This window comes from Gracilibacillus ureilyticus, assembly GCF_900111195.1.
Classification (GTDB): Bacteria; Bacillota; Bacilli; order Bacillales; family Amphibacillaceae; genus Gracilibacillus; species Gracilibacillus ureilyticus.
In genome coordinates this window covers 57672-115342 of sequence record NZ_FOGL01000009.1, presented here as the reverse complement: position 1 = coordinate 115342, position 57671 = coordinate 57672, and the positions used below count along the sequence as shown (strand labels likewise).

Genomic DNA, 57671 nt, shown 5'->3' with positions numbered 1-57671 from the left:
ATTCACCTCACATCATATGGTTCCCTCATTATAACATTATTTTTCAAAAAGTGTGAACTGTTAATATGGAACTACTTGTATTAACTTTTTTGTGATATAATTCCATTCGGTAAGTGAAAAATAGATAAAAAATACTAGTGAATCAGGATTACAGGGGGAGAAAGTTTTGAAAAAATCGATGAAATCTAAGTTGTTTTTCTTATTTTTATTGTTAGCAATGGTACCGGCAGTACTTATCTGCTGGTTAGTTGTTACGAAGACGAATGAAAGTTTTACAACCGTAATGTCCAAAAGCCAACTGGAGACAAAAGAGATGATTGAGCAGCAGCTACAGTCAGAAATGGATGAATTACTGGATATAACCAAATTATATGCAGAAGATGAAGAATTAACAGAACAATTCTCCAATATGGATCGGGGAAAATTAGGGGAGACTGTTACACCTATTTTCAGTCGGGTACAAATAGAACATGATTGGAATGTATTCGAATATGGAAATGTGGATGGTACGGTTTTTTACAGGGGGCATAACCCTGCAGAGTTTGGAGATGACAAAAGCGATAAAGAAGCAATTCAGGCGGCGTTAAATAAGGATGAAATAGTGGGTTTGGAATCAGGAAATAGCGGACTTACAATAAGAGCATTTGTTCCGGTGATTGCGGATGGTGAAGTGATTGGTACGTTGCAAACGGGTCTAAAACCGGAAGTGGTGAATAATATAGCCAATTTTCATGATGGGGTTGGAATAAATATTATTAATAAAGACAGAGAAGTTATCATTTCCTCTGCCCAAAGTGATGGAAAACTTGATACTGAAGCTCAGGAGAACGTTGAGGGTGCGTTTGAAGGGAGAGAAATCACTTCCAATAATAAAGACAAATGGAAATATTATATGCCTTTATATGATCCTGCCCAAACGACAGTTGTCGGGGTAATTGAAATAATAGAGGATGTAAGTTTTCTAACAAGCATTAATGAAGAGATATTCCGAAGTATATTAGTTATTGCAATCATTATTGCTATTATTATTGGTCTTATTGCATGGCTGGTCAGTGACCGGTTTACAAAACCTATTAAAAAAATCACAGGTATAATGTCAGAAATCGAAAATGGTAACCTGAAAAACGAATGGGCTGGAAAAACAAGTACAGATGAACTGGGAGTTCTGGTGAACGCTGTGATAAACACCCAGGATACCTTACGTAATATGATCGAAAAAGTACAGCAGTTATCCCAGTTTGTCAGAAGAGAGACAGTTGAGATGAAACAAGCTTTTGAGGATATCAATTTAAGCAGTGACCAGATTGCCTCAAAGATGGATGAAATTGCAGATGGAACAGAGGTACAGGCTGACACCACTGCAAATATTGCTGAAAAAATGAATCAGTTTACATATAAAGTGAAGCATGCAAATGAAAATGGTAATATGCTTTTTCACTCAGCGGAACAATTAGAAGGAATAACTGATAATGGCAGTAAATTAATGAAACAATCTATTGATCAAATTAATTTTACAAATGGAGAAATTAAAGAAACGGTTAGAAAAGTAACAGAACTGGAAAATCAGACAAAAGAGATCACAACTATCATTCAAGTCATTCAAAATATATCGGAACAGACAAATCTGCTTGCATTGAATGCAGCAATTGAGGCTGCGAGAGCAGGAGAAGAAGGTAAAGGGTTCGCAGTAGTTGCTGATGAAGTACGGAAATTATCTGAACAAGTTTCCCATTCCATTGGTGACGTTACAGCAATTCTGGAAAAGTTACAAGCAGATACGTCAGAAGTAGCCAAAGCCTTAACAGATGGTTCGGAAAAGCTTGTTCAAGGGACTGAGCAAATCGGTGAGACAGGAAACAGTTTTAACAGTATTCAGCAATCTGTAATATCCATGATGAAAAGCACGGAAAAAATATCAGAAAGCTTTCATCAAATATTAGAAAACAGTTCAGACATATCCGAATCCGTTGAAAGTATTGCAGCGATCTCAGAACAATCAGCTGCAGGAATAGAAGAAACAGCAGCCTCCGCTGCAGAAACTAGTCAGTCAATTAATAATATAACTGGAACTATAAAAGGACTGGAGAAGATGTCGATAGAATTAGAAAGCCTTGTTGACAAGTTTCAAGTGTAATAACTATGATTTTCAGCCAAATTGAATCAAACACCTCATATGGATAAGTTGTAATGAAGAGTTATTAATATTGAGTGCTATGCTATTCCGTCAGGGTTTTACCCAAGTACTCTATTTATTTATAGGTCATTATTTTATTGTTTTCTTTGTCATGAGCGCAAAATACTTTAAAATGGAATTTATCAAGAACCATCAAATAATATAAGGTTCTTGAGGATTTTTTTGTGCTTTAAATTAAGTTACTTCACATAAATATCTTAGTGCATGAATCAAACATAGGCGCCATCTTTGCATACTTGTAGTTCAAGGTTACTCGGTTAATGTTATGGCCCATAATCGATGTTATAAATGACGACTAGTTTTTCAGGTTTTAAAAATCCTGATTACTTTTTATGAAACAGGGTATATAAATATAGCTTTTCCAGCAATTTCAAACAACTGTACGAATCCACTTGAGTCTTTGCGCTATTAAATCTATAATAGTAATAATATAAAAGAAAAGGTAGGTGAAACAATGCAGGAAGAAAAGGAGAAGGTAATTATTTTCCCGAAATGGAAGAATGACTTAGAACAAGAAGCAAAAACAGCGATGGAAGGCAGTGACTTCCAGACAGCTTTTCATTATTTTCAAAAGTTAACAGATAATGGTGTAGAATCTCCGGAAGTATTAACAGGAAAATTGATTTGCATGATGGAGTTAAACATGGAGGAAGAAGCGGAAGAATTATGTGAACAGCTTATTTCAAAAAAAGACAACCATTATTATTCATACATACATATATACGCAACACTGCTTTTTCAGGCAAGTAAATATAATCAGGTGATGTATTTAATTGAGGATGTACTGGAAGAACCGGTTCCTTCCCCTGTTAGCGAACAACTAAACCAGATGTATCAGCTGAGCAAGGAATTACAGCAGCAAGTCGATATACAGACCAATCAGGAAGTCCTTCAGAAATTAACTGAAGCTGTTCAGGAGAAGAATGACCGTCAGCAATGGTACATGGTGAAGCGCTTACTATATCTGGGATTCCGGGATGATCTCCCGATTTTAAGAGAAATGCTGGTAAACGAAGAGATACACCCTGTCGTTAAGACGGCGATTTTAGAATATTACAGCGATAATATCTTAACAGGCAAGTTACATATTGAAAAATTCCAATTAGAAGAATTAATCGATATACATAATGATGAGGTAATCCCATCCGCGTTTTATCAGGGCATATATGAACAATTAGAAGATGTGCAAACGGAAGATCCCACAACCTTCCAGATGATTCAGTTTATTTTACAAAGATTTGCCTATGTGTACACGCCATTTTTGCCGAAAGAGGAGAATTATCCTTTGTTTGCAGAAACACTGGAATATTATGTTCATCAGAGTTTCCAGTTTGAAGTGAACGAAAACGCACAGCTTTCAAAGATAAAAGAAAAATACATAAAAATGATTGATGTATCAGAGGCCTTGTATGGCTCTATTCTGGAAATTTAATGAGAGGGGCGTACTGCTTGCCTGTTTTCAGGGCAGGCAGTACGATCTAAATAACTAAACCTTTTTTCTTTGCATCCCCGTCCATGATTGACCCGATGCTTATACCAATCGCAATACCGACAGGGATACCAAGGGCGATGTTGTCAAACAGTGTTAAACCAAAGACAACACCTAAACTTGTACCTAATGTCATATATGTGCTAAGGTAGTATCCGCTTGTTACGCATTTGTGTTGTTTAATCAAATGTGCTTTCGCTTGAGAGATGGTCTGGTTAAAGTCTCTCCATTCTTCATCTGTTGCATCTATTTGCATTATCTTTAATTGATTTTCAATATCGCTTAATATTCTTTTACAATCCTCACATTCCGTATGGAATTCCACTAATTTGGCAGCAATCTTTTTTGTTTTATCCTTGTCAATTTTATTCGTGTTTTCAGTTACCGATGAAAATAATTCCATGAAGTCACTCATTTTTTCCAACTCCTGTTTTATCCATTTATTATATATACGAAAATAAATACGTTTGGTTTCACATACCCTTCATTATCCAGCCAAAAATGGAAGTTTTCTTTCTGCTCAAATCTGTTTCAAATGGTATGTCAGTAAAGTATAATATGGATACAGGGGGGAGAAGAATGACGACAGTTTGTTTCGTGAGGCATGGAGAGACGGATTGGAATGCTTCTGGGAGAATACAGGGTGCCACTGATATTCCGTTGAATGAGAATGGCAAGCGTCAGGCAAGAGAATGCCGTGACCATTTGCGAAAAGATCATTGGGGTGTGTTGATTTCGAGTCCGCTCCAAAGAGCTAAAAAGACTGCAGAGATTATTAATGAAGCACTGCAACTACCGTTAGTTACGATGGATGATTTTGTGGAACGTTCTTTTGGGAAGGCGGAAGGCTTAACTGTTGAACAAAGAAAGCAGCAATATCCTGACGGTAATTATCCGGAACAGGAGACAAGAGAGGAACTTAGTAAAAGAGTAATATTAGGAATGGAAAAGCTGCAACAGAAGTACCCTGGAAAGAAAATATTGCTTGTGGCTCATGGTGCAGTTATAAATGCCATCTTATCGATTTTTTCTGATGGTGAGATAGGTGCAGGCAGAACGTTATTAATGAACGCCTGTCTGAATAATCTCGTATTTGCTGAGGAAAAGTGGAAAATACATAATTATAATGTCATTGACCATTTATCACAGCGCTAGCCCATCCGTTTCGAATTCAATAATTAGACTCCTAATTACTCGGTGGGGGGTTTAAAACCCCCGCTGAGTAATAGTATCAGGTTTTTTTATTTTTCTGCTGACAGGACGGTGTGCTCAAGCAGTGTAGCTATTGTTACAGGACCAACACCACCCGGTACAGGAGTAATTGCACTGGCAACTGCCAGACATGATTCTTCATCCACATCACCAATATTTCCTTTGTTGTAACCTGCGTCAAGCACTACTGCCCCTTCTTTGAGCCATTCTCCTTTAATAAACCTCGGTTTCCCTACAGCGCCAACCACAATATCGGCAGTTTTCAAGATCTCTTGTAAGTTTTCCGTTTGGGAGTGACATGTAGTCACTGTTGCATCCTCATTCAGTAAGAGCGCAGATACCGGTTTACCTAAAATGGGGCTTCTACCCACAATTACGGCATGCTTTCCTTTAATTGAAAGATTGTAATAGTTTAAAATTTTTAATATAGCTGATGGAGTGCAGGATGGGAAATTACCAAATCCGAAAGCTGTTTGTCCGTATCCTCTGCTTGTAACACCATCTACATCTTTTTCAATCGAAATTGCTTCAAATGCTTGACGTTCATCAATGTGGTCAGGGACAGGATGCTGAAGTAGAATACCGTGAACAGAAGGGTCGCTGTTGAGCTCATCAATCTTTCTGATCAGTTGTTCAGTGTTTGTTTCAGCAGGTAAGTGAATGCTTATAGAGTTAATTCCCAATTTCTCACATGCATTTCCTTTCATTTTCACATAGGTTTTCGATGACGGGTTATCTCCGACTAAAATAGTAGCAAGGCATGGGGTGATATTTCTCTCGGATAGCACTGCGATGCGGTCTTTCAGATTTTCTTTAATTTCTTTTGCAACAATCGTTCCATCTAGCATAACTGGTTTCATATAATCCCTCCTGTAATATAAAAAGAGATAAGAACAATTTGTTCTTATCTCTGCCCAGACGACCCGACTTATACGAAGTACAGCTCCCTTGTGGTTATTTCCACAAATGTCGTCAGTTGCTGCACCTTTATATTTATCCAAATAATAACATATACATCTCTTTTGTCAAGATGAAAATCGAATGAGGATTATATAGGAAATAACGTGAATTGCGTGCTACCTGATGGGAAGTACTTGCTTTTTCCATCCTTATATAGTAAATTCCATGTAGGAATGAAATCACACAATAAATCCAGATGCACGTCATATTATAATTATTGAAAGCATGCACATTTATGTTATAATAAGATGGTTGCAATTTGCGTTCGGTCTAATGAAATGTATTTTATGAATGAACGTCAAATATACAGATTTATTTATGTTGGAGGGAAATTAGTATGACAGCAAAATGGGAGAAACAAGAAGGTAATGTCGGCGTACTTACAGTAGAAGTGGACGCAGATAAGTTTGATAAAGCACTTGACCAAGCTTTTAAGAAAGTGGTTAAACAAGTTCAGGTTCCCGGGTTCCGTAAAGGGAAAATGCCTCGCGGCTTGTTTGAAAAACGCTTCGGTGTTGAGTCACTTTATCAAGATGCAGTAGATATTATTCTGCCTTCAGAATATACAAATGCGATTGATGAAACTGGTATCGAGCCGGTTGATCAGCCGGAAGTTGATATCGAGCAAATTGAAAAAGGGAAAAATCTTATCTTCACTGCAAAAGTTACTGTGAAGCCTGAAGTAAAACTAGGTGAGTACAAAGGCCTGGAAGTGGAAGAAGAAAGCACGGAAGTAACAGATGAAGATGTAGAAAACGAATTAAAACAACTGCAGGAACGCCAGGCAGAACTAGTTGTTAAAGAAGAAGGCGAAGTAGAAAATGGGGATACTGCGGTAATCGACTTTGAAGGCTTTGTTGACGGAGTAGCATTCGAAGGCGGTAAAGGTGAAAACCATTCATTAGAAATAGGTTCTGGTTCTTTCATCCCGGGATTTGAAGAACAACTTATTGGTAAAAAAGCAGGAGAAGATAGTGACGTTAATGTTACTTTCCCTGAAGAATACCATGCAGAAGACCTAGCTGGTAAGGATGCAACATTCAAAGTGAAAATTCACGAAATTAAAGCGAAAGAATTACCGGAATTAGATGATGAATTCGCAAAAGACGTGGATGATGAAGTAGAAACTTTAGATGAATTAAAAGAAAAAACAAAGACACGTCTTCAGGAGCAAAAGGAAACAGAGGCAGATAACAACAAGCGTGAAGTCTTAATCCAGCAAGCTTCTGATAATGCAGAAGTGGATATCCCGGAAGCAATGGTACAGTCAGAACTTGATCGTATGCTTCAGGAATTTGAACAAAGATTGCAAATGCAAGGGATGACACTTGACATGTACTTCCAATTCTCAGGTCAGGATGAGGACGCGTTGAAAGAACAAATGAAAGAAGATGCTGGTAAACGTGTAAAAACTAACTTAACATTAGAAGCAATTGCTGTAGCGGAAAATGTAGAAGTAACGGAAGAAGATGTTGAAAAAGAACTAGAATCAATGGCTTCTATGTACAAAATGGAATTAGATCAAATTAAACAGGCTCTTGGTGGAAACACTGCCGGTCTGATGGATGATCTTAAATTCAGAAAAGCAATTGATGTCCTTGTAGATAACAGCAAAACTAAATAATTACTTATAGAAAACAAGGTGCGAAAACGTGCCTTGTTTTCTCTCCATTAAGACATATAGCCAGATGTGAAATTTTTGCGTTTTGAAATAGAATCACATTATAATACATATACTACATATTATATTTACATGGTTGTAAATCGAACCATTTGTGTTTTACATAAAAGGCTGATAAGCTAAAACAACATAACAAACAGCATGAAAAGGTATTTTACTTTTTTATTTTGTTACAATTTGATATGATTGGCTAAAGATAAGGAAATGCCACCATATCGAGAAACATGATATTTTTGAACAAGGGGTGAATGGCATGTATAAGTTTAATGAGGAAAAAGGTCAGTTAAAATGTTCATTCTGTGGAAAAAGTCAAGACCAGGTCCGTAAATTAGTTGCAGGGCCAGGCGTTTATATATGTGATGAATGTATAGAATTGTGCACGGAAATTGTGGAAGAGGAATTAGGAACAGATGAAGAAGTAGAGTACAAAGATGTTCCAAAGCCACAGGAAATTTGTGACATACTTGATGATTATGTAATCGGACAGGACAAAGCGAAGAAAAATCTTGCTGTTGCCGTTTATAACCACTACAAACGAATTAATACACCGAAGTCAAAAGACGAAGTAGAACTTTCCAAAAGTAATATTGCGATGATCGGACCGACTGGTAGCGGGAAAACGTTACTTGCCCAAACACTAGCGCGAATTTTAAATGTTCCGTTTGCGATTGCCGATGCAACGTCACTTACGGAAGCTGGCTATGTTGGGGAAGATGTGGAAAACATCCTGCTGAAATTAATACAAGCTGCTGATTACGATGTGGAAAAGGCGGAAAAAGGGATTATCTATATTGATGAGATCGATAAAGTTGCCCGTAAATCAGAAAATCCGTCTATTACTAGGGATGTATCTGGTGAAGGAGTACAGCAAGCGCTGCTAAAGATACTGGAAGGTACAGTAGCAAGTGTACCGCCACAAGGTGGAAGAAAGCATCCTCATCAGGAATTCATTCAGATAGATACAACCAACATTTTATTTATTTGCGGTGGAGCATTTGATGGTATTGAACAAATCATTAAACGCCGTCTTGGTAAAAAAGTGATTGGTTTCGGTGCAGAAGCGGATAATCAGGAATTGGATAAAGCGACACTATTATCAAAAGTCCTTCCAGAAGATTTATTGCGTTTTGGTTTAATTCCGGAATTTATCGGTCGTTTACCGGTTATCGGAAGTCTGGAACCGCTTGATGAACCGGCACTTGTTGAAATTTTAACAAAACCGAAAAATGCTTTGGTGAAACAATACAACAAACTGTTTGACATGGATGGCGTAGAGCTGGAATTCGAAGAAGACGCACTGAAAGAAATTGCGAAAAAAGCTATCGAACGCCAAACAGGGGCACGTGGTTTACGTTCCATTCTGGAAGGGATTATGTTAGATGTAATGTTTGAGCTTCCTTCACGTGATGACATTCAGAAATGTGTTGTGACAAAAGAAACCGTTATTAATGAGAACGGGCGTCCGAAGCTGATTCACGAGGATGGATCAGTCATTGAAGATGGTAAACAGTCTCCAAAAGAAAGTGCATAATAATGAAGAACAAAGAATCCCTTGTATCCTGCAAGGGATTCTTTTACACTGTAAGTAAAAAGTGTGTGTTTATTATCGGAAATTGGTAAAAATATTAGTGGTGAAGTAAACAGACATATTACAAATACATAACAATTTACAAAGAACCGTATTTTCTTTAAACTAGTTAGAATAGAGAAGCAACTTTTAAGTCACAATGAACCATGTATGAATCATTGTAAAAAATAGGCACAACTTATTATGATATAATAAATTAACCGTGCGCCTTTACTGTAAAATAGAATGAATCAAATGTTACAGTATTATTTTCACATCTTAAAAGAACTGCTAGTAATTTTGTTGGAGGTGCCAAATGACAGAAACAAATTTTATACATATACCTTTATTGCCGTTAAGAGGATTAATTGTTTTCCCGGGAATGGTCATTCACTTGGATGTAGGTCGGGAAAAATCTATCCAGTCATTAGAAAAGGCCATGCTCAATGACCAGAAAATCTTCCTTGCAGCTCAAAAAGAAAGTGCCATTGATGAACCTGCAGTGGAAGATATCCAGGATATTGGTACGATTGCAAAAGTAAACCAGATGTTAAAACTGCCGAATGGAACGATGCGCGTATTAGTAGAAGGACTGCAGCGAGCGCGTATTGAGAAATTTATTAATAAAAAGAAGCAGTTTTTTGTAGAAGTGGAAGTTCTCGAAGATGAGCATGAAAATCCTCGGGAAGAAGAAGCACTAATGAGGACATTGCTTGAGCAATTTGAAAATTATTCAAAGATATCAAAAAAAGTTACAAAAGAGACATTAGCCAGTGTTGTGGACATTGAAGATCCCTCCCGCTTCTCTGATGTAATTGCTTCACATATAACATTAAAGATGTCTGATAAACAAGGTGTGCTGGAAACGGTCAGTGTCAAAGCAAGACTGAGAAGGCTGCTCGATATTATTTCTAATGAAAAAGAAGTACTGGAATTAGAACGCAAAATCGGACAACGTGTAAAAAAATCAATGGAAGAAACTCAAAAAGAATATTACCTGCGGGAACAGATGAAGGCAATTCAGAAAGAGCTCGGAGACAAAGATGGCAGAAGTGGCGAAATTGCAGAACTGAAGAGACAGTTAGAAGAAAAGGATTTGCCGAAGCGAGTAGAAGAAGTCGCACTGAAGGAATTAGACCGGTATGAACGGGTACCTCAAAGTTCTGCCGAAAGCTCGGTTATCCGTAATTATATTGACTGGATTCTTTCCCTGCCATGGTATGAAGAAACAGAAGATAACCTGGATGTCCAGCATGCAGAAAAGGTGTTAGATGAGGATCACTACGGGCTTGAAAAAGTAAAAGAACGGGTGTTGGAATATTTAGCTGTTCAGCAGTTAACTAACACAATAAAAGGGCCTATTCTCTGTTTAGCGGGACCGCCGGGTGTTGGGAAAACTTCACTGGCAAGATCTATTGCCCGTTCAATTGACCGGAACTTTGTCCGTATTTCTCTTGGAGGGGTAAGAGATGAAGCAGAGATTCGCGGACACAGACGGACATATGTTGGTGCAATGCCTGGACGTATTATCCAGGGGATGAAGAAGGCGGGAACGGTTAATCCTGTTTTCCTTCTTGATGAAATTGATAAAATGTCCAACGATTTTCGTGGAGATCCTTCGGCAGCCATGCTGGAAGTACTCGACCCTGAGCAAAACAATACGTTTAGTGATCATTATTTAGAAGAGACCTATGATTTATCGAATGTTATGTTTATCGCAACAGCAAACAACTTAGCAACAGTACCGCGTCCTTTGCTTGACCGGATGGAAATCATCTCCATCCCTGGCTACACAGAACATGAGAAGCTGCACATTGCCAAAGAGCATTTGCTGCCAAAGCAAACCAAAGAAAATGGACTGCAGAAAGGTCAGCTTCAATTACGTGATGAAGCATTACTCAAATTAATCCGTCGATATACAAGAGAAGCGGGTGTTCGGGGACTAGAACGTCAGTTAGCTTCTGTATGCAGGAAAGCAGCCAAAGTAATTGTTTCCAAAGAAAAGCAGCGTGTTGTTGTTACGGAAAAGCAATTAGAAACAATTTTAGGAAAACCAAGATTCCGTTATGGTTTAATGGAAGAAGAGAATCAAATCGGTGCAGCTACTGGTTTAGCCTATACGTCAGCTGGTGGCGATATTTTATCAATAGAAGTAAGTTTAGCCAAAGGGAAAGGAAAGCTCACCTTAACAGGAAAACTTGGTGATGTAATGAAAGAATCAGCCCAAGCAGCGTTCAGCTATATTCGTTCCCGTGCTGATGAATTGAAAATTGATCCAAACTTCCATGAAAACTTTGATATTCATATCCACGTTCCAGAAGGGGCAACACCGAAAGATGGCCCTTCTGCAGGGATCACCATGGCTACAGCATTAGTTTCTGCACTGACAGGACGACCTGTACGTAAAGAAGTTGGTATGACAGGGGAAATTACGTTAAGAGGTCGCGTGCTGCCGATAGGCGGTTTAAAAGAAAAATCATTAAGTGCCCATAGAGCAGGTATTACAACGATCATCATTCCAGCCGACAATGAAAAAGATCTGGAAGATATACCGGAGAGTGTTCGTGAACAATTAACATTTATTCCAGTCGATCATTTGGACAAAGTGCTGCAATATGCCTTACTGGAGGAGAACAATGAAAGTAAATAAAGCAGAAATCGTTATAAGCGCTGTATCACAGCAGCAATATCCTAACGACCAGTTACCTGAAATTGCGTTAGCTGGTCGTTCCAATGTTGGTAAATCTTCTTTTATCAATAAGTTAATCAATCGCAAAAATCTGGCAAGAACTTCATCCAAGCCTGGTAAGACACAAACACTTAACTTTTACTTAATTAATGATCTCTTTTATTTTGTCGATGTACCAGGTTACGGTTATGCAAAAGTTTCAAAGAAAGAACGGGAAAAATGGGGTAAGATGATGGAAGAATACTTCTCTACCCGAGAAAATTTAAAGGTTACTGCACTTATTGTTGATATTAGACATAAACCAAGCGAAGATGATGTGATGATGTATAATTTTCTAAAACATTATGAATTGCCTGTACTTGTCATTGCAACAAAGCTTGATAAAATTCCGAAAAACAAAAAAGGCACCCATTTAAAAAGAGTGATCGATACACTTGAGATGGACCCTGATGACACCATAATCCCATTCTCTTCTGAAACTGCAGAAGGTAAAGATGATGTATGGCATTTTATTGATCAAATTATAAAATAATCAAAAAACCTGCCCGCAGTGAAATTTGTTGCGGCAGGTTTTTTTCATTTTTCTAATTACTTCCATTTCCATAATAAATATATCCCTAATCCAATCAGTACAACTGGCCAGAATCTTTCCACCCATGCCATGAATTCGTGGATCCACCTGAACCATCCCGGCTGGTTATCAACAAATATTGCAAAAATAGAAAGGACAAGTAATATAAGACCTGGAATAATGCCTTGTTTGGTTTTCACGAACCGAAGCAAAAAAGCAATGGAAACAATCAGTGTATACATTCCCCAGTGATCAATCCAGAATGTATAATGAGTCAGACCGTGAAAATGGATTCCGAGTCCGAATAAAATAACGCCAGGAAAAATACTTTTCTCTTCATTACCTGAAAATGCATGGATTAAGAATGCTGCACCGAGCAAAATTAATAATGTAGGCCAGGAGTAAAAGTCGGTTAAAATCGGGATTTGCAATTCACGCAATAAAAAATAAAGCCCGATTCCAATAAGCAAATAGGCAAGTAGATTATTTTTCTTCATTTTGTATCTCCCTCTAGATTAAAATAATTATTAATTAGTATTAATTCCTTGATTATGCTTGTTGAATATGATAAAGTAACTATGACATTATAAGGGATGTTCAGTTTTAATTGGAACATTTCTAAAAAAGATAGAATTAATAGGATCATTCTAACACAATTTTATGACTACTGTTCATAAAATGATCACGATTTAACAAAGAAAACATGTTATAATATAGACATAAGCGTGTTAGGCGTTTGTTTTTTGGGGGTAGATATTGTGCATATCATAACAGCAGGGATAAATTATAGAACAGCACCTGTTGAAGTGAGGGAAATGCTGGCTTTCCGTGAGGATATGCTCGTTGAAGCAATGACAGAATTAAAAGGTCGTAAAAGTGTACTGGAAAATGTCATTATTTCTACTTGTAACCGCACAGAAATCTATGCAGTTGTCGATCAGCTTCATACAGGTCGTTATTTTTTGAAACAATTTTTAGCAGACTGGTTTGGAATTGAAAAAGACTTATTCGTACCGCATTTAATCATTTATGAAAATGAAGCGGCTGTAGAGCATCTGTTTCGTGTAAGCTGCGGACTGGAATCCATGATTATGGGTGAAACCCAAATATTAGGTCAGGTAAAAGAAGCCTTTTTCCAAGGTCAGACAAATGGCACAACAGGCACGATTTTGAATGAATTGTTTAAACAGGCCATTACGATTGGTAAGAGAAGCCAAAGAGAGACTAATATCAACGAAAATGCTGTGTCTGTAAGTTATGCTGCGGTGGAGTTGGCGAAGAAAATTTTTACAGACCTGCATGATAAACATGTTGTCATCATTGGTGCAGGAAAAATGGGTGAATTAGCTGCAAAGAACTTGTTTGGTTCAGGCGTTAACAAAGTAACGGTTGTGAACAGGACAATAGAAAAAGCGGTACAGTTGGCTGCCCAGTTTGATGGTACGGCCAAATCGACAGAAGAGTTGAGTGATACATTAGTTCATGCAGATATTGTGATAAGCTCAACAGGTTCTGATGACTTTATTATTACGAAAGATAGCTATAAACAAATTGAAAAGAAACGAAAAGGCAGACCGCTCTTTTTAGTGGATATTGCTGTACCACGGGACCTTGACCCGGAACTGTCTCATTTAGATAATGTGTTTTTATATGATATAGATGATCTTCAAACAGTGGTGGATGCCAATCTGGAAGCGAGAAAAGAAGCGGCTGAAGAGATCGAAATCTGGATCGAAGCAGAAATTGTCTCTTTTAATACATGGTTACAAACATTAGGGGTTGTACCAATTATTACTGCTTTAAGAGAGCAGGCGCTGTCCATTCAGCAGGAAACCATGCAGAGTATTGAACGCAAAATGCCTAACCTGACTGACAGAGAACGGAAAGTACTGAACAAACATACAAAAAGTATTGTCAATCAAATGCTGAAACAGCCAATCTTACAAGCAAAAGAACTGGCTGGTCAAAAGGATGCCGAAGAATCATTGGCCTTATTTAAGAAAATTTTTGATTTAGAAGATAAAGTGGAGGAAGATGCGGAAAAAGTGATCTCATTTGAGAAATCAAATGAAAAAGCATACCGCAAATTAAAAAATGTTTCTACACATTAAAAGGATGGTATTCCTTTATGGTTCTTGAAAGATTGCTTCATGAAAGTATGCTGATTTTGTATGCTGTAAGTGTCATTTTTTATTTTATAGATTTTTTATTCCACAACCGGAAAGCGAACAGGATCGCTTTCTGGTTCCTTGCGATGGTTTGGGTTCTTCAAACCATTTTTTTATTAACAGAAATTATTCAAACTGAATCTTTACCAATTCAGACATTTAATGACGGGTTATATACCTATGCCTGGATAGTCGTTACTTTTTCTCTGATGATTCACCGGTTTTTTAAGCTGGAGTTCTTCATGTTTTTTATGAGTGTTTTTGGATTTCTTGTTATGTTAATCCATACATTGCGTTCCGTCCAAATGAATGATTCGAGTCAAATCCCGGGGATGTTAAATGAACTGCTTTACGCTCATATCGTTCTTGCGTTAATCTCTTACGGGTTATTTACGATATCGTTTATTCTGGCATGTTTATATTTAACGCAATACAAGTTTTTAAAAGCTAAAAAGGGTTACAAATGGCTGCGGAGATTTCAGGACCTTGAAGGGTTGGAGAAAAGGGCGTTTCATTTAATCGTCCTAGCGGAACCGCTGTTATTGTTATCCATTATCCTTGGGGTTGTCTGGGCTTATATGACAGAGGCAACTTTCTATTGGGGAGATAGCAAAACAGTTGGCTCTATTCTTGTGTTTATTATATATGCAATGTATTTATACAGCAGAACTCGTGGAAGCTATAGAGGAAAACCAATTCTGTTATTTAATGTCATTGCTTTTTGTTTATTGTTAATTAATTTTTTCTTATTTAATACATTATCGAATTTTCATGTTTAGCATAGAAAGGGGCTTTTACCTTGCGTAAAATTGTAGTAGGTTCAAGACGTAGTAATTTAGCATTAACTCAATCTGAATGGGTGATTGAACAGTTAAAGAAGCATGCAGGAGAAAAGTATTCATTTGAGATTAAAAAAATAGTCACAAAAGGTGACCAGATCCTTAATGTAACATTGTCTAAAGTAGGCGGTAAGGGGCTTTTCGTAAAAGAGATAGAACAGGCGATGTATGACAAAGAAATTGATTTTGCTGTACACAGTATGAAAGATATGCCTGCAGTGATGCCTGATGGTTTGATCATCGGTTCTATTCCCGTTCGTGAGGACCACCGTGATGCGTTTATTTCCAAGGATCATAAAACATTAGAGGAGCTTCCTGCTGGTGCCATTGTAGGGACAAGCAGTCTGCGTCGCGGGTCGCAAATTCTTGCAGAGCGTCCAGATCTGAAAATACAATGGATTCGCGGTAATATTGAGACAAGACTAAGAAAGCTGAAAGAAGAGAACTTTGATGCGATTATCCTGGCTTCTGCCGGTATGAAGAGAATGGGCTGGAGGGAGGATATAGTTACACAGTATCTGGAACCGGAAATTTGTGTACCTGCTGTTGGACAAGGTGCTTTGGCGATTGAGTGCAGGGAAGATGATGATGAATTACTGGATCTGCTGAAAAAGATCAATGATGAATATACGGAGAGAACCGTTACAGCAGAGCGTACATTCTTACACTTGTTAAATGGGGGCTGTCAAGTGCCAATTGGCGGATATGCCTATTTAGATGGTGAGGAAGTCGTGTTGACAGCACTTGTGGCGAGCGGTGATGGTAAGACGGTACTGAAGGAAACGGTAAGAGGGACTGATCCTGTACAAGTTGGCCGTGAGGCTGCGGATCTGTTAAAAAAACAGGGAGCGCAGCAGTTAGTGGATGAAGCTCGAGAAGAGAATGAACAAGGATGACCAAGCCTCTAAAGGGTCAACGGATTTTAATTACAAGACAGGAGCAGCAGGCAGAACCGTTAGCGGAACTTGTGGAGAGTTTCGGCGGGATTGCTTGTATTGCTCCGTTACTTCGCTTTGAACCTATTGTAACAAAGGATCTTGATCTGAAGTTTTTACAACTTGAACAAAACACTGACTGGCTCTTTTTCACGAGCAGTAACACAGTTCGTTTTTTTGAAGTCTATAAAAGGAAGATAGGTATTGCCATTCAGCAGAAGATTGCTTCTGTTGGTGAGAAAACGTCGGCTGCTCTTCACAGTGTTGGCTATAAGGTGGATTTTGAGCCATCAGAATACCGCGGATACACGATGGTAAACGAATTTATCAGCAAATATGGGAAGAATCAGAAAGTAACCATTATATGCGGGGAAAATGCACGGGAAGAGATACCTGAATTATTAAGGGAGAATGGTGTTTCTTTTGATAAATTAGTCATTTATCGTACAATAGAAAATGAACAAGCGGAACAGGTACTTCAGCAATATCTTGCAAACGGTTTGGATGCCTGTACATTTACCAGTCCATCTACTGTAAAAGCTTTTTTGAGATTTGCTGCACCTGAACAAATTGATAAAGTGAAAAAAGAAACAGTGTGTGCCGCTATCGGGAAAACAACAGCAGATGAATTGAGCTCACATGAGTTTAAACATGTAGTTTACCCAGAAAAATATACGATTGAGGCAATGATCTCGTCATTGATAGAACATAAAAAAGGATGGTGAAACAGATGGCAGATTTCAAGCGTCATCGAAGATTACGGAATTCTCCTGTTATGCGGTCATTTGTAAAAGAAACAATATTGAAAACGGATGATCTGGTTTATCCGCTTTTTGTCGTGGAAGGGGATAATGACAGGAATGAAGTTAGCTCAATGCCTGGTGTTTTCCAAATTTCACTGGACCATTTAGATAAGGAGATTGATGAACTGCTTTCATTAGGTATTCCTTCTGTCCTATTATTTGGTGTACCGCTGGATAAAGATGAGACAGGATCCGGAGCATATGATCAGGAAGGTATAGTGCAAAAAGCAATACGCCAAATAAAACAGAAAACCTCTGATTTACTAATCATTGCTGATACATGTTTATGTGAATATACTTCTCATGGTCATTGCGGTGTGATACATAATGGTGATGTCGATAATGATGCTTCTTTACCATTGCATGTGAAAACAGCTATTTCCCAAGCTGAGGCAGGAGCAGATATTATTGCACCATCAAACATGATGGATGGATTTGTTGCAGAAATTCGAAAAGGACTTGATGAGGCAGGTTTTGAAAATGTTCCTGTCATGTCCTATGCCGTAAAATATGCATCTGCATTTTATGGCCCATTCCGTGATGCTGCGGACAGTACACCACAGTTTGGTGACCGAAAAACATACCAGATGGATCCGGCTAACCGGTTAGAAGCTATGCGTGAAGCACAATCAGATATCGAAGAAGGTGCCGACTTCCTTATTGTAAAACCGGCTCTTTCCTATATGGATATCATCCGCGATGTAAGGAATTCCCATCAGGTTCCTGTAGTTGCCTATAATGTGAGCGGTGAATATTCTATGGTAAAAGCAGCAAGCATCAATGGCTGGATTGATGAAAAGGCCATAGTCTTAGAAAAATTAACAAGCATGAAGCGGGCAGGGGCGGATATTATTATTACCTATTTTGCAAAAGATGTAGCAAAATGGCTGAGAGAAGAATAACAGGAGGTACAAAGAATGGTATCATATCAGAAATCAATTGATGCATATAAAGAAGCGGTAGATTTACTGCCAGGCGGGGTCAACTCACCAGTCCGTGCATTCAAATCTGTCGGCATGAATCCCATTTTTATGGACCATGGCAAAGGATCTAAAATCTATGATATTGATGGAAATGAATACATTGATTATGTCCTTAGCTGGGGGCCGTTAATTCTAGGTCATGCAGATGACCGTGTTGTTACAAAACTGAAGGAAGTTGCGGAAAAAGGGACAAGCTTTGGTGCACCTACTTTACTTGAAAATGAATTAGCACAACTTGTTATTGATCGTGTGCCATCTATTGAAATGGTCCGTATGGTTAATTCGGGTACAGAAGCTACGATGAGTGCTTTAAGGCTTGCCAGAGGATATACGGGGCGAAATAAAATATTAAAATTTGAAGGGAATTACCACGGACATGGGGACTCTTTGCTGATCAAAGCAGGCTCAGGTGTAGCAACATTAGGACTGCCTGACAGCCCTGGTGTTCCGGAAAGTGTTGCACAGCATACGATTACCGTGCCATATAATGATATTGAAAGTGTTCGTTACGCCTTCCAGCAATTTGGTGGGGACATTGCCGCAATTATTGTCGAGCCTGTGTCAGGGAACATGGGTGTTGTTCCACCGAAGGACGCTTTCCTGCAGCAGTTGCGTGAAATTACGGAACAAAACGGTTCGCTCTTAATTTTTGATGAAGTAATGACTGGTTTCCGTGTCGGTTATCATTGTGCACAGGGACACTTTGATGTGACACCAGACCTTACATGTCTTGGAAAAGTTATTGGCGGCGGTCTACCAGTTGGAGCTTATGGCGGGAAACGTGAAATCATGGAACGTATCGCACCGGTTGGTGACATCTATCAGGCTGGAACATTATCAGGTAACCCGCTGGCAATGACAGCAGGTCTGGAAACATTAAAAGCTATGACAGAAGAAGAATATGTTGCGATTAATCGAAAAGTAGACCGTTTAGTGCAAGGGTACAGGGAAGCGGCAGATAAGCATGGCATATCTTTGCAAATCAATCGTGCAGGATCGATGGTTGGTGTATTCTTTGCGGACACAGACGTAGTGAATTATGAAACTGCCTCAGGGTCTGATGTCGAGCGTTTTGCAACATACTACAGAGTAATGGCTGAGGAAGGAATTTTCCTGCCTCCTTCACAGTTTGAGGGACTGTTCCTTTCAACTGCACATTCAGATGAAGATATAGAAAAAACGATTCAGGCGGCTGAAAAAGCTTTTGCAAAAATAATGAATAAGTAATGACAGGCTTGTTGATCGAGGAAATCGGTCAACAAGCTTTTTTATTCATAATCCCCTGACCGGAATCATATATTTTAAAGAATGCTAGTTCGTTTGAACATAATGGAAGGGGGAACTATGTTGCAAGATTCTTATACTTTCACATTAAATGAAAACCTCGCTTTTCATCCTGATTACCCGATCAAAGAAATACTAGGAATTGGACTGGAGCCGGTTCTTTCGATTCAGGAGATGGGAGAAACACTTTCTATTAGAGGTGCAATGGAATTAAAAGGGGAATATATTCCGTCTGAAGAAAGAGTGGAGGAAGAGAAAGTCAATGGCCAGGATGTGGAAAGAATTGAAGTGATGTCAGACGATATTTGCGAATTTTTTCATAAATTTGTCATGGATATCACTATTCCAATGGACCGTGTGCATGAGTTAGATTCTGTCACAGTTGATGTAGATCATTTCGATTATGCAATTCATTCGGCAAGATCCTTAAATATTGAAGCAGTTTTAGCGATTAAAGGATTGAGTCAGGAAGCAGATGAAGTTATTACTTCTGAGGAACCAGAACTGCTTACACGTTTTGAATCAGAGGAAGAGACCCGGGAGAAAGCATCAGAGGAAGAGGACAGCTTCCAGTTTACCGTAAATGAGGAGCTGGAGCCGGAAAACTCGAATAGCGAGCCAGATAATGTCGTTCCATTGATTAATGAAGAAACTTCCACAGATGATGACCAGTTAACAGAACAGCGCGAAGATGAGGAACAGGAAGAAATAATGGAAGAGCCCGCGGAAGAACGAGATGAAGACTCATTTATTGATGAAACGGAATCAGACGATCCAGTTGATGTGGAAGAAACTGTGGAAGAAGGAACAGAAGACCGCTTACGGGTACAAGCAAGAGCAGAAACTGATGATACATCCTACTTGCTCAACATTTTCACTGAGGAAGAAGAGATGGCATATACAAGATTAAAATTATATATCGTACAGCCAACCGACCAGCTCACTTCCATCGCAGAGAAATACAATGTAACCCCTAGACAAATAATGAGGACAAATCAATTGGAAGATGAAGATCTATCTTCAGGCCAATTAATTTATATTCCGGTAACAGCTGATGAATAGATAATAAGAATCCCTAAATCAGGGATTTTTTTCTTTACTCTGATAGAGGAGGATACTTATGGAATGGCAGCAAATATTTGATGAATATCAAATCAGGCCAAACTATGTCGAACAAATTTCAGACAAGGTGTATAAACTAATAACAAACACGCAAAATTATTGTTTGAAATTCAGTGCACTAACAAAAGATCAGTTAGGACACTGGTATGCCGTATATCGGTACATTTCAGAAAGTCATGTACTTGGCTTTGTACCTCTCATTTTAACGAAAGAGAATTCTCCATATTATTTAATAGATGATCAGGTAATCATGGTATCACCATGGATAGAAAGTTATCGAGGCGACCGTCCGTCAGATGAATGGATTGCCTCATTCCATGGTCTGGGAAAGTTACATGGTTCCACACTGCAGAACATTGAAGTGAATTATTCGCAGGATCAGTTAACAGAAATAAGCCAATACTTTGAAAATGACCGGAAAAGAAAGAAAGAAGAGTTACTTCAATACATTCGTTATTTTGAATCAAAGAGGTTTATGGCGCCATTTGAATTACAGGCATGTATGCACTACCGGGATTTGGAATGGACTATGCAAATGATGGATAAGTGGCAATATATTTATATGGATCTGTTAAAAGACAATCAAAGCAGGAAAGTTGTATTATGTCATGGGAATATGAAACCATCACACTATACGCTGCTAAATGACAATGCTTACTTTCTAAACTGGGAATATGCACGAATGGACTTCCCTTCCCGTGATCTTTCGGCATATTTAAACAGTCTATTCACATATCATGATTGTGATATGAAGAAGATAAATGAAGGTTTATCGATCTATTTTCAGTACATCCGTTTTCACGATATAGACAAATGTGAATTAATATTTGAATTATTAGATCCAGATCCATATTTGTCTTTACTGACAGAGTATGTGAACAGTACAGAGTCAGATGAAATACGAAGATCCATTCAGCTTGAGAAAAAGTACCGTCAGCTGTTATTTTCGAATCAACTGGAACAATTATTATACCCCCAATTAGAAGTGAACAAGGAAGAAGTTTAGAACCATTCTAGCTGGAATGCAATAAGGATACCTATTAATATACCAAGTAACAATACATCAAAGGTTGTTGGGATAAAAATAGTTCTTACGGATTGGAAAATCACGATCGGCAAGATAGATTTCTCACAAATGATAATACATTCCCGTGCCCATGGCGGTAGTCGGTAACGGTAATACCTGCCCATATAATCACCTCACAGCAAATATGATTGGTAATCCATCATTGGTTTATTTTATGCGAAAATGCTTAAATTTGTGCAATTTATTCATTTATCAGGATAAAAGTTGAAGTAAAAAAAGGGTATTCGAGACTAATGTAGAATATATAAATATAAGTTGACAAATTATAGTAGATAATTTCCGAGCAATTTCACAATTTAGCGGGGGTGTGCCAATATAACTAGTGATAAAGGAAATTAGCTGTTGTTTGTTTGAGGGAATATGCAGAAAATGACTAACTCAAGGATGCTTTGCACTGCTAATAAAGAGAAAAAATTTCAGACAATGGCAAACCTATTGTAAAATAGGGACGCAAAGTTACAGGTCCGGTATGCTGATATTTTGCCGGATGGCTGAACTGCCTGGAATACATATAGGTATTTTGGGAGGAAGAGAATGATGAATAAAATTGTACAACTGGATCATGAATGGGTCTATTTACTCCTACAGGCCAAAGAGGCTGGCATAACTTTGACAGAAGTTAAAAATTTTATTAAGAAAGAACAGGAGAAATTAAAAGTTACGGAAATCGGTTAGTGTTATCATTTGTTTTTTATAAATATATTGTAACTTTTGGCTGGATCCTTGATGTTCCATTCACGGCAATCATTTTAGATGGTTACCATGAATGGAGCTTTTTTGTTTGAAATGTCATTAATGGAAGTCCTGCCATGTATTTGCTATACTGAATAGAAATCATACATATTGATAGTATGAATAAGAGAAACTAGCCTATGATAGCAATGAAATCTTCTAAAAAGGAAGGATGACAGAAATTGACAACTACTATTCCGCGTATTGTCGTACTTGGTGCAGGATACGCAGGCATCATGACAACCAAACGATTATTACAACAATTTGCCCCAGAGGAAGTAGAAATAACGCTTGTCAACAAACATAATTATCATTATCAGACAACATGGCTTCATGAAGTAGCCGCTGGAACTATTGATGTCAACCGTTCTCGTATTATGATCTCTGATGTGATTAATACAAGAAGAGTAAATTTTGTCCAAGATATTGTGAAAAAGATTAATACAGACAATAAACAAGTCGAATTAGAAAACAGCACTTTAGATTACGACTATTTAGTGATTGGTTTAGGGTTTGAAAAAGCCACATTCGGTATACCGGGAATGGAACATGCCTTTACGATTCAGACAGTTGATAAAAGCAGAATGATTCGAGACCATATTGAATATCAGTTTTCCCGTTATAAAACAGAAGAAAACCCGTCTGATGACATGTTAACAATAATTGTAGGTGGTGCAGGTTTTACCGGAATTGAGTTTGCTGGAGAGCTTGCTGAGCGCGTACCGCTATTATGTAAAAAATATGATATTCCCAGACATCGTGTGAAGATCATTAATATTGAGGCTGCCCCTACTATTTTGCCAGGTTTCGATCTCGATTTAATTGAGTATGCGAAAGAATCATTAACAAGAAGAGGTGTAGATATCCGTACATCAACAATGATTAAAGAAGTGAAAAAAGATGCGATAATTGTTGGGGATGACAAAGAAGAAATTAAGGCAGGTACATTTGTCTGGACTGGTGGTGTACAAGCGAATCGGATTGTCGGCGAAGCTGGGTTCGAGCTAACGAAAGGTAGAGTGAACGTTGATCCGATGCTACGTGCACCAGGTTATGATGATGTATTTATACTTGGTGACTGTGCATGGGTTACGAATAAAGAAACAGGAAAACCATACCCTGCAACAGCCCAGATTGCGATACAGGAAGCAGATGTATGTGCACATAATATCCGCACACTAATTTTCGGTGGAACCTTGCAGGAATTTGTCTACGATAACAAGGGTACTGTTGCATCATTGGGTGGCAGTGAAGCAATGGGATCCATTTTCGAGGGTCACAAGATATATGGAATGCAGGCAAAAATCATGAAACATGTTATAGATGATCGTTACTTATTTATGGTTGGCGGCCCGGCATTTGTCCTGAAAAAAGGTAAATTCCGACCATTTTAATAGAGGAGGTATTTAGGTGAAGAATACGTTATTTTATACATTATTAACTGTTGCTGCAACGATTGCCTATGTTTTTGTATCAAGAAAATTGGAAGACAAGCGTGATTTCCGCTAATCTATTGAAGCTAAATTCAATGACTGAATGATGATCATAAAAGGCGAATAATCCGGACTATTTTCAGTTAATAGTTCGGATTATTGTGCTGTTAACGTATTTATATTTAGTTGCTACATTGTATTGAAAAGGTTGGTACATACTATTGCTAAACAGGGGAGGTGCAGAGGGATGTTTCAACTCCGTCATGTCCAATTTAAGGATATTTTACATATAGAAAACTTTAGCATCCCCGGTCAAAGAGTGTGCTGCTTATTTGGTGAGAGTGGTAGTGGCAAATCCACATTATTAAAGATGCTAAACGGTATGTTAACACAAGATAGCGGGGAAGTTTTATATAAAAACCAAGAAATAAGCAGCTATGACCCTGTAGATTTACGTAAAGAAGTCGTCATGCTGGGACAGGATGCTGTCATGTTCGAAGGTACTGTTCGTGATAATCTTTTAATCGGCAGGAAATTTTCAGGGAAAGAAGAAACCAGTGACCAGAAGTTGGGCGAACTGTTAAACGCATTACGACTTGGGAAACAATTGGAGGATGAGGCGGATAAATTATCAGGCGGTGAGAAACAGCGGGTTGCCTTTGGGCGTGTTCTTTTAATGGATGCAGAGGTATATTTGTTAGATGAACCAACTTCTGCACTTGACGTAGAGACAGAAACGCTTGTAATGGATCTGTTTACCAATCAATTAAGGGAACGCGATAAAACAGCAGTCTTTGTTACACACTCCAAAGAAGTGGCAGAAAAATACGCTGATGAGATTTTTTATATGAATGACATACTTGTAAGTGAGGGGACGTAATTATGAATGAAATGCTCGATATTACCTTATGGCAGCTGGTTTCTGCCTATATATTCATTCTCATCCTCCTTGCAATTGTCCGATGGCGTAAAATCCCGCGTGAAAAGGAAATTGTTATAGCCACACTAAGGATGACGATTCAGTTAGTCCTAGTAGGATATGTTCTCATGTTCATTTTTGAGAATGAAAACTGGATTTACTCAGTCATTGTTATTTTACTGATGGAAACTTTTGCAGTGTATAATATTTTTAAACGAACAAAAAAAGAAATGAACACTTCACTAAAAAAGATCATTGCCGTTTCCATGGTTTCAGGTACATTGTTCGCCTTTATCTATTTTGATTTTATTGTCGTTCAGTTTTCGCCATGGTATGACCCGCGTTATTTTATTCCAATTGCGGGGATGTTGATTGGTAATTCAATGACAGGTATTACTCTTGGTGTTGGTGCATTAATAGAAGGCTTTTCTTCCCGAAAAAAAGAAGTCGAAGCTGCATTAATGCTTGGCGCTGATCCGAATCAGGCATCAAAAGGAATTGTTAATAATGCATTCGACTCAGCGATTCTGCCAACTATAAACAGTATGGTTGGAATGGGAATAGTTTTTTTACCTGGTATGATGACAGGTGTTATCCTGTCAGGAGCAAGTCCGCTCGATGCGATTAAGTATCAGATTGCGATAATGCTGGGTATCACAGGAAGTGTATCTTTATCTGTCATCATCTTTCTTCATTTTGGTTATCAAACATTTTTCAACAAAAGAGCACAATTAAAATAACAAATTTTCTTGACGTTTCTGCGTTTTTATGGATAAAATAACATATAATCAAATTGCTTGATGCAATGACGAGGAAGAGTACTGCATACTTATCGGCAGAGAGAAAAACCCGCAGGCTGGAAGGTTTTTTCGAAAAAATGGTGCAGGAAGGTAGCCTCTGAAGCAGCTTTACTGAACGGATAGTAGGTAAAGCCGGTTGACCCGTTATCTCGTTAATGAGTGTATATGCAGAATATTCTGCTTATAAAATAAGGTGGTACCACGGAAAATAAATCCTTTTCGTCCTTTTTAATAGGGATGAGAAGGATTTTTTGTATCCTGGAAAAATTAAATATTTCCTAAAAGGAGGAATTATAATATGTCAGAACAAGAGCAAAATGAAGTGAATTTACCACCCAAATATGACCCGACCGCTGTGGAAAAGGGCCGCTATGATTACTGGGTGAATGGGAAGTTTTTTGAAGCGGAAAGAAATCTGGATAAAGAACCATTTACGATTGTTATCCCGCCGCCAAACGTAACAGGGAAACTTCACATTGGGCATGCATGGGATACGACATTGCAGGACATTATTACAAGAATTAAACGTATGCAAGGATATGATGTGCTGTACCTGCCGGGAATGGACCATGCAGGGATTGCTACACAGGCAAAAGTCGAAGAAAAATTACGTGAGCAAGGCACCAGCAGATATGACCTTGGACGTGAAAAATTTTTAGAAAAAGCATGGGACTGGAAGGAAGAATACGCAGGATTTATCCGCAAGCAATGGGCTAAACTGGGACTTGGCTTAGACTATTCTCGGGAACGCTTTACCTTGGATGAAGGTCTTTCAGAAGCGGTAAAAGAAGTATTTGTAAAATTGTATGAAAAAGGTCTTATTTACCGTGGTGAATATATCATTAACTGGGATCCTGCTACGAAGACAGCACTTTCTGATATTGAAGTAATCTACAAAGATGTTCAGGGAAATTTTTATCATATGAAGTATCCTCTTGCTGACGGAAGCGGATATATAGAAATTGCTACAACCCGTCCTGAGACTATGCTTGGAGATACAGCAGTAGCAGTACACCCGGAAGATGAGCGTTACAAACATTTAATCGGTAAAAAAGTAAAGTTACCAATTGTCGGCCGTGAAATCGAGATTGTTGCAGACGACTATGTTGATATGGAGTTTGGTTCAGGTGCGGTAAAAATCACACCAGCACACGATCCAAATGATTTTGAGATCGGTAACCGTCACAGCTTGGAACGAGTGCTTGTTATGAATGAAGATGGCACTATGAATGATAATGCTGGTAAATATCAAGGTCTTGACCGTTTTGAATGCCGTAAACAAATCGTTAAAGATCTGCAAGACGAAGGCGTATTATTTAAAATTGAAGAACACATGCACTCTGTTGGTCACTCAGAACGAAGCGGGGCAGTAGTTGAACCATATTTATCCACACAATGGTTTGTAAGAATGCAGCCACTTGCTGATAATGCAGTTGCGATGCAGCAAGGCTCTGATGAAGAAAAAGTACATTTTGTTCCTGACCGTTTTGAGAAAACATATTTACGCTGGATGGAAAATATCCGCGATTGGTGTATTTCCCGTCAATTATGGTGGGGCCACCGAATTCCTGCATGGTATCACAAGGAAACAGGAGAAGTGTATGTAGGCAAAGAAGCACCGGAAGATCTGGAAAACTGGGAACAGGATACAGATGTATTAGACACATGGTTCTCGTCTGCATTATGGCCATTTTCGACATTAAACTGGCCAAATACGGAAGATGAAGATTTCAAACATTTCTTCCCGACAAATGCGCTTGTTACAGGTTATGATATTATCTTTTTCTGGGTAGCGAGAATGATTTTCCAATCCAAAGAATTTAATGGGAAACGCCCATTTAAAGATGTATTAATCCACGGCCTTGTTCGTGATGCCGAAGGCCGAAAAATGAGTAAGTCTCTAGGTAATGGAGTAGACCCGATGGAAGTAATTGAGAAATACGGAGCGGATTCACTGCGCTACTTCCTTTCAACAGGCTCAAGCCCTGGACAGGATCTACGCTTCCAATGGGAAAAGGTTGAATCAACATGGAATTTCGTTAATAAAATATGGAATGCCTCCCGTTTTGCTTTAATGAATATGAATGGTCTGAAATTTGAGCAAATAGATCTTACTGGCAAGAAATCAGTAGCAGATCACTGGATCTTAACACGTCTTAATGAAACAATTGAGCAGGTTACGAGAAACGTTGATAAATATGAATTTGGTGAAGCGGGACGTTACTTGTATAACTTTATCTGGGATGATTTCTGTGACTGGTATATTGAGATGGCTAAACTGCCACTGTACGGAGAAGATGAAGAAGCGAAATTAACGACACGCTCTGTACTGGCATATGTCCTTGATCATACGATGCGTATGCTGCATCCGTTTATGCCGTTCGTTACGGAAGAGATTTGGCAACAGCTTCCACATGAAGGAGAATCCATCGTTCTTGCGAGCTGGCCGAAGGTAAATGGAGAACTGTCAAACGATGAAGCATCTGATATTATGAAGCAGCTTGTTGCAATCATTCGTTCTGTACGAAATATCCGAGCAGAAGTTGATACACCATTGTCCAAGGAAATTCCTATTCTGATCCAGGCAAGTGATGAGGATGGTCGAGCTAAATTGGAAGAGAATCGGGTTTATATTGATCGTTTCTGTAATCCGAGTGAGCTTACAATTGATACGAACATTCAGGCACCAGAAAAAGCAATGTCTGCAGTTGTGACAGGTGCGGAGATCTTCTTACCACTGGAAGGATTAATTGATGTGGACAAAGAAGTTGCAAGACTGGAAGCGGAATTAGATAAATGGAATAAAGAAGTCGAACGAGTGGAAAAGAAACTATCAAATGAAGGTTTTGTGAAAAAGGCACCAGAACAAGTGGTAGAAGCTGAGAAAGCGAAACAAAAAGATTATATCGATAAACGAGAAAGAGTGAAGGCACGTATTTCCGAATTACAAGGGTAATGCAGCCATAATAAAAAAGCGGGACGATCAGTAAGATGATTTGTCCCGCTTTTTCTATTGTGTAATTTCTGAAATAATATGTTCAAGAATCGGCTCAGCAACATTCACTCCGGTATGCTTCAAAATATTAGCGACATGGGCGTTCGTATTTACTTCACAAACAACTGGTTCCCCGTCTCTTCCGAACAATAAGTCCACACCGCAATAGGATGCACCGACCGCCTTGGCTGCTTTTAATGCCAATTCTGCTTCCTGTAAAGTGGCCTCATATTTCTCTACATTGCTGCCAAGGTGGACATTTGCACGGAAGTCTGTGGCAGAGCTCCGTTGTAACGCTGCTGCAACCATATCCCCTGCGACGAAGATCCGAATGTCTTTTCCATAACTCGATTCTATAAATTCTTGTAAAACAAAAGGTCTGTCATAAATCTGTTTTACTTTCTCCATGTATTCTTTTTCGTTATGGACAAGGTAAACTTGTTCCCCAAATGACCCGAACCCTTCTTTTATGACAAACGGATAGCTGAAACTCTCAGCGAGTTGAATGAATGGTTCAAGATCCAGTGCTGATGTATTGGCAAAAATTTTAGGTGCTATTACTGTTTGAGGAATATTTAACTGGTTTTTAGCTAATTGCTGGTACATTAGTACTTTATTATCACATAATTCAACACTTTGAGCACTGTTGTAAACGGGAATACCAAGTAACTCTAATTGACGTGCAAGTGCAATATCTTTATCATGAAAGATAACAAATGAAGGTAATTCCCATCCTTTTATATGCTCAAGAAGTATCCCGTCATTAGTCAGTTTATTACGTAGATGATTGTTGGCAACAAGCTCGATTTTTATATTTTTCTGTTTCCCTGTTTTTTTTACCTGTTCTGGAAATTGCAGAAACGCATCTCCTGCAAGATGGCCATTATAAATAACCCACCCGTTCATCATGATCTCCCCTTTTTTGTTCCTCATTGTATCATACCGTTAATGGACAGAAAATCAAACGAAGAAAGTGTGAAGAAGATGAAAACATTTCAGGAAGCTGAATTATTTTTTGACTCAAGAAGGAAACTGGGAATTAAGCCGGGACTGGAACGTCTTGATTATTTACTGAAAAAAACAGGTCATCCGGAAAGACGCATAAAAACGATTCATGTGGCTGGTACAAATGGAAAAGGGTCCACCATAACCTACATGGAAGAAGTATTAATCGCAAATGGTTATACTGTAGGTACGTTTGTTTCACCAGGTTTGCCGACAATTAGAGACCATATGAGAATAAATCGCCAGACAATTACCGAACAATCATTTATCGATATTTTACATCAATTATTACCTGTTATAAGGGAGATGGATGGGTTAGATTTAGCGCCATCCGAATATGAGATTCTGATGGTGATGACACTCCTTTATTTCCTGGAAAAAACAGATATTGCTTTAATAGAAACATGCATGGGTGGAAGAGAGGATGTAACGAACCGGGTTGAACCAATCGTAACAGTCATTACTACAATTGATTATGATCATATGGGTTTCCTTGGTAACAGTTTAGCTGAAATAGCTGCACACAAAGCGGGAATTATTAAACACGGTACTCCTGTAGTAGTGGGCGATCTCCCCAAAGAAGCGAGTGAGGTAGTGCTTAAAAAAGCTTCAAAAGAAGAAGCATCCATTTATTTTTTCAATACACATTTTCAAATAAAAGATTGGAAGGTAAACAGCAGTTCCCAACAGTTCGTTTTCAGCTATCAAACCGAAATTCCCGCAGAAATAACGATGATAGGCAAGCATCAGGCAGAGAATGCAGCTCTAGCACTCATGGTTTTACATTTGCTTATGGAAAAGGGCTGGTCAATAAGGCAGGATGCAATGTTAAAAGGGCTGAAGCAGGCAAAAATAACGAATCGATTGCAAATATTAAATAATTCTCCGGGAATTTTGATTGATGGGGCACATAATGTGGCCAGTATAAAGAAGTTAATAGAGACAAGTAAACTGTATTGGAACAACCGGAAGATTTATACTTTATTCAGTGCCTTTAAAGATAAAGAAGTCGACCAGATGACACACTTGCTTAAACAATATAGTAATAAGTTTGTTGTAACAACATTTGATCATCCAAGGGCTTTGTCCGAGCAGGATGTAGCAGAAGACATTGAATTTCTACCAGATTATAAAGAGGCTTTAACGGAATTAATGCAACAGCTGAATCCGGAAGATGTTTTACTTATTACTGGTTCATTGCACTTTGTGGAAGAAATCAAAGGTTATATTTCAAGAATTTAAAAGAATGGCGGTGAGGGCAGCTGTAGAACGTTATTCTATCAGTTTACCTGCCGCCTTTTTGATTCTATTAAAAAGTTCCTCCCGAGACTTTGATTAAAACCCTCTTTCTTTGACAAAAAATAATGTCCCTTTTCTGTTAATTACCGCGTGTGAATGAATTTGCTGCCACTGTTTATCAGTTTGTGGAGAAAGTTTTTCCTAGCTGTATGACAAAACTCGTCTTACATCTTATATATTATATGATAGGGTGGTAGAAAAGAGCTGAAATGAGGGATCTGTATGAAAAACAATAATAGAATTTCCGTTCAGATAAACCACCAGAAGAGAGATTCGAAAAAAGATCCGATTGAACATCTATTGGAACAGGAAAAGAAGCCGGTAAATTATGACACTAGTCCGCCAGTGTTTCAGTCTGTTAACAGGCCTGCCAAACCTGGCTTTTGGACAACCTACCGTTCTTTTATTTACGCAGCTTTAACGGCAATTATTATTGGTACGTTTCTGGGATTCATTATGTTAAAGATTTTCGTTGATATGGACCCTGAAGAAGTTAGCTTCCAAAACAGCGAACATGTTACAAGTACAGTTACTGCCTCAGAAGGTACGAAGGAAGTGGAACAACCGGACAGTAATCTCCCTGTTTTTAAAAGCAATACACACCAGGCTTATGTCGTTCAGGCTGGTGTGTTCACTTCGGAATCTGCTGCTATTCAACTGCAAAATGAATTAAAAGCATCCAACATACCTGCAATGATCTGGAACAGGGATAATCAGTACCATCTGTTTACTTCTGTTCATTCGACAAGTGAAGCATCAAAAAAATATTTGGAAGCTGTCAAATCAGATGTGGAGATGTATGGTGGTAAGGCATGGACAACTGTCCCTGTTGAAGTTAGTGTAACAGAAAGCGAGAAAAAGTGGCTCCAGTCATTTGATACTCTTTTACCTGCATTACTTGAAAGTAAAGATGTTAGTGGTTTGGAAGAATGGATGGCAAAAAAACCTGCTGAGATTTCTTCAACTATCGAAAGTTTTGTGAAGAAAACGGAAGAACTCAGTGGTAAAGAGAAGCTAGACTCTCTTTCTGTATTAGAAATCTGGTATCAGTATTCCAAAATAACTGGGCAATAGTATAATTTCCTTCTATCTTCATTTTTTTATTGGAAAACTCTCTTGTTTCAGCCATACAAAAGAATAAATTAAAGCAATGATAAGAGAAATTAATGAATAGTCTGTTTGTTGCTTCCACCTATATTTCGTAAAATGTAATGGTAGGAAATATAGAAGCAGGAGGAATCAAATGAATACTGAGATCGTAAAAATGAAAGAGGTACCAAAACGTGACAGGCCGCGTGAAAGACTGGTAGAGTTTGGCCCGGGGCACCTGTCCAATCAGGAGTTAATGGCCATATTACTTGGGACTGGGACAAGGAAGGAAAATGTCTATCAATTAGCTGAGCGGGTATTAAGACATTTTGAAGGGTTAGGTCAGCTGAAAGAGGTAACAATTGAGGAGTTGACAGGAATTAACGGGATTGGATTGGCAAAGGGGGTAAACTTGTTAGCAGCAATAGAATTTGGCAAGCGAATCCATCAATTCCAGGAAAGAGACCGTTACATTATCCGCAGTCCGGAGGATGGAGCCAACTTCTTGATGGAAGAAATGCGTCAGTTAAAGCAGGAGCATTTTGTTGTTGTTTTTCTAAATACAAAGAACCAGGTCATTCACCGCCAAACCATTTTCATCGGCAGTCTGAATGCCTCTATTGTACACCCCCGCGAAATCTTCAGGGAAGCTGTCAAAAGATCCTCTGCTTCCATCATTTGTGCACATAATCATCCCTCAGGAGACCCGTCTCCATCACAGGAAGATATCCAGGTAACGAAAAGACTAGTAGAAAGTGGGAAAGTGGTAGGAATAGAGTTACTTGACCATCTTATAATCGGTGACCATCGATTTACTTCATTAAAAGAAAAAGGGTACTTGTGACACTATCTATTTTGTAAAAATTTAAGTATAATTAAATTACAAGCTCAAAACGAACGCCTTGTACAAGAAATTGCTTGTATAAAGGCGTTTATTATTGTACGTTATTACAGTAAAAGTATATAGTAGAATTAGAATGAAATAAATGGTATTATGCAACATTTACTATGCAATTTAATAAAGGATATTGCCTATACTATAATTATGAACAGAGCAAATTTACAGGCAAATTCTTGATTGAATGATAATTTGAGCATAAAATAAGCATGATTAACATTAATAAATTAGCTTTGAGAGGAAGAAAAAGATTGGCATTATTAAACTTTTCACAAGATTTGGGGATAGATCTGGGAACTGCGAATACCCTTGTATTCATAAAAGGTAAAGGTGTTGTAGTAAGAGAACCTTCTGTTGTTGCGATTAATAAAGCAACTGGCGATATTGAGGCAGTGGGCAGTGATGCAAAGAAAATGATTGGACGGACTCCCGGTAATATTGCGGTCATCCGCCCGATGAAGGATGGGGTTATTGCCGATTATGATACAACAGCTGCAATGATGAAATATTATATCAAGTTAGCTCAAAAAAACCGATCATCTTTTGCTAAAAAACCGAACGTTATGGTTTGTGTGCCATCAGGGATTACTATGGTGGAAGAGCGGGCTGTTATTGATGCTACAAAGCAGGCAGGTGCAAAAGATGCTTTTCCAATTGCAGAGCCTTTTGCAGCAGCAATTGGAGCAGGTCTTCCTGTATGGGAACCAACAGGAAGCATGATTGTTGATATTGGTGGTGGAACAACAGAAGTTGCGGTTATCTCATTAGGCGGAATCGTTACAAGTAAATCGATCCGTACAGCTGGTGATGATATGGATGATGCCATTATTCAATATGTCAAACGGAAATATAACTTGATGATTGGGGAAAGATCAGCTGAATCCATTAAAATGGATATAGGTTCAGCAAAAGTTCCTACAGAAGTAGACGAAATGGATATTAGAGGGAGAGACTTGTTAACAGGTTTGCCTAAAACCATTACCATTACATCGGAAGAAATAGCTTATGCTCTAAAGGATACAGTTGATGCAATTGTCGAATCTGTCAAGAATACACTGGAATTAACTCCTCCTGAACTTTCTGCAGACGTTATGGACAGAGGAATTGTATTGTCTGGCGGCGGGGCTCTATTAAAAGGTCTCGATGAAGTCATAAGTGATGAAACAAAAATGCCTACTTTTGTTGCAGAGGAACCACTGGACAGTGTGGCAATCGGAACAGGAAAGTCACTGGAATATATTGAACAGTTCCGCTCACAATCAAAAAACTCTACTCACCGTTTTACAGATTAAGCAGGTGTTTGTATGTTTCTATTTAAGAAAAAGCATCTATTTATTTTGCTTATCGTTCTTATGATTTTAGTAGGGTTAATTGGATTTTCGTTAAGCAAAAGAAGTAATTTAACATTAATTGAAGATTTTGTGCATGATAGTGTCGGCTGGCTGCAGCAAGTAGTAAATGAGCCTGTAAACTTTACTACCACATTCTTTTCTAACATAAACGAAATAAAAAATGTTTATTCAGAAAATCAGGAACTGAAGGCACAATTGGAAGAAATTCGCCAGCTCGAATATGAAAACCAGGAAAAAACGAAGGAAATAGAAGAATTACAGGCGATTCTTGGTAAGACAGAGTCAGACTTTCTGCAGAATTTTAATGCCATTCAGGCTTCCGTTGTTGCAAGAAGCAAGGACTACTGGTTTAAACAAATTACAATTAATAAAGGAACACAGGATGGAGTAGGACCGAATATGGCTGTGATCACAGGGGAAGGGATGATTGGTAAGGTACAGACAAGCTCCCCGTTCACTTCCACTGTCCTGTTATTAAATGGTTTTGACAGATCCAACCGAATCTCTGTTAATGTGGACCAGGACGAAAATGCGGCAGATATGTCAGGATTTATTGTTGGTTATGATGAGGAAACAGATTATTTATTATTGGAGTTAAATGAGAACAATGATAATTTAAAAGCAGGACAAGTAGTATTTTCATCAGGTCTTGGCGGTGTCTTTCCAAAAGGTTTAGAGATCGGGGAAGTTACCGAGGTAACAGAGGGCCGTTATTCTTTAACAAAAGTAGCTTATGTGAAACCTTCAGCAGATTTTGAATCTGTTCATCACGTTATTGTGATAGACCGTGGAATGATAACAACAGAAGAAGCGGAAGCAGCTGAAGAGGAAAGTACAGATGAGGTGGATGAATCATGAGTCGAGTCATCCCCTTCTTACTTGCATGTATTTGCTTGTTTTTAATCATGTTAGAAGGTGCATTAGCGAATGTTTTAACAAGGTTAACATATATACCTGAAAACTGGCAGATGGTATCCCATTTTATGTTAATATTCACAATCTATATCACGGTCTTTTTTGATCGGAGAAATACTTATTACAGCTTTTTGTTTGCAGCACTTTTCGGTCTGTTAGTAGATATATTATACACACCCATTATCGGGATATACTTATTCGTTTACGCTGCTTCTATTTATATTATACGGAATTTAATGAAATGGTTGCATGCAAATCTTTATGTTACAGTTTTAGTAATGATAATAGGGGTTTTTATTGCAGACATTCTTGCATATTTTCTTTATAATATAATACAAATCCACCAAATGGAATGGAATGTTTACCTGTTTCAAAGATTATTGCCAACAATCTCTTGGAACATTATTGTTGGGGTTGTTTTTTACCCGCTGATTAAAAAACTATTAAAAAAGTGGCAATATATTAAGTTTCAGCACAAGGATTGAATTACACACCAGGAAGCAGATTAAGGGGTTGAAGGATTGTGGTAACTAATCGTTGTATCACTATAAAAGGAACACGGGACGGTCTGACACTTTTTATGGATGATACGTGTGCATTCAATGATCTATTAAAAGAATTAGAAAGTGTTCTATCAATGAATTATATAGCAGAGAATGAACAGCCAATCCGGATAAGGGTGGAGCTTGGTAACCGGTACATAACCGGAGAGCAGGAAGAAAAGTTAAAAGAAATGTTTGCTAATCAGCAAAACTTTACAGTTGATCAAATCGTATCGAATGTTATTTTAAAACAGACAGCACTTGAGTGGAAAGATGATACAGCGATCAAACTACATAATAAAATTATCCGTTCTGGCCAGGAATTAAACATAGTTGGAGACCTGTTATTAATTGGGGACGTGAATCCTGGCGGAAAGGTAGTAGCAACAGGTAATATATATATTCTTGGACATTTGAGAGGAATCGCACACGCTGGCAGTGACGGCAACAAATCTTCCATTATTGCTGCATCTTATATGAGTCCAACACAGCTGAGAATTGCAAATGTGATGAGCCGTTCACCGGATGAAGGGGATGGCGGCATGATGGAATGTGGTTTTGTTGACAGAGACAGTGAACAAATAATCATGGATCGTATCAGCACATTAGCCAGAACACGATCTGATTTAAGTGTTTTTGAGAGGAGGATTATGAATGGGTGAAGCGATTGTTATTACATCAGGAAAAGGTGGCGTTGGTAAAACCACTACGACAGCTAATTTAGGTACTTCTTTAGCATTACTAGAGAAAAAAGTGTGTTTAATAGATACAGATATTGGCCTGCGGAACTTAGATGTTGTGATGGGGCTGGAGAATCGTATCATTTATGACATTATCGATGTGGTAGAGAAGCGTTGCAAAGTTTCACAGGCATTAGTTAAAGATAAACGTTTTGACTGTTTATACTTACTGCCTGCTGCACAAACTAGTGATAAGAATGCATTAACACCAGAGGGTATGATTGAAATTATTACAGAGTTAAAAGCAGAATATGATTATATATTAATAGATTGCCCGGCAGGTATTGAGCAAGGCTTTAAGAACGCTGTTGCAGGTGCTGACAAAGCATTAGTTGTTACTACACCGGAGAAATCGAGTGTGAGGGATGCCGACCGCATTATTGGTTTATTAGAACAGGAAGATATTGATCCGCCGAACCTGATCATCAACCGTATACGAAACCACATGATGAAGAGTGGAGATATGCTGGATATTGATGAAATTATGCAGATACTTTCCATTGACCTTATTGGAATTGTAGCAGATGATGATGAAGTTATTAAAGCAACCAATCATGGAGAGCCGATTGCTTTTCAGCCAAACACAAAAGCATCGATCTCTTATCGCAATATTTCGAGAAGAATTTTAGGAGAATCGGTGCCGCTCCAATCACTTGATCAAAAGGTAACCTTTATCGATAAATTGAAGAAAGTCTTTGGAAGAAATTAGATGTGTGATTTTCATATGTAAGAAGGTACACATTTTCATATTACTATAAAATTCTCATGGACATTCACTGGATGGATTGTTCATGAGAATTTTTATTTTCTGGGACGGATCGGCACTATAGTACAAACATAGCTTAATGACTCTTACCTCACATCAACCAAATTAAGGGTATTGTTCTGCACTACCTGGTTCTTTTGAATGAAACTTTAAAAAGATGTACCAACCTCTCTTTCTTTTCTGATCTGCAAAGAAATTGACTCATATTCATACAGTGCTTGTCATACAATGATTACAAACTGGATAAAGGGTTGTGAGGATATGAAAAAGAATAATTTATCATCCATTCGAAACAATATTAACCGCCGGAAACAGGAAAAGAAAAAAATCAATTATCAAAAAAGCAGCACCGACTTTTCAAAAAGAATGACTATAGAAGATGAAGAAAGACACGGTTTTTACCCTTCCATACCTAGTTACAGTGGCCAATCAAATAATAATCACCCGTTAATTTTTCGGGCCTTTTTGCTGAGAAGTATCATCGCTGTATTCCTTTTCGTGATATGTGCTGTTTCTATTAATTCGGAATCAAGCTTGTTGGAGAAACCAAAAGAATGGACAAGCTATGTGCTAAAAGAAGAATTTCCTTTCGCAACAGTCAATGCATGGTATCAGGCAAAATTCGGAGCACCATTTGCATGGGAAACAAGTGTTACGGAAGGAGAAGAAATTGCTGTATTGCCTGCATTTGGACAGGTTAACCAATCTTTCCAGGAAAATGGTCAAGGTATTCTAATAACAGCTGAGGAAGAAACAGAAGTGGCTGCAGTAGAGGCAGGTACGGTACTTTTTGCAGGAAATGACCCGAAAACAGGGAAGACAGTAATTATTCAGCACGCTGATCGCAGTAAAACGATTTATGGTTATTTAACAGATATTGAAGTTCATTCCTATCAGTCTGTCAGGTCCAATCAGGTAATTGGCTCATATGAACCGTCAGAAGCGAACAAGGCTATTTACTTTGCTGTCGAGAAAAACCAACAGTACATTGACCCGATTCAGGTAATCCATGTTAATGAACAACAGTAAGTTTCTGCCCCCGGTTCATATTCATCCAATTGTTTTTTTCTTTATTGCTGTAGCAATTATTACAGGTATGTTTATCGATCTCCTTATCATTGCTTTTATTGTGATTATTCATGAATTGGGTCATTTTTATTTTGCTAAAAAATACAATTGGAAAGTTAAGCGGATTTATTTATGGATATTTGGGGGAGTAATGGAAACAGAAGAGAGCGGGCTGCGGCCAATGAAAGAGGAGTGGATCGTTACACTCGCCGGTCCTGCACAGCATTTGTTTTTATTCTTCTTTTTTTATTTTTTAGGTTCTATCGAATGGTTCCCGGAGTCGGCCGTTAACACTGCAATGCAGTATAATATTTTTATTTTTTTGGGAAATTTACTGCCGATTTACCCGTTAGATGGAGGTCGGATTTTACACCTTATCTGTGATAACTTATTTCCTTTCCAGACAGCACATTCTTTAACGATCATCCTGTCAATGATATCCATAGTTACTTTTCTTACCTGTGCTTTACTTATTGGTAATACTTCACTAAGTTTATGTTTGCTTTTTGGTTTTTTATTTTGGGAAAATCGGATAGAATGGACACGTAGGCATTATAAATGGTGGAAATTTATTCTGTATCGGAATAGTGCTGCTGCACATCATTATAAGAAAAAATCCATTTTAAAGGTGAGCAAAGAAAAGCGACTAATTGATATATTGCAAAAATTTTACCGCAACCGGTATCATTTCATCCAGGTAATAGAAGATAAAGGTACGGTGCATACGGATTTAACAGAAACGGAATGTATGGATATTTTTTTTGCTAAAAAAAATCACCGGTTAACGGTTGGTGAGATTGTAAATAGAGAAGAAGAGGTAACCTATGTGTAAGTTATTATTTCAAACAAAATTAACAGAAAAAGTCGGGCTGTATACGGAAGAAAATATGGTCAAAGATATTCAGCTGGAGCGTGTAACAAACCAGGCTAGAACTGGCTCCATTTATTTAGGAAAAGTCAGAAATGTTGATCAGTCAATAGAGGCGGCATTTATTGAAATCGAGAAAAATGTGGTTGGGTTTCTGGCAAAAAAGGAATTTCCTTTTGATGGTGAATTAAGCTCAAGTTTAACGGAAGGGTCATCCGTTATTGTCCAGGTGATTAAAGAAGCCTATCAGGACAAAGGGCCGAGATTAACGGCGAATATTACCTTTCCGGGGAACAGTATGGTGTATTTACCCTACAGTGGCTATATTGCCTGTTCGAAAAAGCTTTCGGAACATGAGCGGGTGAGAATGGAGTCCATCTTTCAACCGCTTTTAACAGAGCAGGAAGGCTTAATTATCCGTACAAAGAGTGTGGAAATAACAGAAATGGACTTACGCGAACAACTGGACAAGCTTCGCCAGACATATGAAGAGATAAAAAGTATGGCGAGTCACAAAAAGGCACCTTGTCCGTTGCTCCTTCTTCATCAGATACCTGATCAGATGTTAAACCAGTACCAAAGTATGCCACTGACGGAAATCATTTTTGACCAGTTTGAAGAAATGAAGAAAATGGAACGGAATTTCCCTCAATTAGCTGATAGGATGATTTATAAGCAGACAGTCCATTCGCCTGACAATAAGACGATTGATCAATTACTGGAAGAATCGATTCAACCGGCAGTCCGGACGAAAGAAGGTATTATGCTGACGATTGAACAGACAGAAGGATTAACTGTAATTGATATTGACAGCAGTCAGTACAAGAGCAGGCAAAATAAAGGAACGACGCTTTTTCATATAAACCGGAAGGCAATTCGACCCATAGCAGCAGAGATCCGCAAACGAAACTTGTCCGGTATCATATTAATTGATTTTTTAAAAATGAAAAACAGGGAAGAGCAGCAGCAAATTAGAAAATGGTTGTGTAAGGAATTGGAAAAGGACGTTATCAGAACAGAGGTATACGGCTTTACCAGATTGGGATTATTAGAAATGGCGAGGAAGAGAGAACATGTCAGTTTGCTTCAATTATTAACAGACAGGTCTTCCACCGTTCATGATGTGAAAAACCTTGAATCTTATGCTTACCAGCTGGAAAGGCAGTTATATGCATGGAATGGTACGAAAACCGAAGCAATAATTATAGCTGGGTCAGCAGAATTTCTTCGTTTTTTCCGTGAAAATATTCGCCCGAACATACAGGGTATAATTACATTCGATGTATATCATTTTACGGATGATCAGACGCTGCATTACCGTATTGTCAGGACGGGCAGTGTGGAGATAATTGAAGAATATATTAGTCAGCATAAGGATTTGGTCATTGACAAACTACTGTAAATCATGGTATGATCGATTCGTTGTTTATGTAGCACCCGTTGCTGCTGCAACCGCACAGAACAGGTTGTGAAAGCTTTTGATAAAGCTGCCTGTATGGCGAGTCTGAGTATTAGAGGAGGTGCATATTGTGTACGCGATTATTGAAACTGGTGGAAAACAAGTGAAAGTAGAAGAAGGCCAAGTGATCTACGTTGAGAAACTAGCTGCAGAAGCTGGTGAATCAGTAACATTTGACAAAGTGCTTGCAGTAGGTGGAGACGAAGCAAAATTTGGTACTCCTTACGTTGATGGAGCTAGTGTAACTGCGAAAGTGGAAAAGCAAGGCCGTCAAAAGAAAATTACTGTAATCAAGTTCAAAGCTAAGAAAAACTATTCACGCAAACAAGGTCACCGTCAGCCATACACTAAGTTGACGATTGAAAAAATCAATGCATAAGGGTTTTCTCTTATGATTGAAGTGACAATTGAGCGTAAACCAAGTGCAATAAAATCCTTTACCATTACAGGACATGCAGGAAGTGGTCCATACGGGCATGATTTAGTTTGTGCTGCAGTGTCTGCTGTTTCCTTCGGTGCTGTTAATTCGGTATTACAATTATGTGAGATTGATATATCTATCGACCAGGCCGGTGATGAAGGTGGTTTTTTGCAAATTTCCCTGCCTGATGATAACAATGATGAGAAAGCGTCTCTCTTGTTAGAAGGAATGGTTATTTCCTTACAAACTATTGAGCGGGATTATGGTCAGTTTATATCGATCAATGATGCTAATAAATAAGGAGGTGCAACGATTATGTTACGTCTAGATTTACAATTCTTCGCGTCTAAAAAAGGTGTAGGTAGTACAAAAAACGGTCGTGACTCTGAGTCTAAACGTTTAGGTGCTAAACGTGCGGATGGTCAATTCGTTTCTGGTGGATCTATCCTTTACCGTCAACGCGGAACGAAAATTTACCCAGGTGAAAACGTAGGTCGTGGTGGAGATGACACACTATATGCTAAAACTGATGGTGTGGTTAAATTCGAACGCTACGGACGCGATCGCAAAAAAGTAAGTGTATATCCTGCATAAGGATTTGATAAGACTCTAACCATTGGCGGTTAGAGTCTTTTTCATTTGGAGAAAACCATATGTTAATGCATGGTCCCAGGCAAAGAAGCGATTTAATCATTAAACTGGCAGCTGATTATAAAGCTGTTGAAGTAATTGGCGTTTCCACATCAACAGATTCTTTCCAAGGAAGATGTTGAAGAATAAAAGCAGTTTCATTATCTGAATAGCTCTCCTGCACAGGGAGAGTGAAGAATAAATGGTATTTTTCCGAAAAAAAACCTCTAGAAAATTCCTCAGCCATATACAAGGTAACTCAGCAGCAAAAACATCCGTGTTCGACTTATCGCATTTCAATCCCAACTATGCTATAATTTTCTTATTATGCTTTAGAGGTGAACGTGGGGATGGACGAAAAAGAAGTAATTGAACTATTGCGTCATTATCGACATGATCATTTGAATGATTTACAGCTTGTCATGGGATACTTACAATTAGGGAAACAAGATAAAGCAGAAGCTAAAATAAATGATATTATTGAAAAAGCAAATAATGAAAGACAGTTAGACCGGTTGCAGATTCCGAAAACAATGCTGTGGATTTATACGAAGAACTGGTTCTCGGAAAATATGTCATTGGAGTATCGTATGGATATAGATGATCAGTCAGCCATGTTGTCAGATGAACTTCTTAAGCAGCAGCTGGAACGGATTTTTGCTGAGTTGTCTGCATATCAAAAAGAATTTCAGCACTATCAGACAATGTTAGTATTTCATACGGATCAACAGATGGAGTTAACCGTTGAAGGAGAATGGACGGATCTTGAAGCATTAATAAATCAGCTGAAGAGTCATAATTTTTTAGATGCCGTTCAAGTCAAAGAAGACAAGCAATTACAAATAATATGGACAGAATATATGGAGTAGGTGATTCGAATGTTTGTCGATCAAGTCAAAGTTTATGTGAAAGCAGGAGATGGCGGTAACGGAATTGTTGCCTTTCGTCGTGAAATATATGTTCCAATGGGTGGCCCGGCAGGTGGAGATGGCGGTAACGGTGGAGATATTATCTTCGAAGTTGATGAAGGTTTAAACACATTAATGGATTTTCGTTATCAGAGACATTTTAAAGCAAAACGTGGAGAAAATGGTATGGGAAAAGGGATGCATGGTAAGAATGCAGAGCCTTTAGTCCTGACTGTTCCTCCAGGCACAACAGTCAAAGATGTGAACACAGGAGAAGTATTGGCAGATTTAATTGAAAATAAACAACGTGCGGTGATTGCAAAAGGCGGGCGAGGCGGACGTGGAAACATCCGCTTTGCCACTGCAAGAAATCCTGCACCGGAAATTGCGGAAAATGGGGAACCTGGTGTCGAAAGAGATATCCAAATTGAATTAAAATTAATTGCAGATGTTGGGTTAGTAGGTTTTCCAAGTGTCGGTAAATCCACCTTATTGTCTGTAGTAAGTGCGGCTAGGCCAAAAATTGCGGATTATCACTTTACCACATTATCACCAAATCTTGGAGTTGTGGATACACAGGATCACCGAAGTTTTGTACTAGCAGACTTGCCTGGATTAATCGAAGGAGCACATGAAGGTATCGGTTTAGGTCATCAGTTCTTACGCCATGTGGAGAGAACGCGTGTTGTTCTGCACGTACTGGATATGGCTGGGACAGAAGGCAGAGATCCGTATGATGACTTCATTACAATTAATAAAGAACTGGAGCAGTATGATCCGACCATTCTAGAACGCCCTCAAATCATTGTAGCTAATAAAATGGATTTACCTGAAGCGGAGGAGCAGCTGGCATTCTTTAAGGAACAGCTGGAAGAGGATTATCCGATTTTTCCAATTTCGACTGTTACGCGTGAAGGAATTCGTGATCTGTTGTTTGCTGTTGCAAATAAATTGGATGAAATACCGAAAAACTACAAACCGATTGAAGAGAAAGAGGACCGTGTAGTTTACCGCTTTGAAAAACAGGAGAAAGCATTTAGAATTACAAGAGATCCGGACGGTGCCTTTGTGCTTTCAGGTGACCAGATAGAAAAGTTATTTAAAATGACTGACTTAACACGGGATGAATCAATCCAGCGTTTTTCAAGGCAATTACGCGGAATGGGTGTTGATGAAGCATTACGTGAAAGAGGAGCAGAAGACGGCGACATAGTAAGATTACTTGATTACGAATTTGAGTTTATGGAATAAAAAAGAATAGGCTCGTTTCAAATAAAGGGGAATGAATGAATGCCTGGAAAGAATGAAAAATTCTACTTGGTACGTGAGGACTTTTTACCGGATGGAATGAAAAAAACAATTGAAGCGAAAAAATTACTCGAGGGCAAGAAAGCTGATTCGATTCATGAAGCAACGAAAAAAATTGGCTTATCCCGCAGTGTTTTTTATAAATATCGTGATGCTGTCTTTCCGTTTCAGCATATGGTGAAAGAGCAAATGCTCACATTATTCTTCCATCTGGAAGACCAGACAGGTGCATTATCCCATTTGCTGTCAATGGTGGCAAATGCCGGCTGTAATATTTTAACGATCCACCAGACGATCCCGATTCAAGGGAAAGCAAATGTTACCTTATCTTTGAATACCACAGGAATGACCATAGAGATTGATGAATTATTACATCAGTTAAAACAAGTATCATATGTTAATCAAGTAGAAATATTAAGCTCAGGCGTGTCTTAATAGGGGGAACAAATCTCATGTCAGAAACAATAGGATACCTTGGACCAAAAGGTACTTTTACAAAAATAGCAGTAGATGCGATGTTTAATGGTGAAGTGAAAAAAGGATATAAGAACATTCCGGAAAGTATTGATGCTGTACAAAACGGGGAAATCGACTATGCAGTTGTTCCACTCGAAAATACAATCGAAGGAACGGTGAACGTCACACTCGATTATTTAATTCAGGCAGATAGAGTGAAAATTGTCAGTGAGGTAATTGTTCCGATACGACAGCATTTGATGGTTCACTCGAATAATAAAACTCAACCGTTAGAGGAGCTTGATGTCATTTATTCCCATCCGCATGCAATTGCACAGTGTCATGCTTTTTTGAGGAAGCAACTGCCAGCTGTCAAAGCACAGACTATGACTTCCACAGCTGCAGCTGCAGAGTATGTTAGTAACCACCCTGAAGAGAAGGTTGCCGCAATTGCTAACCATTTAGCAGCGAAAGAATATAATCTGGATATTGTGAAAAAAGATATTCATGATTTTGATAATAACCATACAAGATTTGTTGTATTGCACAAAGACGATACGGCATTAACTTCGAACAAACTGGAGGAAAAAGGGTATAAAACCTCGATAACAGTATCCTTGCCTTCTGATCGTCCAGGTGCTTTACATCAGGTTTTATCTGCTTTTGCCTGGCGAAATTTAAACTTATCCAAGATTGAATCAAGGCCAATGAAAACAGGATTGGGGAATTATTACTTCTTTATTGATATTGAACAGAAAATGGATGATGTCCTCATTCCAAATGCAATAGCAGAGATGGAGTCACTGGGATGTTCTGTTTCCGTATTAGGAAGCTATCCTTATTATTTGCACAGTGGAAATGGGGTAACGCTTGCGGTTTAAAATCGCAAGCGTTTCTTCATTAGGGGATTAGGCAATGGAAATCGGCTTTATTTGAATATGAACCCTTTTTCCTTTAATGCCTCATATGCTTTCTCCAATTTCCATTCCTGGTCTGCGGTGATTGTATGATTATGTACACCATCTGTTAACTCTAATAAATACGGAGCATTTTTCTGCTCAATTCTCTCCACAAATGTATCTACTTCTGCTCTGTTGCTTACCATAATGGATGCTTTCAGATCACCATAAATCGGGTGTTCGATCATCACATCTTTTACCATTGCTCCATTATCAACAATTGTATATAATTCTTCTCTTGTATCCTCACGGTTATGACGGCATGCAATTAACTTTTCATATGGCTTGGCTTCATTCTGCTGCATATATAAATATCCACTGCTTGTTGCAATAATTGGATGGTTTTGCGCTTTTAATAAAGTAATATCCTGGACAATCACTTGCCTGCTGACCTTTGCTTTCTCAGCTAGTTCCCCACCGGTAATAGGGTTGTTTGCTTCTTGTAACCAGCTTTTTATTGCATTTCTTCTGTCATTACCTGCTAATTTTTTCGTCATAAACTTATACGTTCCTCCTCTATCCTGGTGAAAATTTTCGATGATATGTCGATTATCTGATCAATGTCCTGCATTGTAGTCAAATGGCTGAATGAGAAGCGAATGTACCGTTTCCCATCCTCCTGCTTTTTTAAAAAGGGCCGGATAGCCCGCGGGATTTGCTGCTGTCCAATACTGCAGGCACTTCCCGTGGAAATGGCTACACCATAGCGATTATACTCTAATAAAATATAATCACCCTGCATCGTATCAGCTATACATCCTGCAATACTTGGACACCCTGTTTCGATCACTGTGAGTGGAATATGATGTTCCTTCAATTGACTGATAAAATAACGTTTAATATCCAATAAATGGGCATGATTTTCCTGCAAATGTCTGTTCATATAGCTGGCTGCATAAGCAAAAGCAGCAGCCCCAGCCACATCTGCAGTTCCCGGTCGGATTCCTTTTTCCTGATTCATATTAATTGGATGTGCAGTTAACGGAATGGCCTTATGAAAATAAACGGCTCCCACCCCTTTAGGTCCGAAGACTTTATGGCTGGAGACCGTAATGGCATCCACCGGTATCTCCTTCAGGTCAATCTTTATTTTACCAAATGATTGAACACAATCGCTATGAAAATATACTTTTCGCTGTTGTAAAATGTGGGCAATCTGTTTAATTGGCTGAATAACTCCTGTTTCCCCGTTGACATACTGGATAGAAACAAGGCATGTATCAGGTCTTAGCTCTGCAGTCAGTTCGTCTATATTAATTTGGCCATTCCTGTTTCCTTCAAGAAATGTGACCTCAATACACCCTAATTCCTGTAAATGGAGCAGATGGTAATAGACTGAACTGTGCTCCATCATAGAAGAAATTACATGCTTCTTTCCCTGACAGGATCTGAGCAATGTGTCAATAGCTAACACATTACCTTCCGTTCCTCCGCTTGTAAAATAAATCGTATCACTTGTTGTATGTAATGTATCTGCTAACATTTCTCTCGCATTCTGTAATATATTCGCTGCACTGGAACCACTATCGTGCAGGCTGCTGGCATTACCGTAATATTTTCGCGCTACCTCATGATAAACAGATAAAGCATCCTCCATCATTGGTGTAGTAGCAGCATAGTCACAATAGATCATCATAAAACTCCTCTCAAAAAAACCTTGCCTTTCCAATCATTATATGTAATTATATGTGTAAAGACAACTGTAAAGTAAGGTGGAATAATGAGAAAGCAAAAAGTCATCATCATTGGTTCAGGGATTGCAGCTCACGTTGTTGCAAGCAAGCTTTTCCCAGCAAGTGATGTAATCATGATTACAAAGGGAAGGTATGCTGATCATAACAACTCCATAAAAGCACAGGGAGGAATAGCTGCAGCACTGGGACCAGGGGACAACTGGCAGCAGCATTATCAGGATACGATCAAAGCCGGAAGGAATTACAATGACAAAAGTGCAGTCGAATTTTTAACGAAAGAGGGGATTCGGCAAATACATGAATTAAGCGGTCATCTTCCGGTTGATAAAAATTTCCAGGGAAATATTGATTTTGGTAAAGAAGGTGCACACAAGCATCGCCGGATAGTTCACCTTGGTGGAGACCAGACAGGAATACATCTGATGGCATATTATCAGAACATCGTTCGAGGCAATATACAAGTCATCGAAAACCAGACTGCCGTTGAATGCATCAAGGAAAATAAACAATGTGTTGGAATTGTCACAATTGATCAGCGTGATCATTTTCACTTTCACTTTGCTGACCATATTGTTCTTGCGACAGGAGGATGCGGCGGATTATATGAATTTACTTCCAATCATTATACAGTAACAGGTGATGGAATATCCATAGCTTACAATGCTGGTGCTGTCATAAAAGATATGGAATTTATTCAATTTCATCCAACGATGCTTAAAGGTGGAACTGGTCTTATTTCTGAAGCTGTCAGGGGTGAAGGAGCAATATTAGTAGACCAGCGTCGTAAACCTTTTATGTCTTCCTACCATGAAGATGAGGATCTCGCACCAAGAGATATAGTAGCAAGGGCGATGTTTAGTGAAGAAAGAAAAGGAAATGATGTTTTCCTGAATATTAACCGTATTAATCGATTTAGTGAAAGGTTTCCTCAAATTACCGCTTTATGTGAAAAGTCGCACATTGATTGGAAAAAGGGATTCATTCCAGTTACTCCATGTGCCCATTTTATGATGGGCGGAATCAAGGTAACACTTGATGGAGAAACATCGATTCCTGGACTGTATGCAGTTGGTGAGACTGCGTGTACGGGTGTCCATGGGGCGAATCGGCTTGCTAGCAATTCATTATTGGAAGCAATTGTTTTTGGAAATCGCCTTGCAAGTAAATTACAATTTCATTCCAGTAATCTCGGTCCATTACCAGCTAAAGCGAGCATAAAAGCTGTTGAAAGGGATCACAAACTACCGGATATTAGTATACTACAGAGAAAAATGAAGATAAACGTCGGCATGGAACGGAATGAAAAGCAATTGACAGAAATGAAAGGATGGCTGGAGAGTTATATTAAAGAATTGCCTGATGTAAGAAATTTGACCAGAAACCAAATTGAAGTAAGTCATATGCTCAGAACGGCATGGCTGATAACAACTTCAGCCCTTCACAGGAATTCGAGTATCGGGGCACATTACCGGGAGGATAGTGCAGGACCGCCATCTATGAATCCGGTTGAACTGCACAGAAGGGAAATAAAGGAGGCAATACATTGAACAGATGGTTATTTCGAAAAAAGCTGGAAGCATTTTTTCAGGAGGATATTGGAGATGGGGATAAAACATCTGAATATTTGTTTGAAAATGATCAGGTGATTGAGGGGGAATTTCTCGCCAAAGAAGATGGTGTTTTTTCAGGTGAAAAAGTATTAATGGAAGGATATCCATTGCTGGACTCTGATGTCCATATTCACCTGCTGAAAAGAGATGGCGATATTGTACAGAAAGGTGACACGATAGCGATTGTTAAAGGGAATAATAAAGCAATATTGTCAGGGGAGAGGGTGATTTTAAACCTGATCCAGCGGATGAGCGGGATTGCCACTATTACCAGTCAGGTAGTTCAAGAACTGAATAATCCGGAAATCCATGTATGTGATACTAGAAAGACAACACCAGGGTTAAGAATGCTTGAAAAATACGCAGTGACGTGCGGTGGTGGGAAAAATCACCGGCATGGGTTATATGATGGAATTATGATAAAGGATAATCATATTAAGGCAGCAGGTTCTCTCACAAGAGCTGTCGAAAAGGTGCGCAAAAAAGCTGGTCATATGATTAAAGTGGAAGTAGAAGTGGAGAATGAATCACAGTTAATAGAAGCAATTGACTCTAATGTCGATGTGATCATGCTTGATAATCAGACGCCTGAACAGATCAGACAATGGATCGATAAAATTCCTGATTCTATCACCACAGAAGCATCCGGTAATATTACACTCCAGAATATCGCCACATACCGTGAAACAGGAGTAAATTACATATCTCTCGGGTTTATTACACATTCAGCTAAAGCATTAGATATCAGTTTACGTTTAATGGGGGAAGAATAATGAGTATAGTACAGCTTTTACAAACAGAACGGTCTATATTACCGGAAAAGTATAAAAAAATGACAGACAAAGAAATGAAAGCAAGAATTACTGAAATAAAAACAAAGCTTGGAAATGATCTGTTCATTCCCGGACATCATTACCAGAAGGATGAAGTAATCCAGTTTGCTGATTCAAGCGGTGACTCCTTACAACTAGCACAGGTTTCTGCCAAACAAAGTGCAAGAATGATTGTTTTTTGCGGGGTACATTTTATGGCAGAAACAGCGGATATTTTAACAGCAGATTACCAAAGAGTGATTTTACCAGATTTACGTGCAGGCTGTTCGATGGCAGACATGGCAAATGATCTGCAGACAGATGAAGCATGGGAAGCATTGCAAGGCATGTTTAGTGATACCATTTTGCCTTTAACGTATGTAAATTCTACCGCATCTATAAAAGCGTTCGTCGGACGGAATGGCGGAGCAACAGTTACCTCTTCGAATGCAAAAAAAATGGTTAAATGGGCGCTGGACCAGAAAGAAAGGCTGTTGTTTCTTCCAGATCAGCATCTTGGCCGCAATACTGCATATGATTTAGGAATACGCCTCGATGAAATGGCTGTCTGGGATCCGATTCAACGGAAACTGGTATATGAGGGAGACTATCAGCATATAAAAGTGATTTTATGGAAAGGTCATTGTTCTGTCCATGAAAATTTTACGGTAGAAAATATCAAGCAAATCCGTGAAAAGCAACCGGACATGAATATTATTGTACACCCGGAATGTAGTCATGAAGTTGTCCAGAAGGCTGATTATGCTGGATCGACGAAATATATTATTGAAACAATTGAAAGGGCAGAAGCTGGCTCAGAGTGGGCAATCGGTACAGAAATGAATTTAGTGAACCGTCTCCGTAAAAAAAATCCGGACAAGAATATTACGTCACTTAATCCATACATGTGTCCATGTTTAACGATGAACCGAATCGATTTGCCGCATTTGTTATGGGTATTGGAAGAACTGGTACAGGGGAATATTTGTAATGAAATTAAAGTAGAAAAATCCATTGCGAATGAGGCGAAAATTGCTTTGGATCGAATGTTGCGGCTTTCCTGAATGAATAAGAGAAGGTATTTCGTAATAATACGGGATATCTTTTCTTTTTTTATTCAACATTTTAGGCTTTATGCATATGTTGATAAAGAAGACGGAACAGGTGCCTAGATACTTATGAATAGAAAGGAGTAAGTACATTGAAAATTCACGTTGTGCAGAAAAATGAAACATTATGGACGATTGCGCAAAAGTATGGGGTGGATTTTGACGAATTAATTGCTGTTAATCAACAATTATCTGATCCGGATATGCTAATGCCGGGAATGAAAATAAAAATCCCGACTGGAAGTAATAAAGACCAGCCGGCAACCCCGCCAAAAAAGCAGCAGACTGTACCAGCTGAAAAAGAGAAACAGGAAGAAAAGCCGAAGAAACCCGCACAGCCTAAGAATCAAATTCTTCCGGAGATTAAAGAAGATGAAGATAAAAAGTGGGAGCCATTAAAAAAGGAGTTGCCTTCATTGCCTATTCATTTTAACAAGCAGCAGCCTGCAAAAAAAGAACAGCCAAAACAACCTGTTATGCCCCAACAACAACCAAGTCAGGATTTAAAATGGCTGCAGTTTACATCAAATATGAACAATTTCGAAACTAATATTCAGCCGATGCAACCAGTGGAACATGCTGAAGAGCCTCCTGTATCACCTAAACCGCAAATGGAAATGCCGCAGCAGCCACAAATGCATGCACCACAACAATCGATGCCGAAACCGCAGTATGTTCAGCCAATGCAGATGCAGCCACAGGCACCATGCTATTCCAAGGAGGGTATTCCGTTTGGTTATGGCCATGCAGTGCCAATGCATCATAATAAACCGGCACCAGACTATCCATTCCCGGACAACTTCCAGCCGAATTTATTAGGTGCACATCAGCAACAGCCGATGCACTATAACATGAACCAGCCAAATATGATGCAGCAACCAGGGATGATGCCGCAACAGCAGTCAATGCAGCAACCAGGAATGATGCCGCAACAGCAGCCAATGCAGCAACCAGGAATGATGCCGCAACAGCAGTCAATGCAGCAACCAGGAATGATGCCACAGCAACAATCAATGCAGCAACCAGGAATGATGCCACAGCAGCAGTCAATGCAGCAACCAGGAATGATGCCACAGCAACAATCAATGCAGCAACCAGGAATGATGCCGCAACAGCAGCCGATGATGGACAATGACCAACAGCCATGGGGAGAGCAGTTGTCACCAATGCAGCAGCCGATGATGAACCCACATCATTTAAACGTCCCGCAGCCAGGAATGCCGGGATACCCAATGGCACCATTTCCGCAGCAAGGTTTCGGGCAGTCGCCATATGGAATGCAGCAGCCAGCAATGAATCCGATGCATCACCAGGGTATGATGACTCCATATAACCACCATAAAAAGGATGATTGCGGGTGCGGAAGCCGGGACGAATAAACAGTAACCAGACGATTCAATTGAGTCGTCTATTTTTTTTGCATGCTTTACCGGACAAAGTTAGCCCATTTAAAAAAGCTAAAAGATTATGATAAACTAAAAAGAAGAAATGATAAAGTTTTACTAGAGAGGTGAGGAGAATGGCAGGACATTCCAAATGGAAGAACATCCAGCGCAGGAAAAATGCACAAGATGCGAAGCGCGGAAAGATTTTTATGAAACATGCGAAAGATATATATCTGGCAGCAAAACAGGGCGGAGGAGATCCTGATATGAATCCATCTTTAAGACTTGCTGTAGATAAAGCTAAATCTGATAATATGCCAAATGATAACATAGACCGTGCGATCAAAAAGGCAACAGGCAATCTTGATGGGGCAAATTTTGAAGAATTAACATATGAAGGTTACGGTCCCGGCGGAACAGCTGTGATGGTGGAAGTATTGACAGATAACAGAAACCGCACAGCTTCGGAACTTCGCCATGCTTTCAGCCGGAATGGCGGTAATCTCGGTGAAAACGGCTGTGTGGCGTTTATGTTTCATCGTAAAGGTTATTTAGTAATAGAGCAATCAACTACAGAGGCAGATGAGGATTCCATCATGCTCGAAGTAATCGAAGCTGGAGCGGAAGAGATGGAAACAGCTGATGGTGCCTATGAAATATATACAGATCCTGATGACTTCCAATCGGTGAAAATGGCATTGGAAGAGAGCGGATTTACTTTTGCAACAGCTGAAGTGACCATGATACCTGAAACGCTGTCTGATGTTGATAAGGACTCTGCAGAAAAAATGGTCAAGCTTGTTCATATGTTAGAAGATATGGAAGATGTACAGGAAGTTTATCATAATCTAAATGCTGATGAAGAAATAATGGACCAGCTCTAAGCAGAAAGAACTGTCTTTAACAGAAAAAGGCAGTTTTTTTGGTTAATTCAGATTGTTCTGGATATGCTAATAGTAACCTGGATTTGAATGGAGGATGAAAATGCATAAAATCTGGTTACTATTAAATGGACTAGTCTTGGTTACAGGCTGTATCTATCTGCTGAACGTAAACCAGCAGCCTGCGGATACGAAAATAGAAGCAGAAGCGGCTGATGTTATGAGCCGGGAACCATTAGCCATTGAGGTCATGCTGGAAAAGCATTATATTGATGGTCAAACAGAAGTGGAACAAAGAACGGAAACCATCACTTCCATGGAAGATTTCTGGTCCTATTATGAAGATTGGAACTTAGTCGAACAGAAACAGGGATTTATGCGATTTCGGAAAGATATGAACGACATTTCTCCATATGTTAAGACTTACGGATATTTTGGTTTGAAAGATGGCGTATTAACCATTTTTGAAGGCATACCAGTAAATGAAGCGGTCATTCATTCATTTTTCCATATTGATACAGATGAATTAGAGAGTAACCTGTTAGAAGACCTGCAAAACGGGATAAAAATAGAGACGAAGGCTGATTATGAAAGAGTATTGGAAACATACCGTTCCTACCACCATTCAGAAGCGGTAAGCAGCTGACGACAAAATAAAGTAATCATAGCAAAACAAAAGCCGAACGAGTTCGTTTGGTTTTTTTTTGTTTAAAAAACTTCTTTGCAAGATGGGGAGAAAGATTATCTTGCAAATTTGAAAAGCATAGTGTTATACTGTGTATATCAATATAAACAGTATAACACTAGGGGGAGATAATCATGTTAGATTTAGTTTGGGCGTATGTTCTGGTTTTTGTTCTGTCAGCAGTTCCTTTTTTTGAGGCGATTATAATTACACCTGTTGCTATCATTGCAGGAATACCGGCTATTCCGGTTTTTATTCTGGCGATTGTCGGGAATTTACTAACTGTTTATTTAATTATTCTTTTCATTGAAAAAGTCAGATCATGGAGAAAGAAAAAAGGAGATAACGGAAAGCGCTCCGGCCGTGCAAAGCAATTGTGGAATAAGTACGGACTTCCGGGACTTTCATTGCTTGGTCCATTTTTTGTCGGAAGCCATTTAACCGCATTTTTAAGTCTAATATTCGGCGGTACGAAAAAAAGGGTAACATTATGGCTGACAATAAGTGTGACAGGCTGGAGTTTAGTTTTTGGTATTCTTGCTTATTTCGGTATTGACTGGTTAAATGTAGATAATCAGTTTCTTGAGGGCATCTTTAAACAATAAAAAGTAATGGGAGATGATGGCAATGTGGAAGGAATCATGGATAATCACCAAAAACGAATTGATGATCCTCTGGCAGTCCTTTCTAGGAACACTGCTTGCCACCATACTGATAGGAATGATGAGCGCATCCCTGCTGGAGCAAATGGTACCGGTATTAACGGATGAAGAGCATTTGTACAGCAGCATTCCGCTTGATATATTGTTTCTATTCCTTACACCATGTTATTCAACCATTTTTTTGTCAAGCCCTTATTTGAGCTTTAAAACAATAAAAGAAGATCCGTTTGGGAAAAGAATGGCATTATACCGGGCGATGCCGGTCTCGACAAGTATATTAGCCGGCAGCCGTCTGTTATTAATGATTGTTACATTTGTCGCATTATCGATAACCTATTACATTTCCATCACATTTAGTTTGTCCGACAGTTTTTATCAGCTTGTAACAATGGAAACGTATATTCCTTTCATTGTATTCTGGCTTGGATACTCTCTGCTGATTGGAAGTTTAAATGTTTATATTGAGTATGGAACAAATGGAAAAATACTGTATATTTTTTCATTCCTGTACGGGTTAGTAATGGTTACAGTCATTATTATTTTCTGGACAATCTGGAATAGTGGTATGGTAGAAGCAGTCTTAAAAATGGTAAACCAGACAGGCTGGTTATCAGCAGTGCTCATGTTGATACTTGGTATTATAAGTTTTATCTGCTGGGGCATGTTGTTAAAGAAACGGTTGAACAACAGGGATTATTTGTAATGGAAGGAGGGGATCACTGATGAAGCTACCAATTAGTGTGTCTGAAGGCAGCAAGGAACCGATCTATTATCAGATTGAAACACAACTAAAAAACCTGGTCATTAGCGGACAATTAGCTGCGGGCACTTTACTGCCTTCAATCAGGGCCTTATCAAGTGACCTTTCTTGCAGTGTGATAACGACAAGACGTGCCTATCAGAATTTAGAAAATGAAGGGTTTATCCAAACTGTTCAAGGTAAGGGTACATTTGTCAGAGATATCGGACAACAGGTAAAGGCAGAGACAAAGGAAACAACGGGGTATTCCTATATTATGAAGTTATTAAAGGATTTATCCGCATTAGGTTTTTCCGAAAAAGAGATTAAGCAATTGATACAAAAAGCGATACTGGAGTGGGAGGGAGGAAATGACTTTGAGTAACTATCTGCTGGAAGTAGAGCAATTATCCAAATCATTTAAATACTTTGATTTTGGGCCGGTGAATCTGAAAGCAGAGACAGGAACAGTCATTGCACTTGTCGGGGAAAACGGATCAGGAAAAAGTACATTTTTTCACCTAATTCTGTCACTGTTAAAACCAGATAAAGGGACGGTTACCTGTTTTGGACAGAACATGCATGAAAATAGAAGTCTACTAGAGAATATCGGCTATGCTGGCAATAATTTATATGAAGTCTATGGTCATCTTCCCATTAAAAGAATAGCGAAGCTTGTCCGTCACTGGTACCCGCAATGGGATGATGCAAAGTATAAAAAAATGATAGACAAATACCAGATAAATGAAAAGGAAAGATACCAGAATTGCTCGACAGGTACTAAGAAGAAAATACAATTCATTTTCGCGATGGTGCATTCACCAAAACTGTTATTACTTGATGAACCATTTTCCGGTGTTGATATTATTTCCAAACGTTACATGAAGGGGGAATTGCTGGAATTTATGGAGCATCCGGACCATACAATCATCATATCCACCCATCAGCAGGAAGAAATCAGTTCACTATGTGATATAATATGGTTAATGAATCGCGGCCGGATTATTGCAGAAGTTGAAAAAGATGAAATCAACGAGCGGTGGAGACGGGTGTGGATAAATAAACTGCCTGATATGATAAAACAGCACCAGCTTGTCATTGATTTTGACGAAGAATCCCCATCTCTTGTAACAGATAATTTCCTGGAGTTAGAAAAGCTGCTTGTACAGGAAAATCTGACATACAGCCACCAGTACAGACTGGAGCTTGATGAGATTCTTGCATATATGATGGAGAAAGGCAGATAGGAATGTACCTATCTCTTTTTTTTTGCAATAATGTTGGAGATATACGAATGACAACAACTTATGATAGACTTTAAATAGACGATAGACACTTGAATCAGCGGATAGAATAGGCTATGATAGATACGAACATATGATTGATTAATAAGGTGGATTCTCATGATTGCATATATAAGAGGAAAAATAGCTGAAATTACAGATCAGGCTGTTTATGTGGAAGCAAATGGAGTAGGATATGAATTAATCTGTCCCAATCCATTTCGATTTCAGAACAAACTAGGCCAGACAGACAAAATTTATACATATCACCATGTACGGGAAGATGCTCAAATATTGTACGGTTTTGAAAAAAATGAGGAAAAAACGCTGTTTGCAAAAATTCTGAATGTATCAGGTATCGGGCCAAAAGGTGCTTTGGCAGTATTGGCATCTACAGGTGTCCAGGATTTTGTAATGGCAATTGAACAGGAGAATGAGAAATTCCTAACAGGGTTTCCTGGTGTCGGGAAGAAAACGGCGAGACAGATGATCCTTGATTTAAAAGGGAAACTCCCATTTGATTATACGGTAGAAGAGGTTAACGTAAAACAGGAAACTGGCAATAATGATGCACTGGAAGAAGCGATAGAGGCGTTGAAAGCATTAGGCTATTCCGATAGAGAAATTAATCAGATAAAGCCGAAATTGAAGCAGGAAAAACAGCAGGAAGCAGATGGTTATATTCGGAAGGGTCTTGCTTTAATGATGAAATAGTCAATGAAAGGAGCTAGCTTAATGGAGGAACGGATAATATCAGGAGAACAGCTTGAACAGGACACATATGAAGAACTGACTCTCCGGCCACAGCTTCTGAAGCAATATATAGGACAGCATAAAGCAAAAGAAAACTTAGCTATATTTATTGAAGCAGCAAAAATGCGTAATGAAGCACTTGATCATGTGCTGCTTTACGGCCCTCCTGGACTCGGGAAGACGACAATGGCCCAGATTATTGCTAATGAGATGGGTGTTCAGTTTAAATCAACTTCCGGCCCGGCGATAGAAAGATCGGGAGATTTAGCAGCAATTTTATCTTCACTGGAAGTTGGGGATGTTCTTTTTATTGATGAAATTCATCGTTTGCCAAGGGCTGTGGAGGAAATATTATATCCGGCGATGGAAGATTTCTGTTTGGATATTGTGATCGGTTCAGGACCTGGTGCAAGGTCTGTTCAATTAGATTTGCCGCCATTTACATTAGTTGGTGCGACAACCCGTGCAGGACTTTTAACTGCACCGCTGAGGGACAGATTCGGAGTTTTAAGCAGACTAGAATTTTATGAAATAAGGGATTTGTGTGCGATTGTCGAAAGAACAGCGGAAATATTCGAAACACCAATTGATAAAAAGGCAGCACTCGAAATCGCCCGCAGGTCAAGAGGGACCCCGAGGATTGCGAACAGGCTGTTAAAAAGGGTCCGGGACATTTCGCAGGTAAAGGGGGAACAGGAAATTTCCCTGTCAACAGCCCAGCATGCCTTAAAGATGTTACAAGTTGATGATGAAGGGCTTGACCAGATCGATCACAAGCTGTTACTTGCAATGATTGAAGGTTTTCAAGGCGGTCCGGTTGGATTAGATACGATTGCTGCATCAATTGGAGAGGAATCGCAAACAATAGAGGATGTATATGAGCCATTTCTGCTTCAGCAAGGATTTATCCAG

At 38.8% G+C, this 57671-nt stretch carries 57 protein-coding genes, 2 riboswitches and 2 other annotated features (1 of these 61 only partly in view); of the genes, 50 read left to right on the top strand and 7 right to left on the bottom strand.

Annotation, left to right across the window (positions count from 1 at the left end; genetic code table 11):
* Window positions 1–166: 166 nt before the first annotated feature.
* Both BMW36_RS10295 and BMW36_RS10290 read left to right on the top strand, forming a co-directional pair.
* Window positions 167–2134: a methyl-accepting chemotaxis protein gene (locus BMW36_RS10295; RefSeq protein ID WP_089740799.1), complete on the top strand. Its 1968-nt coding sequence runs from the start codon at window positions 167–169 to the stop codon at window positions 2132–2134.
* A 514-nt stretch (window positions 2135–2648) separates the two neighbouring features.
* A complete protein-coding gene (locus tag BMW36_RS10290) occupies window positions 2649–3626 on the top strand; it encodes a hypothetical protein (protein WP_089740798.1) in 978 nt (325 codons plus the stop codon).
* Window positions 3627–3672: 46 nt separating this feature from the next.
* Here the strand turns inward: BMW36_RS10290 and BMW36_RS20570 are convergent, their stop codons facing one another.
* Complete coding sequence (locus BMW36_RS20570) at window positions 3673–4098, bottom strand: glycine zipper domain-containing protein (RefSeq protein ID WP_245711651.1); 426 nt, start codon at window positions 4096–4098, stop codon at window positions 3673–3675.
* Window positions 4099–4262: 164 nt separating this feature from the next.
* Between BMW36_RS20570 and BMW36_RS10280 the strand changes: the two genes are divergently transcribed.
* Window positions 4263–4838: a histidine phosphatase family protein gene (locus BMW36_RS10280; protein ID WP_089740797.1), complete on the top strand. Its 576-nt coding sequence runs from the start codon at window positions 4263–4265 to the stop codon at window positions 4836–4838.
* A gap of 86 nt (window positions 4839–4924) precedes the next feature.
* Here BMW36_RS10280 and BMW36_RS10275 read toward each other — a convergent pair whose 3' ends face one another.
* Entirely contained in the window at window positions 4925–5755 is an 831-nt protein-coding gene (locus tag BMW36_RS10275; protein WP_089740796.1) for a bifunctional 5,10-methylenetetrahydrofolate dehydrogenase/5,10-methenyltetrahydrofolate cyclohydrolase, read from the bottom strand.
* A gap of 45 nt (window positions 5756–5800) precedes the next feature.
* A riboswitch (ZMP/ZTP riboswitch) is annotated at window positions 5801–5885 on the bottom strand.
* A gap of 307 nt (window positions 5886–6192) precedes the next feature.
* Between BMW36_RS10275 and tig the strand changes: the two genes are divergently transcribed.
* From tig to yihA, 4 genes are all read left to right on the top strand, one after another.
* On the top strand, window positions 6193–7479 hold the full coding sequence (tig, locus tag BMW36_RS10270) for a trigger factor (protein ID WP_089740795.1): 1287 nt from the start codon (window positions 6193–6195) through the stop codon (window positions 7477–7479).
* A gap of 310 nt (window positions 7480–7789) precedes the next feature.
* Entirely contained in the window at window positions 7790–9067 is a 1278-nt protein-coding gene (gene clpX / locus BMW36_RS10265) for an ATP-dependent protease ATP-binding subunit ClpX (protein ID WP_089740794.1), read from the top strand.
* 352 nt (window positions 9068–9419) lie between these two features.
* A complete protein-coding gene (lon, locus tag BMW36_RS10260) occupies window positions 9420–11753 on the top strand; it encodes an endopeptidase La (RefSeq protein WP_089740793.1) in 2334 nt (777 codons plus the stop codon).
* A complete protein-coding gene (gene yihA / locus BMW36_RS10255; RefSeq protein WP_089740792.1) occupies window positions 11740–12324 on the top strand; it encodes a ribosome biogenesis GTP-binding protein YihA/YsxC in 585 nt (194 codons plus the stop codon). Before lon ends, yihA begins: the two co-directional genes overlap by 14 nt.
* A gap of 56 nt (window positions 12325–12380) precedes the next feature.
* Here the strand turns inward: yihA and BMW36_RS10250 are convergent, their stop codons facing one another.
* On the bottom strand, window positions 12381–12860 hold the full coding sequence (locus BMW36_RS10250) for a LiaI-LiaF-like domain-containing protein (RefSeq protein WP_089740791.1): 480 nt from the start codon (window positions 12858–12860) through the stop codon (window positions 12381–12383).
* 261 nt (window positions 12861–13121) lie between these two features.
* Between BMW36_RS10250 and hemA the strand changes: the two genes are divergently transcribed.
* The 8 genes from hemA to BMW36_RS10210 all read left to right on the top strand — a co-directional run bounded on the left by hemA (window position 13122) and on the right by BMW36_RS10210 (window position 21503).
* Window positions 13122–14474 (top strand): glutamyl-tRNA reductase, encoded by a 1353-nt coding sequence (gene hemA / locus BMW36_RS10245; protein WP_089740790.1) that lies wholly within the window; start codon window positions 13122–13124, stop codon window positions 14472–14474.
* A 17-nt stretch (window positions 14475–14491) separates the two neighbouring features.
* A complete protein-coding gene (locus tag BMW36_RS10240; protein ID WP_089740789.1) occupies window positions 14492–15310 on the top strand; it encodes a cytochrome C assembly family protein in 819 nt (272 codons plus the stop codon).
* Between the two features lie 20 nt (window positions 15311–15330).
* Window positions 15331–16266 carry a hydroxymethylbilane synthase gene (gene hemC / locus BMW36_RS10235; protein ID WP_089740788.1) on the top strand — a complete coding sequence of 312 codons (936 nt, stop codon included), beginning with the start codon at window positions 15331–15333 and terminating at the stop codon, window positions 16264–16266.
* Window positions 16263–17030 carry a uroporphyrinogen-III synthase gene (locus BMW36_RS10230; protein WP_089740787.1) on the top strand — a complete coding sequence of 256 codons (768 nt, stop codon included), beginning with the start codon at window positions 16263–16265 and terminating at the stop codon, window positions 17028–17030. Before hemC ends, BMW36_RS10230 begins: the two co-directional genes overlap by 4 nt.
* A 5-nt stretch (window positions 17031–17035) precedes the next feature.
* A complete protein-coding gene (hemB, locus tag BMW36_RS10225; protein ID WP_175480413.1) occupies window positions 17036–18010 on the top strand; it encodes a porphobilinogen synthase in 975 nt (324 codons plus the stop codon).
* Window positions 18011–18025: 15 nt separating this feature from the next.
* On the top strand, window positions 18026–19318 hold the full coding sequence (gene hemL, locus BMW36_RS10220; protein ID WP_089740785.1) for a glutamate-1-semialdehyde 2,1-aminomutase: 1293 nt from the start codon (window positions 18026–18028) through the stop codon (window positions 19316–19318).
* A gap of 117 nt (window positions 19319–19435) precedes the next feature.
* A complete protein-coding gene (gene spoVID / locus BMW36_RS10215) occupies window positions 19436–20437 on the top strand; it encodes a stage VI sporulation protein D (protein WP_175480412.1) in 1002 nt (333 codons plus the stop codon).
* 58 nt (window positions 20438–20495) lie between these two features.
* A complete protein-coding gene (locus BMW36_RS10210; RefSeq protein WP_089740783.1) occupies window positions 20496–21503 on the top strand; it encodes a phosphotransferase in 1008 nt (335 codons plus the stop codon).
* On the opposite strand, the gene BMW36_RS10205 is transcribed toward BMW36_RS10210, so the two are convergent.
* Window positions 21500–21688 carry a hypothetical protein gene (locus BMW36_RS10205; RefSeq protein WP_089740782.1) on the bottom strand — a complete coding sequence of 63 codons (189 nt, stop codon included), beginning with the start codon at window positions 21686–21688 and terminating at the stop codon, window positions 21500–21502. The genes BMW36_RS10210 and BMW36_RS10205 overlap by 4 nt on opposite strands.
* A gap of 311 nt (window positions 21689–21999) precedes the next feature.
* Window positions 22000–22088: riboswitch (cyclic di-GMP riboswitch) on the top strand.
* A gap of 30 nt (window positions 22089–22118) precedes the next feature.
* On the opposite strand from BMW36_RS10205, the gene BMW36_RS10200 reads away from it, so the two are divergent.
* The 5 genes from BMW36_RS10200 (at window position 22119) to BMW36_RS10180 (ending at window position 28424) form a co-directional block, all read left to right on the top strand.
* Window positions 22119–22259: an anti-repressor SinI family protein gene (locus BMW36_RS10200; RefSeq protein WP_089740781.1), complete on the top strand. Its 141-nt coding sequence runs from the start codon at window positions 22119–22121 to the stop codon at window positions 22257–22259.
* A 239-nt stretch (window positions 22260–22498) separates the two neighbouring features.
* Complete coding sequence (locus BMW36_RS10195) at window positions 22499–23710, top strand: NAD(P)/FAD-dependent oxidoreductase (protein ID WP_089740780.1); 1212 nt, start codon at window positions 22499–22501, stop codon at window positions 23708–23710.
* Window positions 23711–23996: 286 nt separating this feature from the next.
* Entirely contained in the window at window positions 23997–24629 is a 633-nt protein-coding gene (locus tag BMW36_RS10190) for an ABC transporter ATP-binding protein (protein WP_089740779.1), read from the top strand.
* A 2-nt stretch (window positions 24630–24631) separates the two neighbouring features.
* Window positions 24632–25408: an ABC transporter permease gene (locus tag BMW36_RS10185; protein WP_089740778.1), complete on the top strand. Its 777-nt coding sequence runs from the start codon at window positions 24632–24634 to the stop codon at window positions 25406–25408.
* Between the two features lie 56 nt (window positions 25409–25464).
* Window positions 25465–25698: a binding site (T-box leader), on the top strand.
* Window positions 25699–25766: 68 nt separating this feature from the next.
* Entirely contained in the window at window positions 25767–28424 is a 2658-nt protein-coding gene (locus BMW36_RS10180; RefSeq protein WP_089740777.1) for a valine--tRNA ligase, read from the top strand.
* 54 nt (window positions 28425–28478) lie between these two features.
* Here BMW36_RS10180 and BMW36_RS10175 read toward each other — a convergent pair whose 3' ends face one another.
* Window positions 28479–29372, bottom strand: a complete 894-nt coding sequence (locus BMW36_RS10175; protein ID WP_175480411.1) for an ATP-grasp domain-containing protein — start codon at window positions 29370–29372, stop codon at window positions 28479–28481.
* A gap of 75 nt (window positions 29373–29447) precedes the next feature.
* Here BMW36_RS10175 and BMW36_RS10170 point away from each other — a divergent pair, with 75 nt between their 5' ends.
* The 18 genes from BMW36_RS10170 (at window position 29448) to pheA (ending at window position 45068) form a co-directional block, all read left to right on the top strand.
* Window positions 29448–30710 (top strand): bifunctional folylpolyglutamate synthase/dihydrofolate synthase, encoded by a 1263-nt coding sequence (locus BMW36_RS10170; RefSeq protein ID WP_175480410.1) that lies wholly within the window; start codon window positions 29448–29450, stop codon window positions 30708–30710.
* A gap of 279 nt (window positions 30711–30989) precedes the next feature.
* Window positions 30990–31841 carry an SPOR domain-containing protein gene (locus tag BMW36_RS10165; protein WP_089740774.1) on the top strand — a complete coding sequence of 284 codons (852 nt, stop codon included), beginning with the start codon at window positions 30990–30992 and terminating at the stop codon, window positions 31839–31841.
* A gap of 169 nt (window positions 31842–32010) precedes the next feature.
* Window positions 32011–32700, top strand: coding sequence for a RadC family protein (radC, locus tag BMW36_RS10160; protein ID WP_089740773.1), 690 nt, complete (start codon window positions 32011–32013; stop codon window positions 32698–32700).
* A gap of 305 nt (window positions 32701–33005) precedes the next feature.
* Window positions 33006–34046, top strand: coding sequence for a rod shape-determining protein (locus BMW36_RS10155; protein WP_089740772.1), 1041 nt, complete (start codon window positions 33006–33008; stop codon window positions 34044–34046).
* Window positions 34047–34058: 12 nt separating this feature from the next.
* Entirely contained in the window at window positions 34059–34964 is a 906-nt protein-coding gene (mreC, locus tag BMW36_RS10150) for a rod shape-determining protein MreC (protein WP_089740771.1), read from the top strand.
* Window positions 34961–35506, top strand: coding sequence for a rod shape-determining protein MreD (gene mreD / locus BMW36_RS10145; RefSeq protein WP_089740770.1), 546 nt, complete (start codon window positions 34961–34963; stop codon window positions 35504–35506). Before mreC ends, mreD begins: the two co-directional genes overlap by 4 nt.
* Window positions 35507–35544: 38 nt before the next feature.
* A complete protein-coding gene (gene minC, locus BMW36_RS10140; protein WP_089740769.1) occupies window positions 35545–36225 on the top strand; it encodes a septum site-determining protein MinC in 681 nt (226 codons plus the stop codon).
* Window positions 36218–37012 (top strand): septum site-determining protein MinD, encoded by a 795-nt coding sequence (minD, locus tag BMW36_RS10135; protein WP_089740768.1) that lies wholly within the window; start codon window positions 36218–36220, stop codon window positions 37010–37012. The genes minC and minD overlap by 8 nt, the downstream gene beginning before the upstream one ends.
* A gap of 318 nt (window positions 37013–37330) precedes the next feature.
* On the top strand, window positions 37331–38098 hold the full coding sequence (locus tag BMW36_RS10130) for a M23 family metallopeptidase (RefSeq protein ID WP_089740767.1): 768 nt from the start codon (window positions 37331–37333) through the stop codon (window positions 38096–38098).
* Window positions 38085–38969, top strand: coding sequence for a site-2 protease family protein (locus BMW36_RS10125; protein ID WP_089740766.1), 885 nt, complete (start codon window positions 38085–38087; stop codon window positions 38967–38969). Before BMW36_RS10130 ends, BMW36_RS10125 begins: the two co-directional genes overlap by 14 nt.
* Entirely contained in the window at window positions 38962–40407 is a 1446-nt protein-coding gene (locus BMW36_RS10120) for a ribonuclease E/G (protein ID WP_089740765.1), read from the top strand. The genes BMW36_RS10125 and BMW36_RS10120 overlap by 8 nt, the downstream gene beginning before the upstream one ends.
* Window positions 40408–40445: 38 nt before the next feature.
* Window positions 40446–40521 (top strand) — a sequence feature (ribosomal protein L21 leader region).
* Window positions 40522–40534: 13 nt separating this feature from the next.
* Window positions 40535–40843, top strand: coding sequence for a 50S ribosomal protein L21 (gene rplU / locus BMW36_RS10115; protein ID WP_089740764.1), 309 nt, complete (start codon window positions 40535–40537; stop codon window positions 40841–40843).
* A gap of 12 nt (window positions 40844–40855) precedes the next feature.
* Window positions 40856–41185 carry a ribosomal-processing cysteine protease Prp gene (locus BMW36_RS10110; protein WP_089740763.1) on the top strand — a complete coding sequence of 110 codons (330 nt, stop codon included), beginning with the start codon at window positions 40856–40858 and terminating at the stop codon, window positions 41183–41185.
* Between the two features lie 15 nt (window positions 41186–41200).
* A complete protein-coding gene (rpmA, locus tag BMW36_RS10105) occupies window positions 41201–41479 on the top strand; it encodes a 50S ribosomal protein L27 (protein ID WP_089740762.1) in 279 nt (92 codons plus the stop codon).
* A gap of 386 nt (window positions 41480–41865) precedes the next feature.
* Window positions 41866–42384, top strand: a complete 519-nt coding sequence (locus BMW36_RS10100; protein ID WP_089740761.1) for a Spo0B domain-containing protein — start codon at window positions 41866–41868, stop codon at window positions 42382–42384.
* Between the two features lie 9 nt (window positions 42385–42393).
* Entirely contained in the window at window positions 42394–43674 is a 1281-nt protein-coding gene (gene obgE / locus BMW36_RS10095; protein ID WP_089740760.1) for a GTPase ObgE, read from the top strand.
* A gap of 39 nt (window positions 43675–43713) precedes the next feature.
* Window positions 43714–44166 carry an ACT domain-containing protein gene (locus BMW36_RS10090; protein ID WP_089740759.1) on the top strand — a complete coding sequence of 151 codons (453 nt, stop codon included), beginning with the start codon at window positions 43714–43716 and terminating at the stop codon, window positions 44164–44166.
* A 17-nt stretch (window positions 44167–44183) separates the two neighbouring features.
* Entirely contained in the window at window positions 44184–45068 is an 885-nt protein-coding gene (gene pheA / locus BMW36_RS10085) for a prephenate dehydratase (protein WP_089740758.1), read from the top strand.
* A 47-nt stretch (window positions 45069–45115) separates the two neighbouring features.
* On the opposite strand, the gene BMW36_RS10080 is transcribed toward pheA, so the two are convergent.
* Entirely contained in the window at window positions 45116–45643 is a 528-nt protein-coding gene (locus BMW36_RS10080) for a transcription repressor NadR (protein ID WP_089740757.1), read from the bottom strand.
* On the bottom strand, window positions 45640–46782 hold the full coding sequence (locus tag BMW36_RS10075) for an IscS subfamily cysteine desulfurase (RefSeq protein ID WP_245711650.1): 1143 nt from the start codon (window positions 46780–46782) through the stop codon (window positions 45640–45642). The genes BMW36_RS10080 and BMW36_RS10075 overlap by 4 nt, the downstream gene beginning before the upstream one ends.
* An 84-nt stretch (window positions 46783–46866) precedes the next feature.
* Between BMW36_RS10075 and nadB the strand changes: the two genes are divergently transcribed.
* From nadB to ruvB, 12 genes are all read left to right on the top strand, one after another.
* Window positions 46867–48387 carry an L-aspartate oxidase gene (nadB, locus tag BMW36_RS10070; RefSeq protein ID WP_089740755.1) on the top strand — a complete coding sequence of 507 codons (1521 nt, stop codon included), beginning with the start codon at window positions 46867–46869 and terminating at the stop codon, window positions 48385–48387.
* The gene (nadC, locus tag BMW36_RS10065; protein WP_089740754.1) at window positions 48384–49223 is read left to right on the top strand and encodes a carboxylating nicotinate-nucleotide diphosphorylase; all 840 of its coding nucleotides are present in this window, start codon (window positions 48384–48386) and stop codon (window positions 49221–49223) included. Before nadB ends, nadC begins: the two co-directional genes overlap by 4 nt.
* Window positions 49223–50326, top strand: coding sequence for a quinolinate synthase NadA (gene nadA, locus BMW36_RS10060; protein ID WP_089740753.1), 1104 nt, complete (start codon window positions 49223–49225; stop codon window positions 50324–50326). Before nadC ends, nadA begins: the two co-directional genes overlap by 1 nt.
* Window positions 50327–50463: 137 nt before the next feature.
* Window positions 50464–51750: a SafA/ExsA family spore coat assembly protein gene (gene safA / locus BMW36_RS10055; RefSeq protein WP_089740752.1), complete on the top strand. Its 1287-nt coding sequence runs from the start codon at window positions 50464–50466 to the stop codon at window positions 51748–51750.
* A 140-nt stretch (window positions 51751–51890) separates the two neighbouring features.
* Entirely contained in the window at window positions 51891–52640 is a 750-nt protein-coding gene (locus BMW36_RS10050; protein ID WP_089740751.1) for a YebC/PmpR family DNA-binding transcriptional regulator, read from the top strand.
* Window positions 52641–52740: 100 nt separating this feature from the next.
* On the top strand, window positions 52741–53283 hold the full coding sequence (locus BMW36_RS10045; protein ID WP_089740750.1) for an intercompartmental signaling factor BofC: 543 nt from the start codon (window positions 52741–52743) through the stop codon (window positions 53281–53283).
* A 173-nt stretch (window positions 53284–53456) separates the two neighbouring features.
* Window positions 53457–53927 (top strand): small multi-drug export protein, encoded by a 471-nt coding sequence (locus tag BMW36_RS10040; protein ID WP_089740749.1) that lies wholly within the window; start codon window positions 53457–53459, stop codon window positions 53925–53927.
* A gap of 22 nt (window positions 53928–53949) precedes the next feature.
* Complete coding sequence (locus BMW36_RS10035; RefSeq protein WP_089740748.1) at window positions 53950–54687, top strand: hypothetical protein; 738 nt, start codon at window positions 53950–53952, stop codon at window positions 54685–54687.
* Window positions 54688–54706: 19 nt separating this feature from the next.
* Entirely contained in the window at window positions 54707–55108 is a 402-nt protein-coding gene (locus BMW36_RS10030; RefSeq protein WP_089740747.1) for a GntR family transcriptional regulator, read from the top strand.
* Entirely contained in the window at window positions 55101–55970 is an 870-nt protein-coding gene (locus BMW36_RS10025; RefSeq protein WP_175480409.1) for an ATP-binding cassette domain-containing protein, read from the top strand. Before BMW36_RS10030 ends, BMW36_RS10025 begins: the two co-directional genes overlap by 8 nt.
* 156 nt (window positions 55971–56126) lie before the next feature.
* A complete protein-coding gene (gene ruvA / locus BMW36_RS10020; protein ID WP_089740745.1) occupies window positions 56127–56720 on the top strand; it encodes a Holliday junction branch migration protein RuvA in 594 nt (197 codons plus the stop codon).
* Between the two features lie 21 nt (window positions 56721–56741).
* Window positions 56742–57671, top strand: the 5' portion of a protein-coding gene (gene ruvB, locus BMW36_RS10015) for a Holliday junction branch migration DNA helicase RuvB (protein WP_089740744.1). The gene runs 72 nt beyond the window's last position; only the first 930 of its 1002 coding nucleotides appear in the window; its start codon is at window positions 56742–56744; its stop codon lies off the right edge, out of view.

What these genes read in the sequence shown, in the direction of transcription:
- tig (WP_089740795.1), top strand. Translation starts at nt 6,193, where the DNA reads ATGACAGCAAAATGGGAGAAACAAGAAGGTAATGTCGGCGTACTTACA.
- nadA (WP_089740753.1), top strand. Translation starts at nt 49,223, where the DNA reads ATGAGTATAGTACAGCTTTTACAAACAGAACGGTCTATATTACCGGAA.
- BMW36_RS10230 (WP_089740787.1), top strand. Translation starts at nt 16,263, where the DNA reads ATGACCAAGCCTCTAAAGGGTCAACGGATTTTAATTACAAGACAGGAG.
- BMW36_RS10275 (WP_089740796.1), bottom strand. Translation starts at nt 5,755, where the DNA reads ATGAAACCAGTTATGCTAGATGGAACGATTGTTGCAAAAGAAATTAAA.
- BMW36_RS10045 (WP_089740750.1), top strand. Translation starts at nt 52,741, where the DNA reads ATGCATAAAATCTGGTTACTATTAAATGGACTAGTCTTGGTTACAGGC.
- BMW36_RS10290 (WP_089740798.1), top strand. Translation starts at nt 2,649, where the DNA reads ATGCAGGAAGAAAAGGAGAAGGTAATTATTTTCCCGAAATGGAAGAAT.
- BMW36_RS10075 (WP_245711650.1), bottom strand. Translation starts at nt 46,782, where the DNA reads ATGATGATCTATTGTGACTATGCTGCTACTACACCAATGATGGAGGAT.
- mreC (WP_089740771.1), top strand. Translation starts at nt 34,059, where the DNA reads ATGTTTCTATTTAAGAAAAAGCATCTATTTATTTTGCTTATCGTTCTT.
- BMW36_RS10180 (WP_089740777.1), top strand. Translation starts at nt 25,767, where the DNA reads ATGTCAGAACAAGAGCAAAATGAAGTGAATTTACCACCCAAATATGAC.
- BMW36_RS10035 (WP_089740748.1), top strand. Translation starts at nt 53,950, where the DNA reads ATGTGGAAGGAATCATGGATAATCACCAAAAACGAATTGATGATCCTC.
- BMW36_RS10080 (WP_089740757.1), bottom strand. Translation starts at nt 45,643, where the DNA reads ATGACGAAAAAATTAGCAGGTAATGACAGAAGAAATGCAATAAAAAGC.
- nadB (WP_089740755.1), top strand. Translation starts at nt 46,867, where the DNA reads ATGAGAAAGCAAAAAGTCATCATCATTGGTTCAGGGATTGCAGCTCAC.
- BMW36_RS10205 (WP_089740782.1), bottom strand. Translation starts at nt 21,688, where the DNA reads ATGGGCAGGTATTACCGTTACCGACTACCGCCATGGGCACGGGAATGT.
- BMW36_RS10190 (WP_089740779.1), top strand. Translation starts at nt 23,997, where the DNA reads ATGTTTCAACTCCGTCATGTCCAATTTAAGGATATTTTACATATAGAA.
- BMW36_RS10100 (WP_089740761.1), top strand. Translation starts at nt 41,866, where the DNA reads ATGGACGAAAAAGAAGTAATTGAACTATTGCGTCATTATCGACATGAT.
- minD (WP_089740768.1), top strand. Translation starts at nt 36,218, where the DNA reads ATGGGTGAAGCGATTGTTATTACATCAGGAAAAGGTGGCGTTGGTAAA.
- BMW36_RS10175 (WP_175480411.1), bottom strand. Translation starts at nt 29,372, where the DNA reads ATGATGAACGGGTGGGTTATTTATAATGGCCATCTTGCAGGAGATGCG.
- hemB (WP_175480413.1), top strand. Translation starts at nt 17,036, where the DNA reads ATGGCAGATTTCAAGCGTCATCGAAGATTACGGAATTCTCCTGTTATG.
- radC (WP_089740773.1), top strand. Translation starts at nt 32,011, where the DNA reads ATGAATACTGAGATCGTAAAAATGAAAGAGGTACCAAAACGTGACAGG.
- lon (WP_089740793.1), top strand. Translation starts at nt 9,420, where the DNA reads ATGACAGAAACAAATTTTATACATATACCTTTATTGCCGTTAAGAGGA.
- BMW36_RS10170 (WP_175480410.1), top strand. Translation starts at nt 29,448, where the DNA reads ATGAAAACATTTCAGGAAGCTGAATTATTTTTTGACTCAAGAAGGAAA.
- BMW36_RS10250 (WP_089740791.1), bottom strand. Translation starts at nt 12,860, where the DNA reads ATGAAGAAAAATAATCTACTTGCCTATTTGCTTATTGGAATCGGGCTT.
- BMW36_RS10120 (WP_089740765.1), top strand. Translation starts at nt 38,962, where the DNA reads ATGTGTAAGTTATTATTTCAAACAAAATTAACAGAAAAAGTCGGGCTG.
- yihA (WP_089740792.1), top strand. Translation starts at nt 11,740, where the DNA reads ATGAAAGTAAATAAAGCAGAAATCGTTATAAGCGCTGTATCACAGCAG.
- BMW36_RS10240 (WP_089740789.1), top strand. Translation starts at nt 14,492, where the DNA reads ATGGTTCTTGAAAGATTGCTTCATGAAAGTATGCTGATTTTGTATGCT.
- BMW36_RS10165 (WP_089740774.1), top strand. Translation starts at nt 30,990, where the DNA reads ATGAAAAACAATAATAGAATTTCCGTTCAGATAAACCACCAGAAGAGA.
- spoVID (WP_175480412.1), top strand. Translation starts at nt 19,436, where the DNA reads ATGTTGCAAGATTCTTATACTTTCACATTAAATGAAAACCTCGCTTTT.
- BMW36_RS10200 (WP_089740781.1), top strand. Translation starts at nt 22,119, where the DNA reads ATGATGAATAAAATTGTACAACTGGATCATGAATGGGTCTATTTACTC.
- rpmA (WP_089740762.1), top strand. Translation starts at nt 41,201, where the DNA reads ATGTTACGTCTAGATTTACAATTCTTCGCGTCTAAAAAAGGTGTAGGT.
- BMW36_RS10050 (WP_089740751.1), top strand. Translation starts at nt 51,891, where the DNA reads ATGGCAGGACATTCCAAATGGAAGAACATCCAGCGCAGGAAAAATGCA.
- BMW36_RS10125 (WP_089740766.1), top strand. Translation starts at nt 38,085, where the DNA reads ATGAACAACAGTAAGTTTCTGCCCCCGGTTCATATTCATCCAATTGTT.
- BMW36_RS10185 (WP_089740778.1), top strand. Translation starts at nt 24,632, where the DNA reads ATGAATGAAATGCTCGATATTACCTTATGGCAGCTGGTTTCTGCCTAT.
- BMW36_RS10090 (WP_089740759.1), top strand. Translation starts at nt 43,714, where the DNA reads ATGCCTGGAAAGAATGAAAAATTCTACTTGGTACGTGAGGACTTTTTA.
- clpX (WP_089740794.1), top strand. Translation starts at nt 7,790, where the DNA reads ATGTATAAGTTTAATGAGGAAAAAGGTCAGTTAAAATGTTCATTCTGT.
- mreD (WP_089740770.1), top strand. Translation starts at nt 34,961, where the DNA reads ATGAGTCGAGTCATCCCCTTCTTACTTGCATGTATTTGCTTGTTTTTA.
- BMW36_RS10130 (WP_089740767.1), top strand. Translation starts at nt 37,331, where the DNA reads ATGAAAAAGAATAATTTATCATCCATTCGAAACAATATTAACCGCCGG.
- ruvA (WP_089740745.1), top strand. Translation starts at nt 56,127, where the DNA reads ATGATTGCATATATAAGAGGAAAAATAGCTGAAATTACAGATCAGGCT.
- BMW36_RS20570 (WP_245711651.1), bottom strand. Translation starts at nt 4,098, where the DNA reads ATGAGTGACTTCATGGAATTATTTTCATCGGTAACTGAAAACACGAAT.
- BMW36_RS10040 (WP_089740749.1), top strand. Translation starts at nt 53,457, where the DNA reads ATGTTAGATTTAGTTTGGGCGTATGTTCTGGTTTTTGTTCTGTCAGCA.
- BMW36_RS10110 (WP_089740763.1), top strand. Translation starts at nt 40,856, where the DNA reads ATGATTGAAGTGACAATTGAGCGTAAACCAAGTGCAATAAAATCCTTT.
- obgE (WP_089740760.1), top strand. Translation starts at nt 42,394, where the DNA reads ATGTTTGTCGATCAAGTCAAAGTTTATGTGAAAGCAGGAGATGGCGGT.
- BMW36_RS10030 (WP_089740747.1), top strand. Translation starts at nt 54,707, where the DNA reads ATGAAGCTACCAATTAGTGTGTCTGAAGGCAGCAAGGAACCGATCTAT.
- pheA (WP_089740758.1), top strand. Translation starts at nt 44,184, where the DNA reads ATGTCAGAAACAATAGGATACCTTGGACCAAAAGGTACTTTTACAAAA.
- hemL (WP_089740785.1), top strand. Translation starts at nt 18,026, where the DNA reads ATGGTATCATATCAGAAATCAATTGATGCATATAAAGAAGCGGTAGAT.
- BMW36_RS10280 (WP_089740797.1), top strand. Translation starts at nt 4,263, where the DNA reads ATGACGACAGTTTGTTTCGTGAGGCATGGAGAGACGGATTGGAATGCT.
- BMW36_RS10210 (WP_089740783.1), top strand. Translation starts at nt 20,496, where the DNA reads ATGGAATGGCAGCAAATATTTGATGAATATCAAATCAGGCCAAACTAT.